The following is a 57,671-nucleotide window of genomic DNA, read 5'->3' on the forward strand; positions in this document are numbered from 1 at the left end:
ATCAATACCAATGCCGCTCCGGCTGCCAAGGCGCCGAACAGATCATACACAGACAGATCGAAACACATGGAGGACAAACCTATCATTCGGTCCTGCTCATGGATGCTGAATTTATGATTAATATCCTGTATCGTATTGGCTGCTGCTCCATGAGTTGTGATTACGCCCTTGGGTCGGCCTGTGCTGCCCGACGTATAGATCACATACGCCACATCGTCCGGATGATAATCCATCGGAAAAGCTTCGTCAGAATATTCTGCTACGCCAGCTGTATCGTACAACTCCGGTTCTACAGTCAGCTTACATTGACTGTGCTCGTGGATGTAGTGGCGCCGTTCTTCCGGATAGTCCGGATCCACCGGTACATAAGCTGCTCCAGCCTTTAAAATACCTATAACATTAGCAACGGTTGCGATACTCCGGCTTGCCAATACGCTAACATAATCACCACGACATACACCCTGCCCTTGCAAGTAACGGGCAATTTGATTCGAACGTTTCTGCAGTTCTCCATACGTAAGACATTCATCCTTGTGCATTAATGCTACTGCTTCTGGAGTGCGTACTGCTTGCTCCTCGAACAGGCCATGCAAGGTGGTGTATGGTACAGTTTTGTTTGTACTGTTGTATAATCGGATTACTTCCATATTCTCTACTTCAAATTCCAGTTTTGGAGAATATCCAGCATGCAGCAAAAGAGAATCAATGATCTGCGTAAACTGTCTGAACATACCTTCAATCATTTCTGGCGAAAATAATCCATCTACATAATCCCAAAATAACCATAATTCATCTTCTACTAACGTAGCCTGGAAATCAATATATACCTGTGAGGTTTGCGTAATCCCTGTTTTCAAGTTTCCTAATTGCTCAAGACCGGGTGCGTGTTCTGTGTTATTTTCAGAAAGCACAGAGGTAAATACATATGGAATTACAGCCTTACCATGTCTAATGCCATGATGTCTCACAATATCCCTAATAAACTCAACACCCTCATAGTGGCGATGCTCTAATGCGTCAATTAATACAGACTGAACATCTCTGGCCTTATCCCATAATGACGTACCAGGTTTAAATGAAATGCCGAGCAGCAGGTTTGATGTAAAGTCACCTACAATACGTTCTACCTGTTCATGAAAGGGATAACGATTGAAGACTGTAAGATTAATGGACAAGTTCTCTTGATTGCCCCACATGGAAAGAAGATATGAATAAATGGTCGCGAGCAAAGCGGATGGGGTCACTCCATTTTGTAAAGCCAACTGTTTTAAAGAAATCCACTGCTGTTGATTGTATATCTTCTCTTTTCTTTTAAATTTTGGTGCTTTTATTTGTTCTGGATTACATTGTAGAGGAAGAACAGGCGCTAATGGAAAATCTTCAACTTTATTAAGCCAGTATTCTCGATCCAGTTCATATATTTCAGAATGCTTCAAATCTAAGTAAGCAAGAATATAGTCGCGGAAGCTGAAGTCCAATTTCGGTAATTCGGCATTCGGATTGTGATAGAAATGCATCAGATCACGACCGATAATATCCATACTCGCTGCATCAGCAATGAGCAGATCCCTGCCCATACACAATAGATACTTATCATTCTCAAGCTGAAAAGCCTTAAATTCGAACATCGGCCACTGTTCAGGAACAAACACATGATGTGACATCCGGCTTCGCTCCAGATGAATTCGTTCCTCTTGTTCTCTCCTTTTCAGGAATCGAAGATCTTCTATAACCATTTGATACTCAGGCACGTCTTTAAGAATACACTGCTCACCGCTTGGCATAATAATTGCTCTTAGCATCGGATGTCTCTGAATGACTTTATTCAAGCATTGATTAAAACGCACCATGTCAACGTCTGTCTCTACCTCGGTATATACATGAGTAGAAACGCCGCCCATTTCAAGCTCATCATTTCGACCTAGAAAATATGCCATCTGAATATCAGTTAACGCAAAAGGAGCGTTTATATTTTCTACATCGGGATGCGCTGTTGGGTATATTTTTTTACTAAGCTCTCTTGTTCCACAAGTTACACAATGATTTGTAATTTCCAAGAGATAATTCTTGAAATTCAAGGCAACTTCAGACAGTGTTTCCTCATCATATTCATATTTATTGTATATAAAAGAAAATCTTAGCTCGCCCTCCATGACTGCTCCCGTTATATCAAGGGAGTAACTTCGCTCCGATTGCGGATCAAGCATCTGGCCCTGAGAAATATCAGAAATCGTAAAAACTCCCTGATCTATACTTTGAGCAAATTCACCTAAATAGTTAAAACAAATTTGAGGATGAAGTTTCCACTTCATCATTTTTTTGCAATCCAGGTCAGTGACGTATTTTAACAAACCATATCCGATCCCTTTTTTCGGAATTTGATGCAATGTTTGTTTTACATGTTGAACCGTATCCTGCACAGAACAAGATGATGGAAGATCAATTACTACAGGATATATCGTAGTAAACCAACCGATCGTCTGAGAGACATTAATATCAGGGACTATGTCTTCTCTTCCGTGACCCTCTAACCCGATAAGAATCTGAGTATGATGTGTCCAATCTCGGAGTGCGCTCCCTAATGCGGCTAACAATAAATCATTAATTTCCGTATTATAAGCTTGATTGGAATGACGAAGCAGGTTGTCTGTGTCCTGCTTGGATAGTTGAATACTAATCGATCGTGTATCCTTGACAAAGTTGGTTGAACAGGTATGATCCTTAGGTAGAGGCTCAATGTACCGCTGATCAATATTCATCCAGTATGGAATCTCATCAAGTAATACCGAACTATTGGCATACTTCTCCAGTGCGCTAGCCCAACTCTTATAAGAAGTTGTCTTATACGGTAATGAAGGCTTTTCTCCTGAGCTAAGCTGTTGATAAACTTGTGCTATATCTTCGAGCAATATTCGCCAAGAGACACCATCAATAATCAAGTGGTGTGCAACAATAAGGAGATGATCTCCTTCTATAGTTTGGAACAATCCCAATTTCAGTAGAGGACCTGCAGTTAAATCCATGCTCATTTGAATCTTTTCTGAAAGATTTGTGATACGCTCTCTTACATCAAGTTGACCTGATAAATCAACAACCTGCAACCAAGCCGACCCTTTCATATCCTGATTTGTTTGTATAATAGAGTCTTGCCCGCTTGTATACACCATACGCAGAGCATCATGATGGTAAATAATATAATTCATCGTTTCTTGAAGTATGTCAGGATCAAATCCTTCTTCTCTATACAACATAAAAGACTGATTCCAATGATGCCTTTGTATCCCCTGTTGTTCAAAAAACCATTTTTGAATAGGCGTAAGTGGAACCATGCCTTTAACAACACTCTGATCTACAACTTTTGTTTGTACGGCTAATCCTTGAGTTAATTGTGCAATCGTCGGATTCGCAAATATATCTTTGATTCCGATATGCACTTGATGACGCTGTAAACGTGACGCCACTTGAATGGCTTTGATAGAGTCGCCCCCGAGCGCAAAAAAATGGTCGTGAATGCCCACTTTTTCTACACCCAGCACTTCTTTCCATATCTCTGATGTCACTGTTTCAATATTAGTTCTTGGTGGTGTGTATGCAGCAGATACCTTTACTTTGATGTCTGGCAATGGTAAGCTCTTACGATCAATCTTTCCGCTTTGCGATAGAGGAAATCTGTCTAACTTTATAAAATAAGATGGTACCATATACTCTGGAACATGCTGGACAAGATAGTCTTTTATAGCATTCTCATCAATAGATCGGGATCCAATAATATATGCGCATAAATGACCATTATTTTCAGCATCCATGTATACTGTAACTAGTGCTTGCTGGATATCTAAATATTGATGTAGGAGGTTCTCTATTTCTTCAGTTTCAATTCGATACCCTCGGATCTTAATCTGAAAGTCTTTTCTCCCCATATACTCAATATTTCCATCAATCATCCATCTTGTTAAATCGCCTGTTTTGTACATATTTTGACCCATTCTAAATGGATCTCTTACAAATTTCTCTTTTGTTGCTTCAGGAAGATTCACATATCCTACAGCTACGCCTGTACCCGCAATACACAATTCTCCTGCTACACCAACCGGCTGTAATTGGCCATCCTGGTCTATAATATACATCTGAATATTATCTATCGGTTTGCCGATTGGTATAGAATCCATACCAAAATCAGAAGGACAATCAAAATAAGAATCGTGTATAGTTCCTTCTGTCGGTCCATATAAATTAGAGAGAATAATGTTTTTATCTCCTCTCCATTCATCGTTAAACCGCTGAACGTGCCTGCTTGTCAGTGCTTCTCCACTGGTAAATACTTTTTGTATAGACGATAAACGCTGAACATGTCCTTCTCCATATTCCAGATAGTCTAAAAACGCATGTAACATGGACGGAACAAAGTGGATTACCGTCACTTTCTTTTGTTCAACTGTGCGGATAATGATTTCGGGATCTTTTTCACCTTCAGGCTCCAAAAAACATAGAGTAGCTGCGCCCTGAAAGTACCACCAACACAATTCAAACACGGACACATCAAAAGTGTAAGCTGTTTTTTGCATGATAACATCCGTTTCTGTGATCGAATACTTTCGCTGCATCCACAACATATTGTTGACAACGGATCGATGCTGAACCATAACCCCTTTGGGTCTACCAGTAGAACCTGATGTGTACATGATGTAAGCCAAATCCTCAGGAGTATTAACACAATCTAGATTGGTGTCATCCTCGTTATCGGACAAGTTTATATCCAGGAGCAGAGTTTCTGTTTCTAAACCTAAGAGGCGTTCGTTCCAAATCGTATTTGTTAAGACAAGGTTAGTTCCGCTGTCTTGCAGCATATAACGAATCCGATCTTTGGGATAGTCGCGGTCAATAGGTATATAAGCACCGCCTGCCTTATGAATCGCCAATATAGATATGATCATTTCAAATGATCTGTCAAACATTATTCCAACGGTTTGATTACTGCATAATCCCTTACGCCGCAGTATTCTGGCTAATTGATTGGCGCGTTTGTTGACCGCTTCATAGCTCATATTTTTATCACCAAGGATCAGGGCGGTTTTGTCAGGATAAGCTATAGCTCTGTCCTCAAAAAATTCGTGTAAATTTTTCAGGCCAGAAAAAACATGGTCTGTGCTGTTGAATTCTGTTAATATGCGTTCTTTTTCATCTAATGTGAGAATCGAAATATTTCGTACAAGTGCATGTGGATTCTGAGTAATAGCGGTAGTGACCGCACGAATATGTCCAGCAACCTTTTGAATATCTTCATTTGAATAGCAAAATGCATTATATTTTAAGCATACAGATATTTCCTCAGAGGGTATCACAATGATATTGAAATCATAGTTTGTCTGATCTTTTAATTCAAAATCATAGATTTTCAACTCATGGACACGCTGTCCGTCCAATAAATTGAATTCCAAAGGCACATTTTCAAAAACTACAATATGATTAATTAAATTCTCTCTCAGAGGAGTAGCCGCTTGTATCTTCATCAGGGGATAATGACTGTGCTCTTGAGATTCCATCATTTGCTCATGGATTAATGACAGCAGGTCTCCGAAATGAATGTCTTGCTCAAACTTTACTCTTACTGGATTGGTATTGATCAGCATGCCGATCATTTGATCTATTCCAGAAATCGCTGCATGCCTTCCTGAAACAACTGTTCCAAAAACCACATCATTCGTATTGTTATATCTTTTTAACACAATGCTCCAGACTGCTTGAATAACAGCGTTCAGCGTTACACGATAGGTAAGTGCCAGTTCCTGAAGTTGTTTAGTCATTTCCCGATCGAAGGTAAACTTTACTTGTTGCTGTAAATAGCCTTCCTTCTTCTGTTTTGATTGCCATGGTAGAGCAGTGGCCTGTTCAATGCCCTCTAAGTAGTGATTCCAGTATAAACTTGCAGAATCTTGATCCTGTTGTTTAAGCCATTCGATATAGTTTTGAAAAGAGTAGATTTCCTTTAGATTAGGTGTTCGATGTGCTGATAACGCACTATATATTTCAAAAAGCTCTTGCACAATCGAACTTAAGCTCCAACCATCTACAATAATATGATGAAAACTTAGAAGTAAACGGTAATGCTGTGTGTCTGTCCGAAAAACAGCAAGCCGAACAAGCATATCAGCAGTTACATCGAAACCTTTAATTTTTTCTTTACTGGCATAATGAGATATAAATTCCATCTGACTATTATGATTCATTTCAGTCAAATCTTGAAAAATCATTCTATTTTCCCGTTGCTCTACAACTAATTGAATTGGTCGCTTCGCTTTGTCAACATTAAAAAGCGTGCGAAAAACATCGTGTCGCTGTACAAGTAATTTCAAACTCTTATTCATAATATCTGGTGAGATAGGCCCTTCAACACTGAAAAAAAGCTGAACCACAAATCCACCCTGATTTTCTTCACGTAATGTATGGTACAGAATTCCTTCCTGCATCGGTGTTAGCGAATAAATCTTTTGTAACAGTTGTTCTGACGACATGACTGGTTCCCTCCTGTTAATTGATCTTGGAATTCAACTCCGTTTGAAGTTCATGCAGATCACTTGCGGAAATCCCTAATTCGTCATAGCCATTTTGGATAGTAGCAGCATTCACGGTTTGTACTTGCCTCGATTGTTCCTTGATGATAAAGGCGCTTATGTCGGCTACACTTGGATGTTGAAATATATCTTTGGTAGTCACTATAATATCTTTCGCTCGAAGTTGTGCTGAAATTTGAATAGCCTTTATTGAATCTCCTCCTAATGCATAAAAATCTTCTACCACGCTTACGTTCTCAATACCCAACACCGTTTCCCATACGCGAGCTACCGTCTCTTCAATACTGTTCCTTGGAAGTATCGCTTGATCCTGAAAGAGCTGACTCGTATCCGGTAATGTAAGTTTTTTACGATCCACTTTGCCGTTTGTGTTTAGGGGTAACGCCTTAACCTGTACAAAAAAGGCAGGAATCATGTAGTTCGGTAGCCTTTCAGCAACCCATTGTCTAATTTTTTCTGCATTAATCTCTCGATTTGCGGTATAGTACGCACACAAACGCTTATCTCCATGTTTATCTACATGTTCCATGACAAGTACTTCTTTTACAGTCTGATTTTCAAGAATACACTTTTCAATTTCGCCTAATTCAATTCGGAATCCCCTAATCTTTACCTGATGGTCATTACGCCCCAGAAATTCAATTTCTCCGTTTACAAGCCGTCGCCCTAAGTCACCTGTCTTGTATAATCGTTTTTCAAAAAGACATAAAAATTTCTCTTGAGTTAATTGCTGATTGTTGAGATAACCTCGTGCAAGACCCTCTCCAGCAATGCACAGTTCCCCAATTGCCCCAATTGGCTGTGAATGATTTTCTGAATTAAGAACAAGCACTTCCGTATTTTTAATTGGTCGACCAATCGGAATTGTGTCCAAGTCCTCATTAAGTTCATGAACTTCATGATACATCGCATAAACCGTACTCTCTGTCGGGCCATACATATGGATAATTTTACCTACACCCATCCACTGAAAAGCTTTATTTACATGCACTATTGATGCTCGTTCGCCACCAAACAGTACCTTCCTTACATTTGAAAAGCAATGAATTTCATGATCTACGAGTGTATTAAAAAGAGCAGTTGTCACAAAAAACACGGAGACATTTTCTTTTAAAATCAACTGAGCTAACTCAGATACATTAAGCACTGTCTCTTTATCTGCTAAAACAAGTCTTGCTCCATTTAAAAGACTCCCAAATATATCAAAAATAGAGCCATCAAAAGCAAAGTTGGACAACTGAAGAATGGTATCTTGCGGTGTAATTTGTATATAATCTGAGTCTTTCACTATTCTCATTACATTGATATTTTCGATCATTATTCCTTTAGGTATACCGGTCGAACCGGAAGTATACATCACATAGGCCAAATGACTAGCCTCTGATATTCGTAGTGGATTGCTCTTATCCCGATCATTTGTTTGTTCCAGCACATCCTCAAGAACTACAATCTGACGTATGTCGGTACCTCCCAGTTGTTCCAATAGCTTTGTAATTAAAGGAAAATTCGATCGCGAAACCACAATGATTGATAAGTTAGCATCTTGCACAATAACCTTTAATCGCTCGATTGTATTTTCCGGATCAAGAGGTGTGTAGCCTGCATTTGATTTTAAGATACCTAGTATCCCAATGATCATTTCTAGTGAACGCTCTGTGAGCAGTCCAATTAGCTGATCGGGTTGTGCACCTATATCTTGTAGGGCATAGGCAAGTCTGTTAGCTTGCTTATTTAACTCTCCATAAGATATGTTAGTGTCCCCAAATGTAAGGGCCGTTGCAAATGGCAAAACTTCAACTTGCTTTTCAAATAGATCTGCAAGTGTTTCTTTACCGTTATGCTCCATAATCTTCGCACTACTCAATGCAATAATTTCGGTCTCCTCCTCAGCACTCAAAATACAAATATCTTTCAAGCAAACGGAAGGCTCACTACAGATTTTCATTGCGACATTATACATATGATTTGCCATTCTTCTCACAGTATCTTCAGAATAAATATTGGAATTATAGATAAACTTTATATTTGTTTCATCACCCGGAAGCACTGTAATACTTAAGTCATAATTAGTATGTTCTATAACATCAACGTCCTTGATGTTTACATTTACATCAGCTAATACATGTTTCCATGTGGAATTTAAAGGTGTATTATCAAACACATAAATATGATTAAACAGGCTTTGTCCAATCGACTGATTTTGAATCTGTGATAGTGACAAATGCTCGTAGGGCTGGGAATTTAAATTTAGATGATGAATTTGCTGCATTAGTGAAACAAAAGTTAGGTCCCCCGCTGATTGTATACGTACAGGAACTGTATTAATAAATAATCCTATCATTTGCTCAACTGCTGGTATTTCCGGAGGCCTTCCTGCTACAACAGAACCAAATACAACATCGTTACTATTATTATATTTTTGCAGCACCATCCCCCAAAGACTCTGATAGACTGCGTTTAATGTGACTTGATTGTTTCGGGCCAACTCTTTTAAAACTTCGGACAGCCGATGCTCCAATTGAATAGAATGTTTACCCAAGCTATAATCTTGAATAGATTTTTTTCTATTACTATGTGTTTGACCTGGCAGGATAGAGCATTCTTCAAATCCGTTTAAATAGTCTTTCCAGTATTTAAGTGCGCTTTCTTGGTCTTGTTTTGCCAACCATTCTATATACTGACTATAAGGCGGCTCCATATAAGTGAATTTGCTTTGTCCTTTAACTAGAGAAGTATAGATCTCAAATAATTCGCAAAGGAGTAAATCTGAACACCAGCCATCCATTAAAATATGATGAAAAGTGAGTACACAAGTATATTCCCTAGGGCTTGTTTGTAGCATCGATAGCCTAATGAGCGGATCTCTCGTCAAGTTGAATCCTCGCTGGCGATCCTTTTTCAAGTATTGCTGAATCCACAGTTTTTCATCCAGACTCGATATATCTGTCCTGCTTTCAAAAACAAATTGAAGAGGTCTTTCCGTTAGCACTACCTGAAGTGGTTGTTTGACCTTTTCCAATAAAAAAGTTGTTCTTAATACATTGTGCCGTTGGATGATTGTCGAAAAACTTTGACGCATAAGTTCAACATTAAGATGACCTTCTGTAGTTAGGATTAGTTGAACTACATAAGTGTTAGGATCAGCATCTGATAGAGAATGATATAATATCCCTTCTTGCATGGGTGACAACGCATATATATCCTGAATTTGTTCTTTCGAAAACGGATTCATTCTATTCACCCGCCTAATCTAGTGGTTTAGATATTTAACGAATTGAGAAGCACATCATAAATCATATTTAAATCCTCTTCTTTTAAATTTTTCAATGTAAAATCACTTGGAGTGCGCACCTGTTCCTTCTTGTCTATACAATGCTGAATAACCTTGATAAGCTGCTTTTCATATCCCTCCGCTAAATATTGGATTTCTTGTACACTAATTCGTGTACTATCATAGCCGATAGAAAAATGCAATCGATCTCCCTCGATATATCCTGTTATTTCAAGTGCATAACACAGTTCATTATTAGGACTGATATTCCCTAATCCCTCAGGTCCAAAGGAAGCTGCACTACTGTAAGGAGAAAGTTGGAAATAGGGAGAATTTGAGATTTGGTCAAGTTGACCTAAATAATTAAAATTAATTTCTGGCTCAATAGAAAATATCAAGGGCGCCCTCAAACTTTCCGGGCTAAGATATTTTAGTACCTCATAGTCCAAACCTTTATTCGGAATAGTTCTAAGATTCTCTTTGGTTTTTATAATCCAATCAGGCAAATTGTCAGGATCATGCATGCATAGAAGTACGGGGCACTGAGATGTAAACCAACCGACTGTACGTGTAATATTAATATCAGGTAAAATATCAGTACGACCATGGGATTCCATATTGATTACAATTTGTCTGATTTCAAGCCAGTCATACAGAGCTATCCCTAAAGCAGTTATCAAAATATCATTTATTTCGGTGTTATACGCATGATGAACTTGACCAAGAAGCCATTTTGTGTTTTCTTTTGACAGAGCAAATTTTAAATTACGTTTGTTCCTTTGTGTTGATACCTGCACTTGATCTCTCTTCCACAGTAATAATTCCTGATTAACTTTTGCATTAAAATCCAGCCAATAGGGTATTTGTTTTACTATCTCCTCACTACATGAATATTTCTCCAATGCTTCAGCCCATTTTTGGTATGAATCTGTTTTTCCTTGCAGTATAACCTGTCTCCCTTTAATAATTTGCTCATAGGACTTTAAGAAATCTTCGATTAATATACGTAATGAAATTCCGTCTATCACTAAATGATGTATAGACAGCAACAAATGATCTCCTGTCTTGGATCTGAACAGTCCTAAATGCACTAATGGACCTCTTTCTAGATTTTTACTCCCTTGAATCTCCGAAATTTGGTCGATAATAAATTTTTCTTCATCCTCTTGCGGCACGTTGAATATATTAAAGCTGAATACCTCGGGACTCATGTCCATGTTCACCTGCTTTAGAATGCCGTCCTCCATCTGGTAAGTCATTCTAAGCGCGTCGTGATGCTCAACCAACGTTCTTAAACCCCTGAACAAAGCCTCTGTTTCATACCGTTCTGGATTATAAAACAGAACAGATTGATTCCAATGATGTTTATCAGTTAAATTTTTTGTAAAAAACCAATGCTGAATAGGGGTAAGGTGGACATTCCCCAAAACTTTACCTTGGTCACTCTTACGGAGAATCTGTTGAATTGACTGACCAAATTGTGCAATAGTAGGTTGTTTTAAAAGATGATGACTACTGAGCTTTAGATTATGAGAGTTCAACTTTGCAGATAATTGAATGGCTTTAATTGAATCACCACCCAAATCATAAAAGTTATCATATATGCCCACCTGGCCTACACCAAGAACCTCACTCATTAGTAGGCATATAAGTTCCTCTAAATCAGTGCGAGGCTGCTGATGATTAAGTTGTCCCGATAAATCCCTAGTTGGAATAGGAAGAGCTTTTCGATCCACTTTTCCATTAATGGTCATAGGAAGTTCAGATAAATAAACAAAATAGGTTGGCATCATATAAATCGGCAATTCTTGCTTGATAAACTGACGCAACTCAGTTGTGTTTATCGCATTTCGGGCTACATAATACGCGCACAACTGCAACTGATCCTGCTCACCCTGAATAGTCTGTACCACTACTTCTGTGATTTCTTTATGTTTAAGAAAAATTACTTCAATTTCTTCCAATTCAATCCGATGCCCACGTATTTTTACTTGCTGATCCATCCTCCCATGATATTCCAAATTTCCATCAGAAAGCATCCGAACTAAATCACCGGTTCTATATATTATTGTTTCTGGAATTGTTGGATGTTGGATGAATTTTTGTTTTGTAAGCTCTGGACGATTCAAATAGCCTCTTGCTAGCCCACATCCGCTTATGAAAAGTTCTCCAATTTCTCCACAATCAACAGGGTTCAGTTGCTTATCAAAAATATAAAAATTCGTATTCGGCAATGACAAGCCTATAGGAACCGAATTACCTTCAAAAAATGCTGAAGGAGCCACCCATAAAGAAGCACATATGCTCGCTTCGGTGGGTCCATACGCATTCACATAAGTTGTATACGGGCTCCATTGATTAACCAAATTACCGGATGATGACGATCCTGCTGTTATCATCAACCTTAAATTCGTAATACGCGAAGCTTCCAAATACACAGCATAACTTGGAGGCAATGTTAATACAGTAATCATATTTTCTGAAACATAGGACTCAAAATCGAGGGTCTGATGTATTATTTCCTGAGGAATAATATATAAGGTTGCCCCATTAAAAAGTGCCATAAAAATTTCCCATACAGAGGCATCGAATGAAAAGCTGGCGAACTGACCAATTCGATCTTTTGAAGTAATATGGAATTTATTTGTCCAAATTGACTGTAAATTTTCAATTCCCTTATGTTCTAATAAGGTTCCTTTAGGCTGCCCTGTTGAACCTGATGTATAGATTAGATAGGCGAGATCGCTTGAGCAAACATTCCGCTCCAAATTGTTGGTCGAACGATTGGAATACAGCTGTTCAGTCACTGTTAATTTACTTAATCCCGGATGATTAGGAGATCTTAAGTGCTGTTGTGTAAGCAGCAACTTCACATTGCTGTCACTCAGCATGAATTTAATTCTCTCCTCAGGGTAACCTGGATCAAGGGCCAAATAAGCTCCTCCAGATTTAAGGACTGCTAATACTGCAATGATCATATCGACAGAGCGTTCCATCATAATTCCGACAATACAACCAGTACAAACATTATGCTCAACCAATACTTCAGCTAATTGATTGGACTTTTCATTTAATTGTCGATAAGTTAGGTATTTTTCACAACTGACAACAGCGAGATGATCTGAATTAGCTACTACTTGCTTTTCAAATAGACTGTGGATAGTCATATTGTTTTTCCTCCCTGCCGAGGTTCCATCGTTCTATTTACTTGAGCCCAACTTCAATGGAGTGCAGCATAACCTGACTGGAATTTAGTTTGAAATATTTTTTGATTTTACGGAAATTCATATCACCAATAGAGCACAACCCCACCTGCTCCAGCTCAGCTACTTGAGTCAACAGTTGCACCATAATTCCACAGTCAATAGCGGCATACAAATATCCCATTCCACCATATTTTGGCATTGTAACCTCGCTGTTATAAACCATAAATACAGAAAAAGCCGATGTGCTAAATATTTCTTGATTTTGAGCATAATGCGCTTCCTGTGTGATAACACAGGCGTTGCTTACCATTTGAAGCATATTACGTACAGGATTATAGTAATATAAGCCTGCCTTCACCTTTTCTATCCGGGCATCCTTAACGTAAATGAATATATCGATTGGATATAGTCCGCCATCGGTTGCATAGAAATAGCGAATCTCCCCATCAGTTATAGTCTGTTTAAAAACAGAGATTAGCTTTGAAAATGTTTTAAATGGAAGTTTACGATTTATATCAAAATTACGAAAAGATCTGCGATTTACAATTTCTTCTGGGAAAGAAACATCCTCTAAGGGAAGATCGTACTCCATAACATTCGAAAATGTGCGTTCAAGCTGTTTTTGTTTGAATTGATTGTATTGTTCCGGATCAATGAAAGTGTCTTCGTGGTGGGGGTTGTGTACAAGGTAATTATGCGGATAAAGAAGCTCCTGAGGTGATAATATAGAATTTACTAATATACGTTCATTAATCAAATGTTTGATAAAATCACAAAGCAATTCTTGATTTAAATGAGAATAATGCTCAATAAGAGATTCCAAATTTATGCCTTTTTGCGTTATGTAGTACAACTCAGGGAATAATTCAAGTGCTATACCAGAGAATACTGAATGTTCAATTTCAATGGTGTCCTCTGTTTTACACCAACGAACGGATGGAGACCAGAAATACTTAGCTTCATTCTGAATTAATTTAGATAATTGGACAGGGGCTTGCTTATGCATAATAGTTCCTCCTCTAAAATTGATCACTTTAGAAAACTGACCACCGACTTATTATGCTTGTTGTTTTTATGATAGGATATCCGTACCATTTCACTATGCCAGCCGAAACACCAACGACAGTAGAATTGGCGGGAACATTTTTTAATACAACTGCACCTGCTCCTATTTTGGAGTAATCGCCAATTTTAATAGGACCTAACACTTTGGCTCCCGCAGCTATAACAACCCAGCTTCCAATAGTAGGGTGCCTTTTCCCCACATCTTTCCCTGTACCTCTTAAAGTAACATTCTGATATATCATCACATTGCTTCCTATTACAGCAGTTTCACCTATTACAACTCCAATACCATGATCTATAAAAATCCCATCCCCATCTCCGCACCTGGGTGTATATCTATTCCCGTAAAAAAACGTCCCCAATTAGATAATATTCGGGCGAATAAATACAAACGTATTGAAAAAAGGAAATGAGATATTCGATAGATTATCAGAGCATGAAAACCCGGATAACATAATACTATTTCAAGCCAACTATTTGCTGCTGGATCCATTTCTCTAATAAAGCGGATATCGTTGATCACCTTGTTTAACATTTCGGATCACTCCCCTTACAGAAAGTATCTTTCCGATCTAAATGTAAGTCTCGTTATAAACTACTCATATATTCCCTCCTTTCTAATAGAAAACATTAATAACTATATATTTTTTAAAAAATTTATAATACTAAATATTTAGTATATATCACAAGAAATATTCTACCTCCTTATTTTCCTAAAGTAAATATTGAATTAATGTTTTTCAAGCTAAATTTATAATTGAAAGCTATTATAAATTTCACTAGGCTTAATCAGTAAAAAAACACCCCATATAAAGGGATTATTTTGACCGCTTCTCTAACGACATCTTTCACAAATTGATACCGTCATTCAATAACCAAGCGGTACTGTTGGATTTACCAACCGCATTTTATGTAACAAAGATCACAGAAGAAGCTTCCTTACGTCCGATGTTGAGGCCAACCATTCCATCTCCAAGGTCAGAGCCGCTTAATTTCGTCAGCAAGCTCTTTTTTGGCGGGCACAGTGAGCAACGTATTTAGGCAATAAACCTTTACTTCATTGGATTCTAATGATATAATCCGACTATAATCCTATACTAAAATTTTAGTATAAAACATTTAGCAATAAAATTATGGAGGAGATATCATTTTGAGTACGACACGTGTAATGGTTCTTGGTCTTTTATTACAATACGGGGCAATGTCTGGATATGAAATACAACAAAAGATGCAATCCGCTCAAACGGATAAATGGGCCTATGTGCAACCAGCTTCCATATATCATGCCTTAAAAAAGCTGGATTCGGAAGGAATTGTACATTTGGAAACGTTAGAACAGACAGGAAACCGGTCAAAAGCTATATATGCTATCACGGAGGCTGGAAAAAGTGAGTTTAGTCGGCTTTTAATCGAATCATTTAAAGAATCTTCTGTTGTATTTCCAACAGCGCTGTACACAGCCTTAACTTTTATGGATGAGGCTGGGCTCCATGAAATTGAAGAAGCTTTAAGCTCTCAACAGCAAGCCATCGAAAAAATCTATAGAGATATGAAATTGGGGCAGGAACAAAAAGCTGAACTTATGGATATCCCCGTAAACGTTATGTTAATTTTCAGAAATATTTATGATCAATGCGAGCTTCAATTAAAATTTGTTAAACAAATTAAAGAGGAGATCAGAAGAAATTTATGAGGAGGATGTAATAATGAAACTGAGTAAAGGGGCACAAAATAAGCAAAAAGCTGCACTAATTGTTGTCGGATTAGCTGTATTCATTGATATGTTAATCTATGGATTAGTCGTTCCCATTCTGCCAAGGTATGCAGATTCTCTGGGCGCAACTCAAACAGAAATCGGATTTTTATTCAGCAGTTATGCAATCGCATTATTTATAGCCACACCTGTTTTTGGCCTATTAACGGATCGGATTGGGAGAAAGACACCTTTATTATGGGGGTTAATTGGACTCATAGCCTCCACTTTAATGTTTGCCATAGCCCACACTCTCTGGCTGCTTGTAGTGGCACGCGCTTTTCAGGGAATCGCAGCCGCAATGACCTGGACAGCAGGACTCGCTCTCTTGGCTGATCTATACCCTTCTGAAGAACGTGGTAAAGCCATGGGCTTGGCATTATCCGGTCAAGCCGCCGGAACCCTTCTCGGACCGACAATTGGCGGTTGGTTGTATCAATGGGGAAGTTACCAGCTTCCTTTTTACTTTGCCATCTCCTTGGCCGTCATCGATGCTGTACTTCGACTAATTCTCCTGCATGATATTCCGGAAACGAAAAATGAAAAGTATATTTCCCCTTTCTCGTTCATGAAAAATAAAGATTTGCTTTTGGTTATTGGAGTGGTGATTATCGGCGCATCCATACCAAGCGTACTTGAGCCAACATTACCGTTACACCTACAGCACAATTTTAGCGCTAACCCAGGACTTATTGGATTATTATTTGCTATTCCCACGCTTGCTTATGGTCTGGCAACACCTTTTATAGGACAGTTTTCTAGCAAAATCGGCTATAAAAATGGAATCCTCCTCGGTCTACTTATGGTATCCATTGCTCTTCCTCTGACTGCACTTCCAGCAATATTATCGCTTCAAGCTGTTATTTTAGCTGTTTTAGGGGTTAGCATGGGTATGGTCCTTGCTCCCTGCTTACCTCAACTTGCTGATATTTCTCAACGAAGTGGAATTCATTCTTATGGAATTACTTTTGCACTCTATAACACGGCATACTCGATTGGCCTAATGATCGGCCCTATTTTGAGCAGTACTCTCACGGATCTAGTGAATATTAAGTTCTCTTATTTAATCATAGGCATTATTGTATTTATATACATGTTCGTACTCGCTTCAGCCTTAAGGAAAGCCAAAAATTCATCAAGCAATGTAAAGCTAAGTAAATAAGCGAACAAAAATTCATATCCCCTATAAAGAATAAAACACTCTCTTGCAGCTTTATCCATCCTAGAGCATCCCAATCCCAGAAAAAAAGGTATCCCCAAGCTTATCGCTCAGGAATACCTTTTTTGATCCGCCTATGGCTTGGCAGGCTCTGCCTGCACTTGCGCTTCAAGCGCGAGATTCAGCTTGAGCACGTTCACACGGGGCTCGCCGAACACCCCGGCACTACGGCCTTCTGTCTGCTCCTGCACCAGTGCCTTCAGCTGGTCCTGCGCAATCCCCGTCAAGCCGCTAATGCGCGGAATTTGCACCTGTGCCGCCTGTGGCGAGATGTGCGGGTCCAGACCGGAGCCGGAGTTCGTAATCAGGTCCACTGGAACCTGACTGACGGGTACATCTGGGTTATGCTTCTGCCAATCCGCAATAGAATCCTTAACCCGCTGTACCAATGCCGGATTCGACGGCGCGTAGTTACTCGATCCTGAACCAGCCCCATTATAATCAACGCTCGATACCCGACCTTGGAAAAACGCCGGATCAGCAAAGGATTGACCAATCAGCTCGGAGCCGACCACCCGACCATCCGCATTACGAAGCATGCTGCCGTTTGCCTGCTGCGGAAACAGTACCTGCGCCACTCCTGTGCTGACTAGCGGATATGCCAAACCACACAAGAGGATCATCAGCACAGAGATTCGCAAAGCCACTCCAATAACCGTGCTTCCTCGCATCTCCTCTCTCTCTGGTTGTCTCTCCATCTCAGCATCCGTCCCTATACGCTTGTTATTGCCTTGTCCGCCAGATCCGGCTTTTTCGTGTGCAGCAAATCTGCGTCCAGACAACATCCGATAAAAACCACTCATGTCGCTCACCCTTTCTGTGCTAAATCCACAAATGCACCAGCAAATCAATGGCCTTAATGCCGACAAACGGCACTACCATACCGCCCAGACCGTAAATCAGCAAATTCCGTCCCAGCAGGCGATCCGAGCTCATCGGCTTATACTTCACGCCCTTCATCGCCAGCGGAATGAGAAGCGGAATAATCACTGCATTAAAAATAAGCGCCGATAAAATAGCCGATAGCGGGGAGCCCAGCCCCATGACGTTCAATGCACCCATTTGCGGAATAGCCAGCATGAACATTGCCGGGATGATAGCAAAATATTTGGCAACATCGTTCGCAATGCTGAATGTTGTCAATGCTCCACGTGTCATGAGCAGCTGCTTGCCGATAGCGACCACCTCAATAATTTTGGACGGATCAGAATCCAGGTCCACCATATTAGCAGCTTCCTTGGCCGCGACCGTGCCGCTATTCATGGCTAGACCGACATCCGCTTGCGCCAGCGCAGGCGCATCATTTGTGCCGTCTCCGGTCATGGCAACCAGCTTACCCTGTTCCTGCTCACGGCGAATAACCGCGATTTTGTCCTCCGGTTTGCTTTCAGCTACAAAATCGTCCACCCCCGCTTCCCGTGCAATCGTAGCAGCGGTCAGCGGATTATCCCCGGTACACATAATCGTACGGATACCCATTTCCCGAAGCTGATCAAACCGCTCCTTCATGCCCGGCTTCACCGTATCTTTCAAATAAATAATGCCGTATATCTGATCATCCAGCGCAACTGCCAGCGGTGTACCTCCTTCAGAGGCTACCTGATTCGCTTTTTCCTCCAGGTCGGCTGGAACGCTGCCGTTTTGCGATACGATCCACTGCCGAACAGAATCCACCGCGCCCTTCCGTACCTTTCGTCCATCGGCCAGATCCAGACCACTCATCCGGGTTTCCGCCTTGAATTCGATAAAGGTTCCGCCTGCCGCCAAGGATTCATCTAACGTATGCTCCTGTTTGCGCATCAACTCGAGAACTGAGCGACCTTCAGGCGTCTCATCCTTCATGGAGCTCATCGCTGCCCACTTCACTAACTCTGCCTTCTCCACGCCCCCTACAGGCACGAATTCGCTCGCCATCCGGTTACCGAAGGTAATTGTACCTGTTTTATCGAGAATCATCGTGTTGATGTCCCCGGATGCTTCTACCGCCTTGCCTGACATGGCCAGCACGTTAAACTGGGTGACTCGGTCCATACCGGCAATCCCGATAGCTGACAGCAGTCCTCCAATGGTGGTCGGAATCAAACAAACCAGTAGAGAAATCAGCACGGGAACAGGCAAATCGATGTTAAAATGGCGGGCAATCGGCGCTAGCGTAACCACCACAATTAGAAAAATAATCGTCAAGCTAATCAGCAAAGTGTTCAGCGCAATCTCATTCGGCGTTTTTTGACGCTGTGCGCCTTCCACGAGCGAAATCATTTTATCAATAAATGTCTCGCCCGGCTCTGTCGTAATCCGCACCTTAATCTGGTCACTGACCACCCGCGTCCCGCCAGTTACCGAGCAGAAATCACCGCCCGATTCCTTGATGACCGGAGCCGATTCTCCCGTAATCGCAGATTCATCCACCGAGGCCAGACCTTCAATGACCTCACCATCACTTGGAATCATTTCGCCCTGGGAGACGATAACCACGTCACCTTTACGCAATTCGGTCGAGCTAACCACCTGAATCTCATCCCCGACAAGCTTGTTTGCTTGTGTATCCTGCTTGGATTTTTTCAAAGAGGCAGCTTGCGCCTTCCCCCGCCCCTCCGCGAGTGCTTCGGCAAAGTTGGCAAAAAGCAATGTGAACAACAGAATAATAAAAACAGCCAAGTTAAAGCCCATTTCGTTTCCAGTTCCAAAATAACCGGGAAACAACAACATGAGCAGCACAACGAATGTACCGATCTCCACGACGAACATAACAGGATTTTTCATCATAATCATCGGATTTAATTTCATAAAGCTATCCTTGACCGCATGCTTTAAGATGCTTCTGTCTAGCATGCGTTTGCGTTGTTCCTTCATGATCAAGCCCCCCGTTCATCCATCTCATTTTCTTCTTCAATGTCCATCTTCTTCACATGGTCAAAAATTCAGCAACAGGTCCCAATACAATTACGGGCAAAAAGGTCAACGCACCAATCAGCAGCACGACCCCGATCAAAATGGCTCCAAATAACTTATTGTCCGTGCGCAGTGTACCCGTCGTCACCGGAGTCGGTGCTTTGGCATTCAACGAAGCCGCTACAGCCAACAGTGCAATCATAGATACATATCGTCCGAAGAACATAACCATCCCTGTTGTCATGTTCCAGAATACGTTGTTATCTGCAAGCCCCTCAAATCCCGAACCGTTATTTGCCGCAGATGACGCATATTCATAGAGCACCTGAGTCAACCCGTGATATCCGGGGTTAGTGACCGCATCGTATCCCCAATGACTCATAAATGCAAGCGCAGTTGGGGCGAGAATGAGAAACGGATGTACCAAAATGGCAATCGCGATCAGCTTCATTTCCTTGCCTTCAATCTTCCTACCCATAAATTCCGGGGTTCTTCCGACCATCAGTCCGCATATAAACACACCCAGAATCGCGTACATCAGCATATTCATCAGCCCGACGCCCTTGCCGCCAAAAATGACGTTTAGCATCATTTCTCCCAAAGCAGCCATACCACCCAGCGGGGTTAGTGTATCATGCATATTATTGACCGAACCTGTCGTTGCCGCTGTCGTCACCGTAGTGAATAATGCCGATTGTCCAATGCCGAAGCGAACCTCTTTCCCTTCCATGCTTCCCTGAGAAGCATCCACACCCAGCGTCTGTATCAGCGGATTCCCTGTCTTCTCAGACACATACGTAATGGACAGAAAAATAAGGAACAATACCATCATCGAGCTAAAAATAATCCAGCCCTGCTTGCGATTACGGGCAAACAGTCCAAAGGTATACGGCAGCGAAGCCGGCATTACCCACATTGCCAAAATTTCCAGTACGTTCGTCCAGGGACTTGGATTTTCAAAAGGATGCGCAGAGTTAGCTCCGGCATAACCGCCCCCGTTCGTCCCCAAATGCTTGATGGACTCCAGTGAAGCAATGGGTCCCAAAGCAATCTGCTGCTGTGTTCCGCTCAGCGTCGTAATATCCGCCGTAGACTGTAGCGTCTGCGGTACTTTCAATCCAACCAGCACAAGCGTAAGCACAAAGGCCAGCGGCAGGAAAATACGTATAATGGCTTTAATAAAATCTTGAAAGAAATTGCCCATCCCTTCACCGCGCCGCGTCAATCCTCTCATAAAAGCCGCAGCAACAGCAAACCCCGAAGCCGCCGAAGTGAACATCATCATCGTGACGAACGCCATCTGTGTCAGATACGTAAGTCCGCTTTCTCCGCTATAATGCTGGAGATTTGTATTGGTCATAAAGCTGATTACTGTATTAAATGCCAGCGACGCTTCCATATTACTGTTTCCAACCGGATTACCGGGGAGCATTCCCTGCAAGCGTAACAGCACGTAGCTGATCGCCACAAGCACGACGTTCGTTGCAATGAAACTCATAACATACGTAGTCCAACGCATGCTGTCCAGCTTCTTCAATCCTACTACCTTATAAATCAGCTTTTCCGTTCCACCAAAAATCCGATCCGTCCGATTCGGTTCATTCGAGAATACATGATACATATAGGTGCCCACTGGCTTTACCAAGAGCAGCAATATGACGATCACAATTCCAATTTGCAGCAGCTCCATCCTCTATTCCTCCTTCAAAATGCTCCTGCGTTTGGAACAACAGACCTAATTCAGACCATCAATCGAGTGCACACGTTTGCGAAAACCCGCTACCTCTGATGCTTAATTCATGATCTGTTGTTCCCGCCTGCTTTATCCTATAGCTGACTAGAACTTTTCAGGGTTCAGGAGTGCGTAGATCAAATACACAAACACAATAGCTGTGAGCCCAAGCACAACGGTCATCCTCTTCGCCCTCCTTTAGAGGTCTGCACATCACACCAGCGCACAAACAGCAGTATCACTCCATAACTCACAGCCATCAAGAGCAGCATGTATATATCCATCATGTTCATACCCTCCGTATTGGTCCTCAGATCGTCATTCTTATTCCATCATAAAATCATAAACCAGCTATGTTATAAGTGCTTATCCGTTCAACAGGAAACCCACCTCTCCATTCAATGTGTAGATCACATGGTCCGCTCCCAATCCCCGATAAATTCCTTGTGGATTACAGCCGTGCGTAATAACATAGATCGATTCTGATGTTAGTGGCCGACATATTTGCAGGAAACGGCAAGTCAGATTCAAGCTGTTCTCGAACAAATACACACTACCAATTTCTTTTTTTGGAAAATTACATTTTCCCGTTTGCATCGTATTGATGCGCACAATGTGCTCCACACCCATTTTTTTGAGCTGTCGTTCCTCCTGGACGCTATTCGTGAGAACTGCAAACGCCAGTTTTTTGAACATGAGCAATTTCACAAAACTTCTGCCCGCTTCATTCGGTGCAGTGACAATAATTAACCGACCTTCCATCAGTAGCTCCTCTCCCGGTATAAAAGACAACAAAAAGAAGCCGAAGGAAAAAGGCTTTCCTCCGGCTTCTTACATATCCATGATAAAATAAACCATGGCTGCACACGGCGGTTTGTTGCCTCTCCCTGTACGCTTACGAGGTTAGCTGTCGGATTCGGACGTGAGAGTCGCCCTATTTCTGGCACTTGACCGGAAAATTCACCCCATGAGACACACGACTTCCAAAGCCGTACAGTCTCGATTGGTTCCCCCGCTTTTGCAACTGCAAAATTCAGCGCTATAGACAATTCGTTGTTGCTTCATTCATGTTAATTTGAAATTACGTCTTGAATCATACACCCGCGCAAGGAAGACTGTAAAGCTCAACTGCGGGGTTATAAATCGGCCTTTAGAGCATAGAAGATTAATAATAACGCTTACAATGCAATTATGCTTATCACAGCTCCTTCAATCTCTGTTTTTCATCCCTTTTTGAAAATGATAGGCATGTCAATATTGGCGTAGGGTAAGGCGTTGTTGTCCCTTTTTTGTAAAAAGGGAAGAAAATACGCTATATGTAACAGATAAATACCGATTGAACCCGCTTTTATGAGAAGAAACACCTCAATTCGCTCCATTTGCAGCGCGATTTACCGTTTTGAACAAAATACGATTTTACAGTGGCCGAACGCTTATTATAGCTATCCCAACTTGCAACCTCTTATTAAGTTGTTTAAAATTTAATTGTAGAATATCGAATAAGGAGGGATAACATGACCGTTTATGAATATGATGCACAAACCCTGCAAGGGAAACAAATTCCGTTATCCACATATGAAGGGAAAGTACTGCTTATCGTGAACACAGCCAGCAAATGTGGATTAACCCCCCAATACAAAGCGCTACAAGAGCTATATGACCAGTACCATGAACAGGGGCTCGAAATTTTGGGATTTCCCAGCAACCAGTTTGCCAAACAAGAGCCGGGTTCCAGCGAGGAGATTTCCGAGTTTTGCCAAGTCAATTATGGAGTTACCTTTCCGATGTTCGCCAAGACAGATGTCAATGGCGATCAAGCGCACCCCTTATTTCGCTACCTGACCCAAACAGCTCCGGGGGTATTAGGCTCCAAAGCGATCAAATGGAATTTCACTAAATTCTTAATTACACGCGAAGGTAACGTATTTAAGCGTTATGCGCCGCAAACCACTCCGGATAAGCTGGCAGGGGATATTGAGAAGCTTTTGCAGGAAAACTGACATTTTACTTTATCAAAGTCAACAAGCAGCCTGTCTTCCATACGATCGCTTCTGTTGCTGGAGGATATAACGAAAGTGCTTAACAAAAAAAGCATCCCTTCACGTAGAACGTGTCAGGATGCTTTTTCAACTGGGTTTTGCATATAATGCGGTCGAGAGGACTCGAACCTCCACGGGCGTACGCCCACTACCCCCTCAAGATAGCGTGTCTGCCATTCCACCACGACCGCAAATCATAATGTATTGAGGCAACAGATTTATTATACTCTCTCATCATCTATTTGTAAACAAAAATATAATAATTATTTTTAATGTTATTTTATTTAACATATATGAGCTATAAAAATATTTAATTTGACACAAAAGAATTATAAGTGTAAATATATATTACATATTAATTTAAATGATTTCATTTAAACAAAGAACTAAGTCAAATAATATAACATAAAGATTCACTCCAAGGAGGCGAACCGCCCTGCATAAAGGCAACCGCTTGCTGAACTACGCATTATTGTTGGACCCTTCCCTACCCGTTGGTGGCTTTACCCGTTTTTACGGACTGGAGGAACTATTCCGTAACGGACACTTGAACTGTCTGCAAGACCTGGAACATTACATGCGGGACGATTTGTATCCTCAATTTACAACCCTTGACGGCATGGCCATCAAAAGTCTGTATGTCGCCATCCAACAAAACGACGGTTGGCGGATCGCTCTTATTGATAAGATGCTGCATACCCAACGTTCCTCCTTGCAGCACGTGAAAGAGTCGCGACTATCTGGCCAGCGTTTACTCAAGCTCGCCAAAGCTCTTTATCCTTGGCTTGAATTTGACCAACTGGAAGCCATACTCATTCAATACAATGCGATTGGCACACTAGCTACCGTTCACACCTGGATTAACTTCCTCCTCGGAAGCGATGTAGAACAGACCGTTCACGGCTATCTTGCCACAGCGGTATCCTTCTGTGTCGAAGATGCTTTCAAACTGCTCAATCCTCCTTACGAGGAAAAGAATCCTCTTATCGAGCGTATGACCAGCGAGTTGCTCTCCGCATGGAGGAAGTGTAACGAACCTGAGCCAACCGCATTTCAGCGTCGCCTTCTTCACAGACATTGGTCTAGCTCCTACATCACTCAGCCGCCTTATATGACCCATAATAGCCAGTTGGATGAAGCGAAACTGTTTTCCTCCTCAGGCCTATTCAAACGCCTTCCAGCATCCCCCTGATGCGTCGCTTCACCAATCTAGCAGCAACAACAAAAACACTCTGCCCCTTTCCTCAAGGGCAGAGTGTTTTTGTTGATTTTGTTTAAGACGACACCGCGTTAATGTTGTATAATATAAGTAACTATAGTATAGAACGGACGGTGTTGGTATGCTGCGATCTCATCGAGACAAACAACAATCCTTTGAATTGGTTTCTCTGGAAGAACTGGTACCGCAAAGATCATTTGCTTCGTAAAGTTGATAAATATATAGACTTCTCCTTTATTCATGAGAAGGTAAGCCCGCTGTATTGCGTAAACAACAGGCGTCCTGCCATTGATCCTATCGTGTTGTTTAAAATGATCTTTCTCGGTTATTTCTATGGCATTCGCTCAGAACGGCAACTCGAGCGAGAAATTCAGACGAACCTGGCTTATCGCTGGTTTCTGGGGCTAGGCTTAACCGGATAGGCTTCCGGACCATACAACGATGAGCTGAAATCGCCGCACATGCTTTAAAGACACCACGATCTTTCAAGATATCTTCGATGAAATTGTGCTTCAGGCAATCTCTCACCGAATGGTGGGCAGACGTGTTCTCATGACCGATTCCACACACGTCAAGGCCAATGCCAATAAACATCAGTACACCAAAGGGGTAACACCCCGGGTTCCAGATATCAGACCCTTATGATGTAAAGAAAAAAGAAACCCATGTCTCTAAAAGACGGGGTTTCTCGACAATCTGACCGCTTTATGGCGGTGTTTTTTTTGTTTACCCGTTCATAGACTTGTCTGGATTTTGGGTATATTGTTCACTTTAACATCTAATTTTAGAGGTGCTGTTCAAATTCAATACAAGTAATTTTTCACTATTAACATCCATGGTCGGATTGTGTAAGTCACATTACTTGACTCCTATATAAGGTCAAGGTAATCATAGTAAAGCACACGAATTATAGTGGAGGCGTTTAAAAATGGATTATCACATTATTGCTAATTTTCCATCTAATCGAGATTACAAAGGAACATTGAAAGTTTATAATGATAGTGGTCGTTTGGTATTTGGACCTGTAGAAGCTTTAGGTCGTGGATCAAATGATCCAAAAAACGGTAACGATCATACCAACTGGAGACTTAAATATGCTGACATTCCTACAGGTGTTGCGAAAACGATTGTTTATGCTAAAGGGGGTTCTGACTACTCTTATGTCCCTTACAAGCGGGTATAGCTGAGTGGTAAGCAGTAGAGATGATATATCATGTGTCTAAGATTCAGGGTGCGGTTCAAAGGGCATGCTAGACCCATTTATTAGTTGTGATTTGAAAGCTCTACATTAAAAGAAGTGCCTACACCTTTCTCACTGCTAACGGTTACATAGCCATTATGTTTTTCCACTATTGATTTGACGATTGATAGCCCAAGTCCTGAGCCAGCAATTTCACGAGAGCGAGACTTATCTACACGATAGAATGGTTCAAATATATTTGCCAATTCATCATCTGCAATGCCCATACCTGTATCGGTTATGTGAATTATTATCATGCTTTCCTTAATCTCTGAGTTTATCTCAATCCGTCCACCTAACCTATTGTATTTGACTGCATTTTCAATTAAATTGTAAAAGGCCCTATGGATAAGATCTTTATTTCCAATAAAAGTATATCCACAATTTTCAAAAGACACCTTTATGTTTTTTTCATCAATGAACAGCTTCAGTTCATCTAAGATATCTTCTATTACTTCTTGTAGAGCTATTTTATCAGCAAAATTTTCATTTTTTTTAGAACTTAGATTTAATAGATCATCAACTATCTTTATAAGTCTTTCTGTACTTTGTTCTGTAATATCAATATTCTCTTTATAATCATCAACCGATGGTTTATCATCCATTTTTAAGACTTGTATTCCTGCCTTTATGGTAGCTAGCGGTGTCTTAAGTTCATGTGCCGCATTTGCCGCGAACTGCTTTTGATTTTCAAATGAGTTATTTAATCTATCCATCATAATATTAAAAGAGTCGGCAAGGCTCCCTACCTCGTCTTTTGATCTTATATTAATTTTTGCGGAAAGATTATGTTCATTTATACCCTTAATAATCGTATTTAGAGTGGTAATTGGTTTAAGTACCTTGCCTAAAATAAAATAAATCATTCCAATTCCAATAATCATTATGATAATCATCCAAGCTATGCTTCGATCAGCGAATTCTTGTTTTGCATTTTCTAATGCAATCATGGGACTATCATTTGATGGTTCTTCATTTATATTTCCATTGGTATCTATCCCGTCAACGGAGGTTACACTTAATGCAGGAGTATGCGCAACAGACAAACTGTATCCAACATTTCCAATTGAAATGCTGGTTAAACAAGCGGCAACCAAAAGAATAATAAAACCTGTAAGAAAAGTTAATTTGATCTGCAAAGATAATTTATTTAACATTCCCATCGCCTTTGCTTTCAGAAATAATATATCCTTGGCCGCGGATATTTTTAATTAAATCGTCATTAGCGGTGGCAGAACGTATTTTTTTCTTCAATGAATGAATATGGTATTTTAATGAGTTTGAAAATAAGTCCACTTCGCTATCCCAGACATGCTCTATCAGTTGTTCCGTACTTATTACTTTATTTTTATTGAACATAAGATATTCTAAAACAGAATACTCTTTTTTTGTTAAATCCAGTTTGGTGTCATGAATAGCTGCAAATTTCTGTGATGTATCCACTTTAATATCTCCAAGTGTCAATATAACATCATTCTGAATAAATGAACGCCTTAACAGACTGCGAATTCTTGCTTCCAGTTCATTAAAATCAAAGGGTTTCACCAAGTAATCATTTGCTCCATTGTCAAGCCCTTTTATTCTATCTTCTATTTCAGTGCGAGCTGATAAAATTAGGATCTTAATTTCATTATCTTTCGAGCGAATTTGTCTTAACACTTCTATACCGTCTATTTTAGGAAGGTTTAGGTCAAGCACAATCATATCATATTCATATACCTCATAAAGTTCCAGAGCTTTCTCACCATCAGCAGCTAAATCCACCGAATAATTACACCTTTTTAAGCCCTTTGCTATTATAGTTCGAAGTGTAGTTTCATCTTCTACTAGCAGCAATTTCATGAAGTATTCCTCCTTTATCAGTTCCAAACATTACAATAGTCGTACAAAATAATTGTACGACTATTGCATGTGTAGTTACAATTATGTGTTGCTAACTACTTGATTGGTTGTATTGCTGGAACTACTTCAACTGAAATCGGTCCATTCTCATTCACACTATTTTCCTGTATTTCTCCTGCTCCAATGTCATTGGTTATACCTGGCGGACGCTCGGCCGGAGTTAACTTAGTTTTCACTTCATTTGCTGCAAAAGCTGTTATCGCTGTTGCGGACATAATACCAAATGCTAACAAACCTGCTGTGAGTTTTTTGAATTTCATACTAATCTCCTCCTGTTTACTTTTACTTATCTTGTAACTACTCCCTAAGTATAGAGAATGAATAGTTAGATTCCGGTTAGGTTATTCTTCTTGAACACAACTTTTCAGTGCTTCTTTATTTCTTTTAACTCCATAGTTAATCAACTCCGAACAATGATTGTACTTATATTTACATAACAATTGTTCGCAGGATTCAATTATCAACATTAGGAAATAACATAGCCTTCTTCTAAAAAAGGTGTGCATGTTTTAATAGCGTCATATAATTCTTGCTGCTCTAAAGAAAATTCCAACCGAAGCATTCCAGGCATAGTAGAAATAGACGATACTCGCGCCGTTTGCTTGTATCATTTTGTATTTCACTTGTATGAGAAGCGGTGGCATGTGTAGATCAAGTTTTCCTCATATTCTTCTTCCCCGATTCCGAAGGTGACCCACGAAAGTTTGATTTGGATCATTCGGGTTGTATCTGCGGTTCATTGCTTGTTCAAACTCTTCGACCATATCCCCACGTACCTCCACTGATAGTTTACCTTTCTCATTTATACATTTTTTTTGTAAATTATTATAACTCTCCTGCCCGTTTGGTTTAGTCCCCAATTGGCTCTGAACATTAATACCATGGCTCTTTTCCAGCATCAAGCGGCTCTCACTCATTAACACAATGGCTTCGAAATATATCTCTAACCTACGGGCTAAATACAAGAACAGAAGCCCTAAAATCATATTTTCTTAATTTGATTAAAAAGGTATCCGAAAATAGAGAACTACAAAAGCCCAAGGACAGACCAAAACGCCCGTTTCCAGCCTTTGAGGTGGCTTCAAAAAGAGCCATGCCACATCTTTTGGTAAAGTCCAGGATCATTTTTGACCGATCCGGAATCACAGATACGATTGCAAAATTTAAAGAAGAAGGTTGAAGAGATCCTGATAAAATGTGGGATGTAAAAAAGCGCAAGAGGATATCAATAACTTTTCGGCTAACAAGGAGAAGCAACCCATGATCGATGAAATCATCCGTAATATCATTAAAGAAGAGTTAGCAGCTTTTTCTGATGATATACTTGAAACTTCCTGACTGGAACAAATAATGGCTGCGACGAAATTATGATTCATAGCGGAGACCCTGCTAAGAGCACATCTCTAGCTTGGTATCCTCTACGTCGAACATACGGTTGCATCAGACTTTCTAACAGTGACCAAAGAACACTAATTCAAGTGCTTGAGCAAAACGGAGGCTCCGGTAAAATCACAATAGGCGAGAGTTAATGTGGCAGGAATTACTTCCGCTCACAGATTGTCGAAAAACCCCGTCTCAAAAGGACGGGGTTTTTCGACAATCTGACACTCTGCCCCTTTCCTCAAGGGCAGAGTGTTTTTTTCCTGATATAACCGAAATTCCACATCTTTAACAGACTCTAGACGTTTATTAGAGCATCTAGCACTTAATTAAGTAATTAATTTAACAAAATAACGCATTTACGATTGTAAAAACACGTATAAAAGTGTATCATAGTTTTAGATGGTTAATTCTAACATGTTTACTGATGATTATTATAACACACCAATTATTCCGCAAGAATCCGTAAGGGGCGATTTCTCTTGAACAACAAAATGCCTGTCACCTCCTTCGGGTGGGCCATCAAACAACGGCTTGTCGAACTTCGACTGGATCAGAAAACATTTTGTGAGACACACAATATTCCGCCTTCACGCTTGTCCAATCTGATTCACGGCACCCGCAAAGCACAAAGGTACAGAAAACAAGTTGCTGCAATTCTGAACATCGACGATAACGATTATAAGGAGGCGCCACCACTCTAAACCCAACAAGCATTCCAGTTACATACACAGCACGCATATCATCATGAACCCAAACAAACCCGTAAATCGAACCCCTTCAGTCCGTTTTACGGGTTTTCAACCCAAACGATCTTAGTCAAAAGATTATTCCGGCTTTGTTTTGTCCTTCTCACTTTTTTGCTTACGGTATTTCGCAAATTCAACATATTCTAAAATAAAATTCTGTTCTTCTGTCTCAAGATCTTCTGCCTGGCAATTCAGTGGCCCCATCACCCCAAAAAAATAAGCAGCCTTCTGCTCCTGAAGTACGCCTTCTCCTGGCTTAATCCCTTTCATTAACCAGTCGAGCGATACATTAAAAAAGTCTGAAATCTGAATCAAATGGGTGGTGCCTGGCGTCGTTTTACCCCTTCTCCAATCACCGAGATTCCCTGAGCTGATTTTGAGTTTTTCACAAAATGCCTTCTTGGTCATTCCCCGATCCTTAATTAAAGCTTCAATCCGCTGATAAATAGTTTGATCTCCCAAAATGATTCCCCTCCGACACTGTAACTTTTTCTAAAATAATTTTCAACTTTCAACCTTACTCACTAGATTATCCTCATCAAATTCCAAGCAAAACCATTAATCTGTAGTTGAATTATGTTGGTTTTTCTCTTTACGAAAGCGGGTAAATTCAATATACTCAAGTATAAAATCTCTTTCCGCCTCACTAAGCGGTTCCCCCTGGCAATTCAGTTGCCCTGAAGCGTCAAAAAAATAAGGGTCTTGCGACTCCTTTAGCACCTCACCCTGCACATCTCGACCCAGCATGATCCAATCCAGACTGGCATCAAAAAACGAAGCGATTTCAATGAGTTTATTCGTGCCCGGCGTCGTTTTTCCTCTTTTCCAATCCCCAAAGTTCCCTGTACTAATGCCCAACTGCTGGCAGAACGCCTTTTTCGTCATTCCCCGTTCCTTGATGAGTTCCTCAATGCGATGGTAAATAGATTGCATAGAAGCTCCTTCCTCCCTAGCAGGCTCTCAAATAACGATATCATGTTCCCTGTTCCCATTTCAAAGATCACGTGTGCTAAAATTGCCGAATTATGTATGTTAGTTTTCATTATACCACAATATGCAACAAAAACCGCCTGTTTTCCGAAGAAAGGGCGGTCTTTAAGTCAGTTCATTTACGTAAATCACGTAGCAGAGTTGTCGATTTTAAGTAATATCCGCTTCAATTCGTTCAAAGTTTCACTCAGGTGTAATAAATCTTCTTCTGGCAGAAACACCAGTCTTTCTTGAATTTTATTGGAGAAGGTATGAAATACCTGTTCACAAAAAGCATCGCCTTCCTGTGTAATCGCCACATTCACGACTCTGCGATCCGAGTCACACGACTGGCGGTCAGCCAACCCATGCTCCACCAGCTTGTCCAGAAGAGGAGTCATGTTGGGACGCGAGACATTGAGCTGTTTGGATAAATCAGATACCGTAGACAAGCGCACCTCACGCAAAAGCAGTAATACCTGAAAGTTATTAGGCGACAAGTGTAATGGGAAATCGAGCGGACCGTAGGTGAAAAATTTCTTCTTCACAATCGGAAACAAGCCCAAAATATTTTCTGATATATTTCCTAACAGTTGAGTGTCCATATTTTTCACCGTCACTTCATAAGTTTATACTTATCATTCTATAACATTATGGCGTTATATTATACTATGGAATCATTATTTCATCATAATGATTACTTTATTACATCACTACACAAATAAAAAAAAGCCTCTACTGCGAGAGACTTTTCCGTTTATTCCATTGATGCGGTCGAGAGGACTCGAACCTCCACGAGCGTACGCTCACTACCCCCTCAAGATAGCGTGTCTGCCATTCCACCACGACCGCATAACAAAATATAAATGGTGAGCCATGAAGGACTCGAACCTTCGACACCCTGATTAAAAGTCAGGTGCTCTACCAACTGAGCTAATGGCTCATGCTGTTCATCCAAGCTGTCCGCCATTAGACCAGACCTCAGGAATTCCCCTTAAGCATGCAACATGTAGTCTATAAAGACAACAATGACCCGTAGGGGATTCGAACCCCTGTTACCTCCGTGAAAGGGAGGTGTCTTAACCCCTTGACCAACGGGCCTTATTTTTATACGCCAACTTGGCGACAAGAAAGAGTATATCAAATAGAATAGCGAATGGCAATACTTATTTTTAAAAATTTAAAATAAGCTGTTTTTTATAAATGTAAAATGCATATTTACTTACACAATATCATCTGAATCACTTAAATCCTGAAATACATCGATAAATGATTGCAATATCACTTACATTTACTTATAATCACTTACGAGAGATACCGAATTAATTATATATTAGAGGAGCTTTCTAATGTATCAGGAAGAACGAATGTTAAAAATCGTTGATTACTTGCAGCTTCACAAGCGTATTTCGGTGGATGATATTTGTGAATTTTTTAATGTATCACGGGATACGGCCCGTCGAGACCTGGTAAAACTTGAGGAGCATCAAAAAATTATTCGCACCCGCGGCGGCGCTATTCTCCCTTCACTCCATCACAATCCAATTGGAAATTATAACGAAAGACTGCTCACTCTATCTGCAGAAAAGCAAGCGATCGGACAGCTGGCCGCCAATATGATACGTAACAAGGATCACATCATATTGGATTCCTCTACGACTGTGCAGGCGTGTGCAGAAAAAATAAATATGCAGGAATGCTCAGTCATCACCAATTCTATTAATCAAGCTGACGTGCTATCCGGAAAAGACGGTGTCTCCATTCATCTCCTGGGAGGTCGCCTGCAAAAAGAACACCGCTACGTATATGGCTCCTCCGTCATCGCCACCTTGTCCCACTATTTTGTGGACAAAGCCTTTATTGGGGTTGGAGGTATAGCCTCCCATGGACTGAGTGTAATTCATGAAGAGGACGGTATGCTGATGCATCAAATGATGAAACAGGCAGATCAGGTCATTGTCCTTGCGGACCATACTAAATTCGGGAAAAAATTCCCTTACCGCTTTGCCGGCCTGTCCGAAGTCAATACTGTAATTACCGACCGCATGCCAGATGCGGAAATGCTGGAGATTTTTCAACACCATGATATTGAGGTTATTGTCCCCTCATAGAAAATAAAGTCGTTCTGCTATATTTCAAGACCCATACAAGAGATATAAAAAGACAGGAGCTGGAGAAATGAAACTGTTTGCGATTGATATGGATGGAACACTGTTGAATGAGGAAGGAAAAATAAGCAAAGTGAATGCGGAGGCTATACGCCAGGCACAGCAGCAAGGCGTTCAGGTGGCGATTGCTACCGGCAGAGCGTCTTATGATGCCTGGATCAAGCTGGAGGAGGCCGGACTTGTAACGCCCGTCATTGGAGCAAATGGCGCAACCGTACACGATGCGGATCGCCGCCAGCTCGTTTCTACGCCTATGGATCGGGACGAAACCTTTGAAGTGCTGAGCTGGCTGCACGACAACGACTTTTACTATGAGGTCATGACAGACCGCGCTATTTATTCTCCACAAAACGGACATCAGCTGCTTGCTGTGGAAATGGACCGCTTATTGAGCGCCAACCCGGATATTTCGCTAGATACTTTATTACGTGCAGCCGAAAAGCAATATGAACAGGCCGGACATACCCAGATCGCTTCATATGAGGACATTCCACTGGATGTAGAGATTTATAACGTGCTCTGCTTCTCCTTTGATCAAGCCAAACTGGATCGAGGCCGTGAGCGTTACCGAGATTTTCACGATTTGAACATGGTCATCTCCTCAGACCGTAACTTTGAAGTCGAGCACAAGGATGCATCCAAAGGCAATGCATTGCGTTACCTTGCGAATCATCTGAGCATTCCCATGCAGGAAGCCGTGGCGATCGGGGACAGCTATAACGATATTTCCATGCTGACGATGGCAGGAAAAGGCATCGCCATGGGCAATGCAAACGACGACATCAAGGCCGTCTGCTCCGAAGTGACCCTGACCAATGTGGAGGATGGCGTCGCTCATGCTCTGTTGAACATACTCAAAACGGTCGAAGCCGACACTATAAAATAAAGCACTGTACTTAGGTCTCCGTTATTTTCAGAACAGGTGATAGACGAAAAAGACGCCCGCAAGCATCATTACAATGCATACGAGCGTCCTTTTTCTGCTTAAAATACCAACGGAGAGAGAGGGATTCGAACCCTCGCACCGCTTTCGCAGCCTAACCCCTTAGCAGAGGGTCCCCTTATAGCCACTTGGGTACCTCTCCATGGCTCCCCGAACAGGACTCGAACCTGTGACAACTCGATTAACAGTCGAGTGCTCTACCAACTGAGCTATCAGGGAACATTACTGTAAATTATCATACAGTATGGTTAATTTACCATGATTCAGGGGGTGCCGTCAAGTGCCAACAGGCGAAGCTTACCTCCACATTTTCCACAGCGATACCGCTGAGGATTCATTTTACGCTTGCGCATATACTCCTGTTTACAGGAAATGCACACCAGCTTGTAACGATAAGGCTGAGGCTTTCGCTCCACTCTTCCCGGCAGGGTCTGACAATGCCTGCTCCCTCCTACACGGGCCAGCCATGCTTTGAAATCAGCATCTCGATGCTGATAGCCCATTCCGCGCAGATGTAAATGATAATGACACAGCTCATGCTTAATAATTTTCTCCACCTCAGAACGTCCGTAAGCTGTGAGCTGATGTGGATTAATTTCAATATGATGACTTTTCATAAAATACCTGCCACCTGTGGAAGACAGGCGCGCATTAAAGGTAGCTTGATGTCGAAACGGCACGCCGAAGCTCTCCAGCGAAATGTGCTCCACCCATTCCTGAAGCTCTTCATTACTCATAGAACGGTTCATTGAATGGTTCATTGAATTACCCAGGGACTTGGACTCCATCCTTACGGTTTCTCCTCCTTTGCTCTATACTAACAAGCATATTATAAAATAACGACCGAAGTCTAACCCCCAATTCATAAGCACACTTTAGGTACCCACCCCATATGCTAAACATACAGATGTAACGCAGAGGAGGAGATCGGCTTGCCTCAATGGCTCAGCAACCAGCTCATGCGGGCCTTTTACAAAAAGGACCGGCGCCAAATTAAACTGTTGAATGATTGTTGGTTTTTTTATCATAAAGCACCTGGCGTGGAGTTCGATGCCAACAACGGGTAGAAGCTGAAGGCATCCAAAATGAAAGCCGGAGTCTCCGATGCAGTTCGGAGATTCCGGCTTTTGTTATACCTTCACAAGAAGGTTATACAGCTTTATTTAAAGTATTATGCCTGCGACTGCGCCTCTGCGGGAGGTTTCATCGTCAGACCAACCCTGCCTTTTTTCAAATCGACATTCAACACCCACACCGTTACGTTATCACCGACAGATACGACATCCATCGGATGCTTTACGAAGCCACTGCGCAGCTGTGAAATATGAACCAATCCGTCACTTTTAATGCCGATATCGACAAACGCGCCGAAATCAATGACATTGCGGACGGTTCCCTGAAGCTCCATACCCGGTGCCAGATCTTCGATCTTCAGCACATCCTTACGGAATACAGGCAACGGCAGCTCGTCACGTGGGTCACGGCCCGGACGCTGGAGGCTGTCCAGAATATCCTTCAGTGTCGGCACGCCGACTTCCAGCTTTGCGGCCAGTTCGTCAATGTTGGACACGTTCAGCGCTTCCGTTGCGGCCTTGGTGCCCAGATCGTGGGCACTGATGCCGAGCTCCGCCAACAGGCGGTCTACGACAGCATACGATTCAGGGTGAATCGGGGTGCGATCCAGGGGATTCTCTCCACCCGGTATACGGATAAAGCCAACAGATTGCTCGTAGGTTTTTGCACCAAGACGCGGTACCTTTTGCAACTGACGACGGTTGCTGAATTTACCGTTTTCCTCACGGTACTTGACGATGTTTTTGGCAATCGTCGCGTTGATCCCTGCTACATAGGATAACAGCGCCGAGGAAGCCGTGTTCACATCCACACCGACATGGTTAACGGCCGATTCCACAACATCCTTTAAGCTTTCATCCAGATGTTTCTGTGACACATCATGCTGGTATTGGCCTACACCAATGGCCTTCGGCTCAATCTTGACCAGCTCAGCCAGCGGGTCCTGCACACGACGCGCGATGGAAGCCGCACTGCGCTCGGCTACGTCCAAATCCGGAAACTCCTCCTGTGCCAGCTTGGAGGCAGAGTATACGCTCGCGCCCGCCTCATTGACGATCAGATACGCTAGACTGCTGTCACCAATGTCAGCGATGACTTCAGCTACGAATTGCTCTGTCTCGCGCGAAGCGGTTCCGTTACCAATGACAATCAATTCGATACCGTATTGGGCAATCAGCTGCTTGAACTTTTCAGCAGCCTCACGTTTCTTGTTATTCGGCGGCGTCGGATACGTCACAGCCACTTCCAGCAGCTTGCCTGTGTCATCGACAACCGCCAGCTTGCAACCTGTCCGATAGGCCGGATCGACACCGAGCACACGGCGGCCCTTGATCGGAGCCTGTAGCAACAGGCTGCGCAAGTTGCCTGCAAAGATGGAGATGGCTTGCTGCTCGCCCTTCTCCGTCATTTCAGCGCGCACTTCACGCTCGATAGATGGCGCGATAAGTCTTTTATACGCATCCTCAATGACACTGCGCAGCAGCTCTTCCACGACAGACGATCCTTTAATCACTTGACCTGCCACGTAATTGAAAATGGAATCTGGCGCTACCTCCAAACCGACCTTAAGAATGCCTTCCCGCTCCCCGCGATTAATCGCCAAAATACGGTGAGGTGGCATTTTCTTAGCTAGCTCACGATAGCTGTAGTAGTTCTCATACACGGACTCTTGCTCCGCGTCCTTCGCTTCGGAGGTCAACATACCATGGTCCAGCGTATATCGGCGTACCCATTGGCGAATAGCCGCATCATCCGCTATATTTTCAGCTAAAATGTCCAAGGCTCCTTGGATAGCCGCCTCGGGATTTTCAACTCCCAGCTCAGCATTCACATAGGATTCCGCTTCTTTCAAAGCATCGCCTTGTTTCGGCTGGCTCCAGATCCAGATGGACAGCGGCTCCAGTCCCCGTTCCTTCGCTACACTAGCGCGGGTCTTGCGCTTTTGCCGATATGGACGGTACAGATCCTCCACTTCCTGAAGTTTAACCGCAGAGGTGATAGCAGCCTGTAGGTCTTCCGTCAGCTTACCCTGCTCATCAATAATGCGGATGACCTCTACTTTACGATCCTCCAGATTACGTAAATACAGCACACGATCTTCAATTTCACGCAGCTGATTTTCATCCAGTTCTCCTGTCATTTCCTTACGGTAACGCGCGATAAAAGGAATTGTATTCCCTTCATCCAACAAACTGATCGTTGTCCGGATTTGCTTGAGTGCCAGCGATAGCTCTCTCGCCACTTGTTTGACAATCCGCTCTTGGCGTTCTGCTTCGTTCGGCTCCTGCCGGATTTCCGTCTTCGTTTCCTCGTTAGACAAACCTATCCCTTCTTCCTCACAACTCTTGTCATTTACCATGTCTTTCATTATCACAAAAAATGATTCAAAGCGCCAGCAGGTGACGCTAAAGCTAGACCCTGCCTGCATTTTTCATTGGACACGCAAAAGGACAGCGCTCACGCGCTGCCCTTTTCCCGTTTCACTCGTCGTTCCATCATGCTAAAAATCAATCAAACCAAGACTGATTTGTAGAGAATCGCTCACTTTGCGCATGGTTTCTTCATCCAAATGGGTGATTTTGTCGGTAAGCCTTTGCTTGTCGATCGTCCGGATTTGCTCCAGAAGAACAACAGAATCGCGATCAAAGCCATGCGTCGCCGCGTCGATTTCCACGTGTGTAGGCAGCTTTGCCTTCTGAATCTGGGCGGTGATGGCTGCCACGATCACGGTGGGACTGAACCGATTGCCGATATCATTTTGAATGATCAGCACAGGTCTGACGCCACCTTGCTCGGAACCGACTACGGGTGAAAGGTCTGCAAAAAAAACGTCGCCGCGCTTTACGATCAATATGGATTACACCCCGCTAACTGTACGGCCCAAGGTGCTGTTAGCATCTTCCTCCGCGTGAAAGGCTTCGGATGCCATGGTCAAGTTAATTTTAGCCATTTCCATGTATCCACGCTGCATAGCTTCACGAATGTAACGTTTTTTACGTTCACCTACATACAGCTTCATGGCCTGCCTGATAAATTCACTGCGGTTGGAATTTTCCATAGCTACGATCCCGTCCACTTCCTGCAAGAGATGATCTGGCAAACTGATCATTATTCTTTTGGTGTTCTGCAAATTGGCCAACTTCTCTTCCACCCCCAAAACCTTGTCGCCATTGTACCATTATAACGTTATTCCCGGTAATTTATTCAAACAGAATACAAGAGAATGTATATGATATTCGTATATCATCTATGCTGCATTCCATTATAAACTACGCAGTTCGTTTTCGTACAGGCGTTTGATCCCCGAAATACAAGTGTCAGCGGAGCCTGATGCGTCTTTTGACAGTTATAGTGCTCTTTTCTTTCCTTTGTACATATTTCGGGACGTTCTGCGAAAACTCCTGCTTTTATCCGGTAATTTGCGTTATGAAATTAATTCCAGCGGGTTGGAAGAAGCAAGTTCACTCGAACAACAGGAACATTACCTCGTGTGTATACACGCGGTACCCTGTCTGCGATCATGCAGATCACCTCATAGTGGATCGTACCAAGCTTGGATGCCAGCTCATCCGCCGCAATAGTTTCGCCGGACTGCTGGCCGATGAGAACAACCTCTTCGCCTGTTTGGATTTCTTCCGCATCCTCTGCGAAAGATTGTAAGGATACCATACACTGGTCCATGCAAATCGTACCGAGTACCGGGACGCGGCGACCGCGTATCAACACTTCGATCTTCCCACTCAGCATGCGGGAGTATCCATCCGCATAGCCGATCGGCAGTGTACCGATCCGCTCTTCACTGGAGGTCACGTACCGGGTGCCATAGCTAACTCCCCAGCCGGGAGGAAGCGTCTTGGTATAAACCACAGCCGTCTTCAATGACAACACAGGCAACAGTTCAATGGCTTGCCGGTTAACCTCATCAGACGGATACAGACCGTATATACTGATGCCAATCCGCACCATATTGGGGGAAAGGGAAGGGGTATCAATGGTGGCCGCGCTGTTGCCCGTATGTATAATGGGAATGGTGATACCTTGTTCCCTTAGCGCTTCCGCCACGCCCCGAAACCGATCATATTGTAGCAGTGTATAGCTTTTGTCTTCTTCATCCGCGCGGGCAAAATGGGTGTACATGCCTTCCAGCAGTACCTGCTCTAACTGCCCGGCCTGCTGGACAAAGGCAACAGCCATTTCTCCGGGCAGCAGCCCCAGTCTTCCCATGCCGCTGTCTATTTTGATGTGCACCTTCAGCTTGCGTTCGCTTCCTTTGCGGTCCAGTCGACGGATACTCTCCAGCACTTCCTCACTGAACACAGTCAGTGAAATGTCATGCTCCCAAGCCGTTTGCACAGCTTCCGGTGAGGTATAGCCGAGTACAAGAACGGGCAGCTTAATTCCGGCCTGCCGAAGCTTCAATGCTTCGTCCAGAAAAGCGACGCTCAAGTAATCCGCACCCAGACGTTCCAATTCCTTTGAAATTTCTACGGCACCGTGTCCGTAGGCATTAGCCTTGACACAGGCCATCAGCAACTTTTCCGCTGGCAATGCCTTGCGAAAAGCTTCATAGTTGGCGCCAAGGTGATCCAGGTTGATTTCGGCCCGGGTCGATCTGTATTGTGCTTGCAAAATCCAGTCACCTTCTTTATTTGTTAGCCTGTAACTAACCTTTTACCATTCGGAATATGCAAAGTCCATACTTCCAAAGGTTAATGGTAATGTTCTAAAACGTGGCTGTCAATGGGAGGGGACGTTTGCCAGCATCCTCTACAATGAACCCGACATACAAGCGATGCACATCTTAGAGCGCGAATGAACAAAAGACGGATACGGGCGGCAGCAGAGCATTTTTACACTCTAGACCGTCTGCATCCGTCTATAAAGTTTTATTTACCCGATTGATCCTGTATAGAAGCGGCAATTTGTATCATTTCGCTCACAGGCAGATCAGCGCTGGTGATTCTGAACTCTATTCCATCATTCATCCAGGTCATCGTCTGCTGCTCGCTTCCTGTCAGAACAGCAAAGCTGCCTCCAATGTCTACCAGTTCACCTGCGGCCAGAGCTACCGCCCGATCTTTTGGACGAGCCTCCACAATCGTATAGTTATACGTTCCACTATACCGCAGCATCACAGCATGTGTACCATTATCCTCCAGCTCCGGCGTATCCTTGATCTGTACTCCGGCTGGCGTGTAGGACGGTTCGATCAAGCCGAACTCACCCATCACAGCTTCTGCGGCATCCGTACCCGCCGATGTCCCGGCTGCTGTATCAGACGCACCCGGAGTTTGCTGTTGCGCCTCCGTGTTACCCGCTGTATCCGGCTTATTGGCCTCAGCATCCGTGCTGCCCGTTACGTCCGCACTATCCGATTTTGGTGTATCGCCTTGGGTAGTTCCTTCTACTGATGCTTCACCTGACGGTTGCTGGACTGCATCCCCTGCTGTTCCCTGCTCTGGTCCGGGTTCGCTGGACGTCACGCCAGTCGCCCCATCTATCGCACCGGAAGGATCAAGCTGCCCGCTGGAATCCACTGCTCCGGCAGATGGTGCTCCTTCACTTCCCGTACCCGTTTTACCCGAAGCCATATTGCGCTCCATATCAAAAGAGTCCTTGTCGAACTTTGTATCAAAAGCAAATTGATCGAATTTCAGATCGACAACTACCTTGGCGTTCGCATCAGATACCTGTACCTGAGTGGGTGCATAGTTGCTTTTGGACAGCCATATCTTTTGTCTCACCAGTGCGTGGCTGTTATAGTTCGCCGCCACATCGAACACATAGGATTTGTCGTCCGTAGCCAGCTGACGCGAGGCATCACCAATAATGCTGCGAACCAGCGTTTCATATAAATATACTTGACCTTGGTTGTTTGGCCAGTCGCTTTTGAAACGGAAGCTCTTGTTCAGGCTGGGCGTCAGTACAAATACCCCCTCGTCATTTCGCAGCACGATCTGTGTAACATCTTTTTTCTCGTTCGTCATGGCAATTCGGTAATAGGACGGCTTGCGGTAGGAAATATCCACCTTGTATTCCTGCGGCGTGTCGCCGGTATGCAGCGTCATCATTGCTGTACCGTGGTAGCTGTTCAGGTCGCTCACCACGTCACTCAAATCTTTAACCACATCGTCCGCGCTCTTCTTGCCGCACCCGGCCAGCAGCAGCGTTACACACATGACCATGGCAAGCATCCATGAAATCCGGCGCATGTCATCAACTCCTTCAGCACATGTTTTAAATGAATTAGTACATGTCTATGAGGGACATGTTCGGTTTATGCAGACTGGCATGACAAGCTTGAAGCATACTTATTGTACCTTCCTCTACCACGATAAAAAGAGCCGTTCCCACACAGGAAAATCTGCGCAGGAAACAGCTTGGCATTTACTTTGAAGGCTATGTTTCTATAGCATTACACCCTAAAACGAACATCTGCCTTATGACTCGTGCCGAATTCTTGTATCTTCCCTTTGACAACGGCCGTAATTGCTGCCGTACCCGGTGTGAGAATCGTCTTAGGATCATATACATGAGAATTACTCCTTAACACGTCACGAACCGCCAAAGTCCAAGCCTGAATGCATTCTGTATTAACGTTGATTTTGGCGTGGCCTAATTCAATTGCCTTGATAATTTGATATTCCGGGATACCTGAACCCCCATGCAGGTTGCAATTGTCGCCAGCGAGTCACCCATCATTAGGGTAGGCGCTCCAGCGGCAAATTCCACATTTTCGATCCCACGTCCAACCTCACCCAACGCTTCGGACAAATTTTTACCGTTCTCGACAGTGATCAGGCGGGCCAGTTCTTCTTTGTGCTGTATGAGCAACTGTTGGTAATTGAACAAAATGCGGGCTCGGCGTGGGACAGGAACCTTCTTCCACTGTTCAAAGGTACGCGCGGCAACCTCTGCTGCGTAATCTGTATCCTCCTGCGTCGAGATCGGTACTAGCGCTATAACCTCTTTCGTAGCTGGATTGTATACTTCCTCGTAGCGGGTTGTTTTGCTTTCTACCCATTCTCCGTTAATGTAGTTTTTCAGTTTCCGTGCTTCAGACATACATTATTCCTCCTTGCGGCTATTTGGTTGATGCTGAAGTTAACTCATGGTTATATTGGGACAAAATTCATTCACAAGGGTGCTAAACCATGCTAACCATCCCTCTTTCTATCGTTAAGTTGTTATCTTTTTGTTATATTTTGATCATAATCTGATAAAATCATAATATTTAAAGCGCTTTCAGTCAATATATAATTTGAACTTTTTATAAACTCATCCATATCAAATTACGAATTTATATCGAAATAAACATAAAACGAAAAAAATGATTAAGTTTTGGTTAAATGTTGTTATAATGAGAGTCAGAGAACCTTTTTACCGTTGTTCAATTGCAACCATCGCTCTCATTTAACAAATTAAAAGGTGGATTTACATGTTAAAGACGAAACGCATTAAACAAATTCAGGAATATGTTTTTGAGCACCAGACGGCCTCATTGGATGAGTTAGTCAATGTATTTGATGTTTCCAAAAATACGATTCGCCGTGATGTTCAGGAACTCGTGGAACGTGGAGAGCTTAAAAAGGTGTATGGAGGTGTGGCGGTTAATCATACGACACTGGAGCCTTTTAACGACCGAATCACAAGGCACCAGCAAGAAAAGACACTTATCGCTAAAGCGGCGGCAAGCTATGTGGAAGACGGGGATATTATTTTCATAGATTCGGGAACCACGACGCTGGAAATGATCGAATTTCTCAAAAACAAGCAACTGACCATTATCACCAACAATTTTGATTTTATGATTGACTCTTTCCCGTTTCCAGGTTTGAATGTCATTTCGACAGGCGGTATGTTGGAACGCAAAACCAAATCTTTTGCCAGCTTCAAAAATATTGAACTCTTAAAATCTTATAACATTAACAAAGCGTTCATGGCTGCTACGGGCATTTCCATTGCCAATGGAGTCACCAATTCCTCTCCCCTGGAGAGCGAGATCAAACAGGTGGTAGTCGAAAAAAGCGCGGAGGTTTTTTTGCTAGTAGACCGCCACAAGTTCGATAAATACGCGCTAATGACGTATTGTAGTCTGGATCAGATTCATTATCTCGTCACCGACACCATGCCGGATAAAACGTATCAGGAATATGTACGGGAGCACGATATTCAATTGATTATTGCAGATCAGGAGTAGAAATAGAGCGATCAGGCAGGATACTGTGGCATAACAAAACACACGGATAGAAGCGGGACAGCCCGGCTTATCCGTGTGTTTGTATTTTAATGATGCTGAATAAGCGATAGCTATCGTCTCAAAGCTTTCCAGAGGAAAGCTCGGCTCGTAAGCACAAACTGCCCTCTACCCTTGTGCGTTTATTCAGGAAATCTGGGAGCAGAAGCAATGGGAAGCACTATCCGACTGCACAGTGGCACTAAAGCACCCAACAAACGATACAGCTGCAACCAAACATCTGTATTGCGGCAGCAAATCATGCTTCAAGAGCTACTCTTGCTGTGGCAGGAAGCCCACGTCTATGTAGAGGATAAAGATAGCTCTATTCCGGCATTGCCAGCATCCGTGAAAGGCACCCTTACATACATGGAAAACCACTATGAGAAGTCCATTACCGTCAAGCAACTTGCCGAACAGGCGAACGTTTCCATATGGCAATACTCACAAATGTTTCGCAAAATAACAGGCAAAAAGCCGCTGCATTACCTCACTGAGCTGCGCTTGAATCATGCCAAGCGGCTGCTGCTGGAATGCAAACGGCCTTTACGTGAAATTGCCCGTCAGCTCTTTGTCATGGGCATGTCCGGATTCTCGTCTACCCTCTACCACCCGCAGGGCTTCCAGCCCGTTGAGACGATCCAAAGGTGCTCGACGAGGGACACGGCTTCGCGGAAATTGATCCGAACGAATTGCCTGACTACGCCGGGAACCGCATTTTTATGCTTGTCCCTACTGCCCCAGACCCAAACGTACGCTGGAACGCATGATCAACAGCTCTCTCTGGCGCAGTCTTCCTGCTGTACGTCAAGGCCGGGTATACTTCGTAGAAGCAGAGCGTTGGAACTGGAGCGATTGCCATGACTCGGCAAAAACTGCTCACTGCACTGCCTAAACTGCTCGTCACTTCATTCTGAGAAACTACCGTTTTTCTAAAAAACACTACATTAGGCCTTGAATGCTCCCATCCGCCTCCAGTGACATATGCTCAGCTGCTGGAGATTTGGGCAGTCCTGGCATCGTCATGGTATTGCCTGTTTCCACGACCACAAAGCCTGCCCCTGCGGACAAAGAAACGCTGGACACGTGAATCGTAAAGCCCTCCGGTGCACCTAGCAGAGAAGGCTGATCTGAGAAAGAATATGGCGTTTTGGCCATGCATACAGGCAGTTGCCCAAAACCAAGCTGCTCCATACCAGCCAACGCCCGTTTGGCCGCTGGAGTGTATGCTACCTCTGCCGCACCGTAAAACTCCTTCGAAATGACACTAATTTTCGCTTGCAAATCAAGCGTATGATCATACAACGGTGCAAAATGAGCTTTGTCCTCCTGGAGCAAGTTCAGCAGGCTTTGGGCCAACTTTTCTCCCCCTTGGCTTCCCTGTGCCCACACCTGTGACAGCTCTGCGGGTACACCCAGCTTGTGACATTCCGAGAAAATCAGTTCCAACTCGGCTTCGCTGTCTGTTACAAAATGGTTGACCGCTACCATTACCGGCACGCCAAACTTTTGCAAATTTCGTACATGCCGGTTCATGTTGGCTAATCCGAGTTGCAATTGCTCCAGATTTTCCGCGTCCAGCTCATTTTTAGCTACACCGCCGTTATATTTCAGCGCTTTGGCGGTTACGACCAACACAGCGGCATCGGGCTGCAATCCAGACTGACGGCACTTGATGTCAAAAAACTTTTCTGCACCCAGTTCAGCCCCGAATCCAGCCTCTGTGACGACCACCTCTCCCAGCTTCAAGGCCAGCTTCGTACCGATCAAACTACTGCATCCATGTGCAATATTCGCAAAAGGTCCGCCATGCACAATAACTGGAGTTCCCTCCAACGTTTGCACCAGATTGGGTTTCAATGCTTCCCGAAGCAGCACAGCCATACCTTCCACTGCATGTAGTTCCTCAGCCGTTACCGTTTCACCTGCTTCGTTATAACCAATCACCATCCGACCCAATCGCACTTTAAGATCTTCCATATTTTCACTTAAGCATAATACCGCCATCACTTCTGAAGCCGAGGTAATCAGAAAGCCACTTTCTCTGACCGCTCCATTGCCTGCCCCCAATCCGGTCACAATACTCCGCAAACTCCGGTCGTTCATATCGACAGCTCGCTTCCACACGATCCGTTCCGGTTTCAACCGCAAAGCATTTCCATGAAACAAATGGTTATCAATCATCGCTGCCAGCAAATTATGCGCTGCCGAAATCGCGTGAATATCACCTGTAAAATGCAGGTTAATGTCTTCTGCCGGAACAATCTGGGCTTGTCCTCCCCCGGTTGCTCCCCCTTTCATCCCAAAGCAAGGGCCAAGGGACGGCTCACGCAATGCAGCAACAGTTTTATGCCCCAGCGCATTCAGCGCCTGTGACAGCCCGATGGTTGTCAGCGTTTTTCCTTCTCCCGCCGGAGTAGGATTCATCGCCGTAACCAGTACCAGCTTTCCATTCGGGCGATCCTTTAACTCCTCCCACAGGGACGGATTCAGCTTCGCTTTATATTTTCCATACGTCTCCAGATGCTCTTCTTCAATTCCTGCTTCTTTGGCTACATCAATAATCCTCTTCATTCTTCGTTATGTACCCCCCGTTTTATAAGTCTGACCAATGGTGTCAAACACTGTATCGTTTTATTTTACCAAAGTGTGCCGTTTATTGCGCTATGATTCATTTCATCGTAAGCATTGCTATCATGTGAGTTATAAAAAAGAGCATCCCCCGCCCGCATGGACTTTGGTGGATACTCTTTTGATACATCTCGTTTAACGACCAGCCCTCAAATTAACCTGCAGCGTTAGCAGCATAATTTTCAGCAATAAATCCTTTAGAAATCAGGATAGATTGGGATTTCTTGGTCGCAGGACCATAGCCTTGGGATAGCAGATCATTAATATGTAAGCGATTATAAATGAAACAAAATACAAAGTTGGACGCCCCGCTCGTAAGGATCGACACCAGAAAAATAATAATAGCCCACTTCCAATCCCCTCTAAACAACGCAGGGAAAAAACCGAAAAGAAGCGTGGTCCATGAAAAACCCACTTTGCGTTCCTTAATCATTCCAGTTTTATTTCTTAATTTAATCTTCATTTACCCCTTACCTCTCTATATAGTCTTTTAGAACTATATTAGATTATATATGACAGAGGGAATAAATGGAACTTATTTTTTTGTCCAAAATAGCAATTCTCTCAAACACTTTCTAGGTTGTAATGCTTTTCTAACACTTCTTTAAAAGCATCAACAGGATACTGGTATTGAACCGTTTTAAACACAATCCGGTTGTTCCACTGATTTTTTTCCAGCTCGCACCCATGCTCCATATCCAGTTCCTTCATGATAAAGATAATCTCATCCAAGGTTCCCATCACACTATGGCTATTCGTCGTAGTAGCCAGCATCTGCTCGCCTTCCTGTGTGTATGCCTTTACGATCTGTTCATCAAAGCCTTCGCTGATCATTAATTCCTTCAAGGCTTGCACAAAAAGAGCTGGCAGGTTTTTGTACTGCGATTTTTTAATCCCAAACAGTGTGATGCTTAAGCGGGATGTATCATGCATAAACACAATATTTTTTCTCCGATTAAGTAAAAACAAGCTGGCATGCCAACTATTCAAAGGCGGATAAATATCAACCTGAAGTGGTTCAGTCTCCCATTCCTTCAGCAGTTTTTGTGTTCCCCGTATGACAAACATCATTGCTCTCCTTTATTGACGGTCCTGTACCGCAGCGTGATTCGACATACCTAATCTCTCACATGAGGCACGTCCCGGATATCATAACACCGTATTCCAAACATCAGATTATAAACTCTTTCAGTATAATATAGGGGAATGATATACTGCCAGTAATTTGATTATATCTTGTGTTAGGAGTAGAGGAAAATTCTACTTCAATGCCTCCAGATTAGAAATAGTTAGACACATTCAGTTTTAACAATGTGCTCATTTTACTACAGCCACAAGGATTTTGAAATTTATCCAACCGCAGTCAACTTCTCTCGGATCATATAAAAATACAGCTGTATGCCTTGCTTCTCTTAAGTTTTTCGACTTTTCATCATTTTGGAGAAAAAACGGCCCTTTAAACCTCCTTCGGAAATTCCTCTACTCACATTCATTGGATATTGTTTATGGAAATCCCCTTCACTGCTCTATATAATTCAGTTACAGTTCGTCATACGAGCTTAATCCAAAAATTAGGGGTGTTCCACACCTATGTCACAGCATATTTTACTGATTGAAGACGATCTATCTATTGCCGAAATGCTGCTCAAAGCGCTCACCAAGGAAGGCTACAAGCTAACCACCGCCTATGACGGGGAAGAAGGGCTTGCTGCCTTTGAACGTCACACCTATGATCTGATCCTGGTGGATTTGATGATGCCGAAGGTGGATGGTATGGAAGTGATCCGCCGAATCCGCACCAGTAGCGCGGTGCCGATCCTGATTATGTCAGCCAAGGACAGTGACGTGGATAAAGCGCTTGGACTGGGGTTTGGAGCAGACGATTATGTCGCCAAGCCCTTTTCGATGCTGGAAATGACCGCACGGATTCAATCCGCGATCCGCAGATCTACTACATATGCCCATCAGCAGCAACAGGAGGAGCAATCGAAAGTCCAAATTTTGACCTATGGCAATCTACATATTGATTTGGATCATTTTTCAGTCATTCGCAATGAAAATGAAATTCAGCTAACTGCCAAAGAATCCGATATTCTCAAGCTGTTTGTAACCAATCCGAACCGCGTATTTACGAAAGCTCAACTATACGGATTTATCTGGAAAGAGGACTATATGGGTGACGAGAACGTGATTAACGTCCATATTCGCCGCCTGCGTGAGAAAATCGAAGAAGATCCCTCCCACCCCGTCCATATTAAGACGCTTTGGGGCATCGGCTACAAATGGGAGAACGGCTGATATGAGCATCGAGAACATTTCGGAATGGATTGTCGTCATCATCCTGATCGTCATTATTGTATGGCTTTGGCGGGAGCGCATGGCTTATAAGCGCAGTATAAAGGATATCCGGACTATACTGGAGCGGATTGTGACGGTGAACCATGCGGAAAAGCTGCTATATGTCACAGGTAACGCAGAGCTGCAACGGCTCATGACGGAAATCAACCGTCTGCTTGACCTGAATCTGAGGGTGTCAGCGGATTACAACCGAAGCCAAATCGCCATGCGCAAAATGATTTCAAACATTTCGCACGATCTTAAGACCCCGCTTACGGTTGTGCTTGGATATGCCGAGATGCTGGATGGTGATCCAAATATTTCGCCGGAAGAACGTGCAAAGCTGCTATCCAAAATTCATCAAAAAACAAACGAAGCGATTGAGCTGATCGGCAGCTTTTTTAGCCTGGCGAAGCTGGAGGCCAATGATACGGACATTCCACTGACACGCCTGGAGGTGGGTGAGCTGTGCAGACGCAGCATTTTGGAGTTTTATGATCTGCTGACCGCACAGGGGTTTGCTGTGCATATTGATATCCCGGAGCATCCCGTTCATGCCTTGGGAAACGAAGGAGCAATTGCACGGGTGCTGAACAATCTGATTTCTAATGCAATTCGCTACGGAGTGGACGGCCGAACACTGGGACTGACTCTATCGGAACAGCAGGACACCGTGCGTATACAAGTATGGGATCGTGGGAAAGGCATACAGGAGCCGGAGCAGGACAAGGTTTTTGAGCGTATGTACACACTGGAGGACTCACGCAATAAGGCGATACAAGGCAGCGGACTGGGCCTTACGATTGCCAAACGCCTGGTCGAGACGATGAACGGAGAGATTCAATTGACCAGCAAGCCTTATGAGCAGACGGTCTTCTCTTTTACCTTGAAAAAAATCAACTATTAATTATTCATTGAACTTAATAAATTTGTAAGAATCACGAAAGAAAAATGAATATTTCACCCTTTATTCTTGAATCATCAACAGTATACGAAGGGAGAACAACCATGACTTACATATTACGTACACATCAGCTGACCAAAGCCCTGAAGGGCAATGAAATTGTAGCAGGGGTCAGTATGAATATCCAAAAGGGGGAAATCTATGGTTTTCTCGGTCCCAATGGAGCGGGCAAAACGACGATGATGAAAATGATTACAAATCTGCTCAAGCCGACATCGGGTGAGATTGAATTGTTCGGTGAAAAATTAACGCCAAAATCGTATCATCTACTCGGACGGATGGGTTCGATTATTGAATACCCGATTTTTTATGACAGGCTGACAGCCCAGCAAAATATGGAGCTGCACTGTGAATACATGGGCTATTATAACAAGCAGGCTGTTCGGGATGCACTGGAGCTAGTGAACTTGCGCAACGCGGGTGACAAGCCGGTAAAGGACTTTTCACTGGGAATGAAGCAGCGTCTCGGGATCGCGCGAGCCATTGCGACCAAGCCGGAGCTGCTGATATTGGATGAACCAATCAATGGTCTGGACCCGGTGGGAATCAAGGAAATTCGCCAGCTATTCCACATGCTGTGCAAGGAATACGGGATGACCCTGCTCGTGTCCAGTCATATTTTGGCGGAAATTGAGCAGATTGCGGATACGGTGGGCGTAATTAATCACGGGCGGCTGATTGAGGAAGTGTCGATGGAACAGGTGCGGGAAACCAATACCGAATACATTGAATTTTCAACCAACGATTGCAAAAAGGCAGTTTACGTCCTCTCCCATCATCTGAATCTAAATAACATTCGGGTACTGAACGAGCAAAGTGTACGTATTTACGATACAAGTGTACCGCAAAAGCAAATTACGAGAACCCTCATTATAAATGATGTTGAGGTGGATTCCATTCATCAGAAAAACAGTACGCTGGAAGACTACTTTTTGCGTCTGCTAAATGGAGGTGATCTCCATGCTTAAATTGATGCAGCTGGAGCTGAAAAAATTTCATCTGGCGGGATATATCCGTTCAGCCCTGATCGCCAATGCCTGTATTCTCGGGCTGATCTGGATCATTGCACTGGACAGCCCAAGTGAAGAAGTGCCCGAATTCACACAGTACGCTCAACTTCTGGATCTCATGGACAACTTTGTCAGAGCCACCTTTATCATATTTGCCTCTGTTTTGCTGTGCCGTTTTATTGTAGACGAATTCAAGTCCAAGTCGATTACCATCTTGTTCATGTACCCCATTCACCGCAAAAAGCTGATGATTGCCAAACTCCTGATCGTGCTGTTGTTTACGTTCCTGTCCATAATTATATCGGAAATTGTCATTACGGCTGGCATTCATCTGCTTAACCAGTTTGTTGTTATTATACCCGATCAGCTTACTCTTGCTGTATTGGGCCAGCAATCAGTTCGGACGCTGATCAATGCCGTTGCCGCCAGCTTTATGGGGCTAATTCCACTGTATATGGGAATGCGAAAATATTCTGTACCCACAACCATTGTGACCTCGATCCTGATTGTAGCATTGCTTTTCTCCAATAATAACCTCCCTTCACTTAGCTCCATTGCCCTCGTGCAAGTCGGGTTTTCTGTGCTGGGAATGCTGGTCGCTTATGCGGCGATTCGACGCATTGAGTATAAGGATATTACCTCGTAATATGTAATTTAGTAGAGCGCTTTCGAAAAATAGTTGAAAATCATTGTTAAATATACACACATTTTTCACTGGACTTCATTCTAAAACAGGTATATCCTATAGGAGAAATTAAAAAACGGAATAAGGATCTTCGGGGTAGGGTGAGATTCCCAACCGGCGGTATGGCTCATGGAGCTAAGCCCGCGACTCTGTATCCCGCAACAGGATACGGACTGATTTGGTGAGATGCCAAAGCCGACGGTAAAGTCCGGATGGAAGAAGATCGAAATATGAACATGCCGCGAAGTGGATGAATTCTGCCTTATTGGTTTTGCAGTAACTTCATTTAACTTGCATAAAGCGGCAAGTTTATTTGATCAACCCCCGTCTTGCATGGCCTCTCGCCATCGACGGGGGTTTTTGTGCCACCGGTCCTGTATTCGCAAGGAGCTAATTGAGTATGAGTCAATCATCAACTGTGCTAACATCCAAAGGTTTTGATCGTAGCTCCCACATGAAAAGCGGTTTTTGGCTAGTCGCGATTGGAGCGGCCTTGTGGGGCGCAGACCCGCTGTTTCGTATTATTTTGCTAAAATCATTTACTTCAACACAAATTGTACTGATGGAGCATGTGCTGCTCTTTATCGCTCTGACACCGGTGCTGTGGAAGCATCGTGAGGAACTCAAAGCGGTACGGCTTCGTCAAGTTTTCGCTATTTTGTTCGTCTCGTGGGGCGGCTCGGCTCTGGCCAGCGTGATTTTCACCATGGCACTCAGCAACGGTGATCTTAACGCTGTGCTTCTGCTCCAGAAGCTTCAACCGTTGGTCGCTATTATTCTGGCCCGCGTTATATTGAAGGAAATGCTACCGCGTTATTTTGGAATATTAATTGTCGTCGCTCTGTTCGGGACATATCTTCTGACCTTCGGTTGGTCGCTCCCCTTTGGGCATGTTAATGATTTTGTCCACGTCGGCAGTCTGCTTGCACTGGGTGCAGCGGTTCTGTGGGGCGGTTCGACAGTGATGGGAAGCTACTTGCTTCGTTCGATGAAATATGAGACGGTGACCTCCCTGCGCTTCATGGTGGCTCTCCCTCTGCTGATTGTCCTCACCTCTGTGGAGCATGCGCCATGGAATATGCCTGCCGGTACATGGGCGGGCGCAGCTGTGATTATCAATCTGCTATTGCAGGCATTGCTTCCGGGTCTTCTTAGCTTGTTGCTGTATTACAAAGGTCTAAGTACGACCAAAGCGTCCTATGCTACAATGGCAGAATTGAGCTTTCCCATGGTTGGTGTCGTGATTAACTGGATCGCATTTCAGCAAATCGTTACTGTAGCGCAATTAACTGGTTTTATGCTCATCTGGATTACGCTCTTTATGATTTCACGTCAGCAAAAAAATTAACAGGTTGAATGTCCCTTTCATGACTCACCCAAGCCAAATCGTGAAGATGCCTTTGCATCTCCGATTTGGCTTTTTATGTATTAGTATTAATATTTAAAATAGTTCTTTAGACCTATTTTTCGACAAAAGTGTCTAAAACATGAAACTATTCCTCGTTTCCCATAGATTACATCTTTAAAATTTATCGGTTTCTGTCGAATAAAACAATGTAGTGATCATCAGACACAGAGGAGCAAGAATATGACTAAAGAAAAACAAACAGTTCCATGGTGGAGCAGGTTTCTCAAACAGTTTTATTTAATGAGGACAAAATTAATTGTAGCTTTTATGGCAGTCCTATTGATTCCCAGCATACTTATTGGATACTTTTCTTATCAGGGCGCTACGACGCAACTCAGTCAGCAAATGGGCGGTGCCGTGTACACGAATCTGTATCTGATCCGAAGCAATGTCAATCAGTATGTATCGCCCATTATGAAAGACGTTGACGTGCTATCCACTGAAATCCAATCTGATTCTATTGATTCCAACGAAGAGGCTCTTCAGAAAAAATTGGATGTCATCGTCAAAGCTCATCCCGAATTAGATGCTGCGCTCCTCGGCAATGAGGAAGGACAATACATTCGTACGCCGAAAAAAAAGGAAACCGATTATGATCCAAGGGAAAGAAAATGGTACAAAAACGCGATGCAGGAGAAGGGTAAAGTAGCCGTCAGTGTTCCAGCTGTCAGCGTCACGACAGGGAATTTAGTGGTTAATTTATCAAAAACGCTGGAGGACGGTCAAGGAGCTATTGCATTGGCTTTGAACCTGGACAAGATGAGCCAAAACCTGCAGTCTGTAAAGATTGGGGAACGCGGAGGACTCATTATTGTTGATTCTGATTATAAAATTGTGGCTGGAGCTGGAACTGCCTTTAAAAATACAGGCAAAAAACCAACAGACATCATAGAGGGACTTCCCGAAGTAGCGAAAACCGCTGAAAATGATACTCCCTCCATATCACAAATTCAATTTATGAATAGGGACGTGTTGGCCTTTACACTCAAGGATCCTCTCACCGGATGGAACATTGTCGCACTGTCGGATCTGGAGGATTACAGTGATGCAGCCCAACCGATTCTGAAGCAAAGCCTGATTGTAATTATCATTTCCATACTGGCCGCTGCCATTATCATCGTGCTCATGATTCGCTCGTTCCTGATTCCACTGCGCAAGCTGCAAGCAGGAACACGTATCGTCCGTGACGGAAATCTGACCGAACGTGTTAATCTGTCCAGTAAGGACGAGTTCGGCGAGCTGGCACAGAATTTTGACCAGATGACACATGCCTTGCATACGATGGTCTCCGAGGTCAATCAAACGTCCTCCCGACTCGCTTCCTCTTCCCTGATGATCAAGGAGAGCACAGAGCAAACGACGGAATCCGTACAACACGTAGCGGAAACGGTTATGGAATCCGCGGAAAATGCAGCTACCAGCGCCGAGGCATCCGAGCAAACCGCCAATGCCGTTGAAGAAATGGCTAAGGGTGTCAGCACCATTGCCGAATCGGCAAGCTCCATCGTGGATTCAGCAGGACAAACCGAGCATGATGTTGCTCAAGGCAGTCAAATGATCAGTAGTGTACGGACACAAATGGACCGCATTCTGGAAGCTGTAAGCCAAACGGCTAGCCTAATGGATGAGCTGTCACAGCTCTCGGACGATGCGAATCAGATGAATACTGCTATTGCCGCCATTGCCAAGCAAACCAATTTGTTGTCCCTAAACGCGTCTATTGAAGCCTCCAGAGCAGGCGAAGCCGGGCGTGGATTTGCCGTAGTCGCTGTAGAGGTACGCAAACTGTCGGAGCAATCCAAGGAAAGCGCTGATTCCATCAGTCAGATCATTACCCAAATGCTCGATTTGATTCACCGCTCTACCGCTACGATGAACGGTAATGTTCGTAACCAGGTAGGCGAAGGATTACGCATTAGCCAAGATGCAGAAGGTGCATTTACGAATATTGAGCGGTCCACATCTCATATCGTAGAACAAATCCAAAGTGTGTCCGCTGCGGCTGAACAAATCTCAGCCAGTACAGAGGAAGTTTCGGCCACCGTTACTCATTTGGCAAGCCTGTCCCGCAATTCGGCGGACAGTTCGCAGACCACATCTGCTGCCGCTCAGGAGCAAATGGCGGCCATGGAGGAAATCGCATCTTCGTCTCAGGAGCTGTCCAATATGGCGCAGGATTTGCAAGAGTTGGTTAAGCGATTTAAGATTTAAGTTACTTTGTATCGTTGCAATTTCATACAAGTAAGGATAAGCAGCGGTACATCTGTTTACTAACAAAAGCCTTCGTCCGTATACAAATTACGGGCGAAGGCTTTTCCATTTGAGTCCTTTGGATGATATCTCGTGTTTACTTATATGCTCATCTGCCCCGTCAACTGGCGGCGTCTATCCCCTTCCGGGTCGTGCTTCACCGTAATATCCTGATGAAAAATAGCTGTAGCCCGCTTTTCCCTATCGTACATCGGCCAAGTCCCTTCGGACAGCACGGGCTTCCTATCACGTGCAAAAGCAACCCATGCCTGCTGCATATCGTGAGCCAGCGCCTGCATCGACGGTTGAATATCTAATCCGAGTTTACCCAGCAGCTCCAGATTATCGAAAACAAACGCAATTTCTGCCCCATGAACCGCTTGTCCAAAGGTAGGATGCCCCGGCAGTGTCCAATCAAAACGATACATCCATACCGACGCATACGTCGACTGTGCAGCAGCAAGAGCCAACGCAGGACGCCAAAAAAATAGATCGGTCAACATTTGCGCCTGTCCCTCAATCGTAACCGGAAAAGGTTCTATCAGCTCGGCGATATCTTGCATACCCGTCATCATTTCCAATGCATGACTCGCTGTTGACTTGTTCATAAGATGGGATTCTTTTCGGATGAAATAGGCCCCCTCATGCAAGTTCGTTCCAATCAAAACGGATACCTGCTTTGCTGAACCTTGCGCGATTGCAGACAGGGGTACATCTGGCAAGGTCACGCCGTCCACAACGGGTTGATAGATCATCGCCATCCCTGGTCCGATGACTTCATGCGTCTTCGCCATAGCGAGCATCAGCGCATCTGTCGGCAGCGTAAACAACCGCTCAGGATGCTGAGTGTCCACACCCAGCTGCTGCAGATACACAGCCGTCACTTGCTCGGCTTGTGAAGTCGGCAACACCTGCGATGCCCCGCTCTGCAAAATCGCACGCTGGAACAATCCCTCAGCGGCTGGCATCGCCAATAAAGCGGCAATACTCATCGCCCCTGCCGATTCACCGAACACCGTCACCTCGTGCGGGTTACCGCCAAAGGCAGAGATGTGGTCCCTAACCCATTCCAGCGCAGCAATTTGATCCAGCAGTCCCGCATTAGAGGTGAGGCCATCTCCCCTTGGAGTCAGATGCAAAAATCCTAACGGTCCCAACCGATAATTGATCGTAACCACCACAACGTCGCCATTCTTCGCCATCCGTGCCCCGTCATATAAAGGTATAATCCCAGACCCGGTGACAAAGGCACCGCCATGAATCCACACCATCACCGGACGTCCCTTCTCAGGAGCTTTTGAAGTAGGTGTCCAAACGTTCAGGTACAAGCAATCCTCGGACTGCTCAGGCGGTTCTACCAGATTTCCAGTCATACTTTCAGCGGATGGCATAGGCTGCGGACAGATCGGCCCAAAACTCGTCGCAGCCCGCACACCCTCCCAAGGCTCCAAAGGCTGCGGCCCGTGAAAACGTAGTTTTCCAACAGGAGGCTGTGCATATGGGATACCTTTCCATACATGATATCCATTCCACGTTTCTCCACGTAATTGACCCAGACGAGTATGTACCGTAATACTCTCCATCATGAAAGCCCCCTTTATCTCGTATGTTTAACACAACGGTATAATATCAATCTTTACATATCTCTATTATACCCTTTGCACAGGGACAAACCAAAAAATACCGGAAGTGCTTTTGCACTCCGGCATTTTTGTAGACAAGATAGGGAAATAGCGATTAATCCCGAACTTCTTCTTTCGGAATCAGCTTGTAAATTTCTTCGCTTTCCATAGAATCAATCAGTCGGTCTAGCCACTTGTAATAAGCTACGGCCTGCTTCATCTTCAAACGGTCTTGCTGAAGAACCGCCTTAAATTCCTCGTACTCTTCACCCTGGTCCATCAATCTGTTGAGCTCATCAATGGCTTTGCGCAGCACCAGTAAATTTGTTTCTACCGCTTTTCTCCATTTAATAGCGAAGAAGTCAGTGAATGTTTGATGCCAGTCATATTCGACTTCATACAAGTCCTTGCGTGAGCCTTTACTCCATACTTTGTTCACCATTTTCAGATCCAATAACGTTCGAACTCCTGTACTCATGCTCGTTTTGCTCATTTCCATTTCACGGCCCATCTCGTCCAGCGTCATCGGTTTATCCGCAAAAAAAAGCAAACCGTACAAATGCCCCGCAGACAGAGTGATCCCATACAGGTCCATGTTTTTACCTATAGCTTCTATAACACGTTTGCGAATTTTTTGCAGCGAAGCTTGCTGCTCATCACCTAACTGGTACAAGCTCATGCTTGCAACCTCCTAATTTTAGAGCATTTTGCACAACCTAGTATGAACGACTTACCCGTAAAGGATTAGCTTTGACGCAATATATGAAATCTTTCAATAATAAATGAAATGTTTCAAAAGCAAAGCTTCTGTCTATATTACAACAGCATGGTCGTTCAAAATCATAATTCGCAAAATTGCTAATGATAGTAGATTTTTAAAATTATGGATATACATAAATCTTTTTCTTATGGTTATATTTCATTGTCTATTTTAAAAAAAGCACTATCAGTTGTAAAGTTCCGAATGTTTGAGCATTCTAAAGAACGAAGGAGCATATTGAAGGAAACTTTGTACAGTTTTTTCTGTACGTACTTTACGAACAGTTTTTTTGTTTGAAATGTAAGCAATGATTCTGTTACAATTAATTTTGTCATTAACCGTTCAGGATGTTCAGAATTATGATTTTTATACTCA

The 57,671-nt window shown here is 43.4% G+C and carries 46 protein-coding genes, 6 tRNA genes, 3 pseudogenes and 2 riboswitches; of the genes and pseudogenes, 18 read left to right on the forward strand and 37 right to left on the reverse strand.

Annotated elements, in window-relative coordinates:
• The 6 genes from AC6EJC_RS04225 to AC6EJC_RS04250 all read right to left on the reverse strand — a co-directional run.
• Positions 1-6,512: non-ribosomal peptide synthetase (locus tag AC6EJC_RS04225; protein ID WP_444952885.1), on the reverse strand; the 6,512-nt coding region annotated here is incomplete at its 3' end.
• 16 nt (positions 6,513-6,528) lie between these two features.
• The gene (locus AC6EJC_RS04230) at positions 6,529-9,804 is read right to left on the reverse strand and encodes a non-ribosomal peptide synthetase (RefSeq protein ID WP_444952886.1); all 3,276 of its coding nucleotides are present in this window, start codon (positions 9,802-9,804) and stop codon (positions 6,529-6,531) included.
• A gap of 26 nt (positions 9,805-9,830) precedes the next feature.
• The gene (locus AC6EJC_RS04235) at positions 9,831-13,010 is read right to left on the reverse strand and encodes a non-ribosomal peptide synthetase (RefSeq protein WP_444952887.1); all 3,180 of its coding nucleotides are present in this window, start codon (positions 13,008-13,010) and stop codon (positions 9,831-9,833) included.
• A 37-nt stretch (positions 13,011-13,047) separates the two neighbouring features.
• Positions 13,048-14,055 carry a SagB/ThcOx family dehydrogenase gene (locus AC6EJC_RS04240; protein WP_444952888.1) on the reverse strand — a complete coding sequence of 336 codons (1,008 nt, stop codon included), beginning with the start codon at positions 14,053-14,055 and terminating at the stop codon, positions 13,048-13,050.
• Between the two features lie 28 nt (positions 14,056-14,083).
• Positions 14,084-14,356 carry a serine O-acetyltransferase gene (locus tag AC6EJC_RS04245; RefSeq protein ID WP_444952889.1) on the reverse strand — a complete coding sequence of 91 codons (273 nt, stop codon included), beginning with the start codon at positions 14,354-14,356 and terminating at the stop codon, positions 14,084-14,086.
• A gap of 53 nt (positions 14,357-14,409) precedes the next feature.
• Entirely contained in the window at positions 14,410-14,649 is a 240-nt protein-coding gene (locus tag AC6EJC_RS04250) for a serine O-acetyltransferase (RefSeq protein WP_444952890.1), read from the reverse strand.
• A gap of 615 nt (positions 14,650-15,264) precedes the next feature.
• On the opposite strand from AC6EJC_RS04250, the gene AC6EJC_RS04255 reads away from it, so the two are divergent.
• Both AC6EJC_RS04255 and AC6EJC_RS04260 read left to right on the forward strand, forming a co-directional pair.
• On the forward strand, positions 15,265-15,807 hold the full coding sequence (locus tag AC6EJC_RS04255; protein ID WP_444952891.1) for a PadR family transcriptional regulator: 543 nt from the start codon (positions 15,265-15,267) through the stop codon (positions 15,805-15,807).
• A gap of 13 nt (positions 15,808-15,820) precedes the next feature.
• The gene (locus AC6EJC_RS04260) at positions 15,821-17,029 is read left to right on the forward strand and encodes an MFS transporter (RefSeq protein WP_444952892.1); all 1,209 of its coding nucleotides are present in this window, start codon (positions 15,821-15,823) and stop codon (positions 17,027-17,029) included.
• A 131-nt stretch (positions 17,030-17,160) separates the two neighbouring features.
• On the opposite strand, the gene kdpC is transcribed toward AC6EJC_RS04260, so the two are convergent.
• The 5 genes from kdpC to AC6EJC_RS04285 all read right to left on the reverse strand — a co-directional run bounded on the left by kdpC (position 17,161) and on the right by AC6EJC_RS04285 (position 22,472).
• Positions 17,161-17,889 (reverse strand): potassium-transporting ATPase subunit KdpC, encoded by a 729-nt coding sequence (gene kdpC / locus AC6EJC_RS04265; protein ID WP_444952893.1) that lies wholly within the window; start codon positions 17,887-17,889, stop codon positions 17,161-17,163.
• Positions 17,890-17,908: 19 nt separating this feature from the next.
• Entirely contained in the window at positions 17,909-19,939 is a 2,031-nt protein-coding gene (gene kdpB / locus AC6EJC_RS04270; protein WP_444952894.1) for a potassium-transporting ATPase subunit KdpB, read from the reverse strand.
• A 52-nt stretch (positions 19,940-19,991) separates the two neighbouring features.
• Complete coding sequence (gene kdpA, locus AC6EJC_RS04275; RefSeq protein WP_444952895.1) at positions 19,992-21,668, reverse strand: potassium-transporting ATPase subunit KdpA; 1,677 nt, start codon at positions 21,666-21,668, stop codon at positions 19,992-19,994.
• A gap of 147 nt (positions 21,669-21,815) precedes the next feature.
• Positions 21,816-21,893 carry a K(+)-transporting ATPase subunit F gene (gene kdpF, locus AC6EJC_RS04280; RefSeq protein WP_444953171.1) on the reverse strand — a complete coding sequence of 26 codons (78 nt, stop codon included), beginning with the start codon at positions 21,891-21,893 and terminating at the stop codon, positions 21,816-21,818.
• A 183-nt stretch (positions 21,894-22,076) separates the two neighbouring features.
• Positions 22,077-22,472, reverse strand: coding sequence for a hypothetical protein (locus AC6EJC_RS04285; RefSeq protein WP_444952896.1), 396 nt, complete (start codon positions 22,470-22,472; stop codon positions 22,077-22,079).
• A 114-nt stretch (positions 22,473-22,586) separates the two neighbouring features.
• Positions 22,587-22,759: riboswitch (cyclic di-AMP (ydaO/yuaA leader) on the reverse strand.
• A 465-nt stretch (positions 22,760-23,224) separates the two neighbouring features.
• Here AC6EJC_RS04285 and AC6EJC_RS04290 point away from each other — a divergent pair.
• Positions 23,225-23,710: a glutathione peroxidase gene (locus tag AC6EJC_RS04290; protein ID WP_444952897.1), complete on the forward strand. Its 486-nt coding sequence runs from the start codon at positions 23,225-23,227 to the stop codon at positions 23,708-23,710.
• Between the two features lie 147 nt (positions 23,711-23,857).
• Here the strand turns inward: AC6EJC_RS04290 and AC6EJC_RS04295 are convergent.
• Positions 23,858-23,940 (reverse strand) — tRNA-Leu (locus AC6EJC_RS04295).
• Between the two features lie 263 nt (positions 23,941-24,203).
• On the opposite strand from AC6EJC_RS04295, the gene AC6EJC_RS04300 reads away from it, so the two are divergent.
• The 3 genes and pseudogenes from AC6EJC_RS04300 (at position 24,204) to AC6EJC_RS04310 (ending at position 26,151) form a co-directional block, all read left to right on the forward strand.
• On the forward strand, positions 24,204-24,941 hold the full coding sequence (locus AC6EJC_RS04300; RefSeq protein ID WP_444952898.1) for an urease accessory protein UreF: 738 nt from the start codon (positions 24,204-24,206) through the stop codon (positions 24,939-24,941).
• Between the two features lie 148 nt (positions 24,942-25,089).
• Positions 25,090-25,574, forward strand: a pseudogene (locus AC6EJC_RS04305) (transposase); the annotation flags it as partial.
• Positions 25,575-25,896: 322 nt separating this feature from the next.
• Complete coding sequence (locus AC6EJC_RS04310; RefSeq protein ID WP_444952899.1) at positions 25,897-26,151, forward strand: hypothetical protein; 255 nt, start codon at positions 25,897-25,899, stop codon at positions 26,149-26,151.
• A gap of 80 nt (positions 26,152-26,231) precedes the next feature.
• Here AC6EJC_RS04310 and AC6EJC_RS04315 read toward each other — a convergent pair whose 3' ends face one another.
• The 4 genes from AC6EJC_RS04315 to AC6EJC_RS04330 form a co-directional block, all read right to left on the reverse strand.
• Positions 26,232-27,365, reverse strand: a complete 1,134-nt coding sequence (locus AC6EJC_RS04315) for a sensor histidine kinase (protein ID WP_444952900.1) — start codon at positions 27,363-27,365, stop codon at positions 26,232-26,234.
• Positions 27,355-28,050 (reverse strand): response regulator transcription factor, encoded by a 696-nt coding sequence (locus AC6EJC_RS04320; protein WP_444952901.1) that lies wholly within the window; start codon positions 28,048-28,050, stop codon positions 27,355-27,357. Before AC6EJC_RS04320 ends, AC6EJC_RS04315 begins: the two co-directional genes overlap by 11 nt.
• Positions 28,051-28,145: 95 nt before the next feature.
• Positions 28,146-28,370 carry a hypothetical protein gene (locus AC6EJC_RS04325; protein WP_444952902.1) on the reverse strand — a complete coding sequence of 75 codons (225 nt, stop codon included), beginning with the start codon at positions 28,368-28,370 and terminating at the stop codon, positions 28,146-28,148.
• Positions 28,371-28,772: 402 nt separating this feature from the next.
• Entirely contained in the window at positions 28,773-29,027 is a 255-nt protein-coding gene (locus AC6EJC_RS04330) for a hypothetical protein (RefSeq protein ID WP_444952903.1), read from the reverse strand.
• 945 nt (positions 29,028-29,972) lie between these two features.
• On the opposite strand from AC6EJC_RS04330, the gene AC6EJC_RS04335 reads away from it, so the two are divergent.
• The gene (locus tag AC6EJC_RS04335; protein ID WP_069291380.1) at positions 29,973-30,194 is read left to right on the forward strand and encodes a Rha family transcriptional regulator; all 222 of its coding nucleotides are present in this window, start codon (positions 29,973-29,975) and stop codon (positions 30,192-30,194) included.
• 123 nt (positions 30,195-30,317) lie between these two features.
• Here AC6EJC_RS04335 and AC6EJC_RS04340 read toward each other — a convergent pair whose 3' ends face one another.
• The 6 genes from AC6EJC_RS04340 to AC6EJC_RS04365 all read right to left on the reverse strand — a co-directional run bounded on the left by AC6EJC_RS04340 (position 30,318) and on the right by AC6EJC_RS04365 (position 32,309).
• The gene (locus AC6EJC_RS04340; RefSeq protein ID WP_013309253.1) at positions 30,318-30,701 is read right to left on the reverse strand and encodes a helix-turn-helix domain-containing protein; all 384 of its coding nucleotides are present in this window, start codon (positions 30,699-30,701) and stop codon (positions 30,318-30,320) included.
• Positions 30,702-30,797: 96 nt separating this feature from the next.
• The gene (locus AC6EJC_RS04345; protein ID WP_322155780.1) at positions 30,798-31,172 is read right to left on the reverse strand and encodes a helix-turn-helix domain-containing protein; all 375 of its coding nucleotides are present in this window, start codon (positions 31,170-31,172) and stop codon (positions 30,798-30,800) included.
• Positions 31,173-31,357: 185 nt separating this feature from the next.
• A complete protein-coding gene (locus AC6EJC_RS04350; protein WP_444952904.1) occupies positions 31,358-31,813 on the reverse strand; it encodes a MarR family winged helix-turn-helix transcriptional regulator in 456 nt (151 codons plus the stop codon).
• A 164-nt stretch (positions 31,814-31,977) separates the two neighbouring features.
• Positions 31,978-32,060: transfer RNA gene (locus AC6EJC_RS04355), tRNA-Leu, on the reverse strand.
• A gap of 15 nt (positions 32,061-32,075) precedes the next feature.
• A tRNA-Lys gene (locus tag AC6EJC_RS04360) sits at positions 32,076-32,151 on the reverse strand.
• Positions 32,152-32,237: 86 nt separating this feature from the next.
• A tRNA-Glu gene (locus AC6EJC_RS04365) sits at positions 32,238-32,309 on the reverse strand.
• A 248-nt stretch (positions 32,310-32,557) separates the two neighbouring features.
• Between AC6EJC_RS04365 and AC6EJC_RS04370 the strand changes: the two genes are divergently transcribed.
• Both AC6EJC_RS04370 and AC6EJC_RS04375 read left to right on the forward strand, forming a co-directional pair.
• A complete protein-coding gene (locus AC6EJC_RS04370) occupies positions 32,558-33,319 on the forward strand; it encodes a DeoR/GlpR family DNA-binding transcription regulator (RefSeq protein WP_348624642.1) in 762 nt (253 codons plus the stop codon).
• 67 nt (positions 33,320-33,386) lie between these two features.
• A complete protein-coding gene (locus tag AC6EJC_RS04375; RefSeq protein WP_444952905.1) occupies positions 33,387-34,262 on the forward strand; it encodes a Cof-type HAD-IIB family hydrolase in 876 nt (291 codons plus the stop codon).
• A gap of 110 nt (positions 34,263-34,372) precedes the next feature.
• Here the strand turns inward: AC6EJC_RS04375 and AC6EJC_RS04380 are convergent.
• The 3 genes from AC6EJC_RS04380 to AC6EJC_RS04390 form a co-directional block, all read right to left on the reverse strand.
• Positions 34,373-34,461, reverse strand: a tRNA-Ser gene (locus tag AC6EJC_RS04380).
• A 1-nt stretch (position 34,462) separates the two neighbouring features.
• Positions 34,463-34,538 (reverse strand) — tRNA-Asn (locus AC6EJC_RS04385).
• 44 nt (positions 34,539-34,582) lie between these two features.
• Positions 34,583-35,107, reverse strand: coding sequence for a SprT family protein (locus tag AC6EJC_RS04390; protein ID WP_444952906.1), 525 nt, complete (start codon positions 35,105-35,107; stop codon positions 34,583-34,585).
• A gap of 144 nt (positions 35,108-35,251) precedes the next feature.
• Between AC6EJC_RS04390 and cmpA the strand changes: the two genes are divergently transcribed.
• A complete protein-coding gene (cmpA, locus tag AC6EJC_RS04395) occupies positions 35,252-35,386 on the forward strand; it encodes a cortex morphogenetic protein CmpA (protein ID WP_007429337.1) in 135 nt (44 codons plus the stop codon).
• A 104-nt stretch (positions 35,387-35,490) separates the two neighbouring features.
• Here cmpA and AC6EJC_RS04400 read toward each other — a convergent pair whose 3' ends face one another.
• From AC6EJC_RS04400 to AC6EJC_RS04430, 7 genes and pseudogenes are all read right to left on the reverse strand, one after another.
• Positions 35,491-37,713 carry a Tex family protein gene (locus tag AC6EJC_RS04400; RefSeq protein ID WP_444952907.1) on the reverse strand — a complete coding sequence of 741 codons (2,223 nt, stop codon included), beginning with the start codon at positions 37,711-37,713 and terminating at the stop codon, positions 35,491-35,493.
• Between the two features lie 180 nt (positions 37,714-37,893).
• Positions 37,894-38,244, reverse strand: a complete 351-nt coding sequence (locus AC6EJC_RS04405; RefSeq protein ID WP_007429335.1) for a type II toxin-antitoxin system PemK/MazF family toxin — start codon at positions 38,242-38,244, stop codon at positions 37,894-37,896.
• Positions 38,245-38,250: 6 nt separating this feature from the next.
• Complete coding sequence (locus AC6EJC_RS04410; protein WP_007429334.1) at positions 38,251-38,532, reverse strand: CopG family ribbon-helix-helix protein; 282 nt, start codon at positions 38,530-38,532, stop codon at positions 38,251-38,253.
• Between the two features lie 293 nt (positions 38,533-38,825).
• The gene (gene alr / locus AC6EJC_RS04415) at positions 38,826-40,022 is read right to left on the reverse strand and encodes an alanine racemase (protein WP_444952908.1); all 1,197 of its coding nucleotides are present in this window, start codon (positions 40,020-40,022) and stop codon (positions 38,826-38,828) included.
• A 257-nt stretch (positions 40,023-40,279) separates the two neighbouring features.
• The gene (locus tag AC6EJC_RS04420; protein WP_444952909.1) at positions 40,280-41,605 is read right to left on the reverse strand and encodes an outer membrane lipoprotein-sorting protein; all 1,326 of its coding nucleotides are present in this window, start codon (positions 41,603-41,605) and stop codon (positions 40,280-40,282) included.
• 203 nt (positions 41,606-41,808) lie between these two features.
• Positions 41,809-42,063: pseudogene (locus AC6EJC_RS04425) on the reverse strand (class II fructose-bisphosphate aldolase); the annotation flags it as partial.
• A pseudogene (locus tag AC6EJC_RS04430) lies at positions 42,063-42,458 on the reverse strand (aldehyde dehydrogenase family protein); the annotation flags it as partial. The pseudogenes AC6EJC_RS04425 and AC6EJC_RS04430, both read right to left, overlap by 1 nt.
• A gap of 373 nt (positions 42,459-42,831) precedes the next feature.
• Between AC6EJC_RS04430 and AC6EJC_RS04435 the strand changes: the two are divergent.
• Together AC6EJC_RS04435 and AC6EJC_RS04440 are read left to right on the forward strand one after the other, a co-directional pair.
• Complete coding sequence (locus AC6EJC_RS04435; RefSeq protein WP_444952910.1) at positions 42,832-43,593, forward strand: DeoR/GlpR family DNA-binding transcription regulator; 762 nt, start codon at positions 42,832-42,834, stop codon at positions 43,591-43,593.
• Between the two features lie 207 nt (positions 43,594-43,800).
• Positions 43,801-44,493, forward strand: a complete 693-nt coding sequence (locus AC6EJC_RS04440) for a helix-turn-helix domain-containing protein (protein ID WP_444952911.1) — start codon at positions 43,801-43,803, stop codon at positions 44,491-44,493.
• Between the two features lie 78 nt (positions 44,494-44,571).
• Here the strand turns inward: AC6EJC_RS04440 and AC6EJC_RS04445 are convergent, their stop codons facing one another.
• The 3 genes from AC6EJC_RS04445 to AC6EJC_RS04455 all read right to left on the reverse strand — a co-directional run bounded on the left by AC6EJC_RS04445 (position 44,572) and on the right by AC6EJC_RS04455 (position 47,328).
• The gene (locus tag AC6EJC_RS04445; RefSeq protein WP_444952912.1) at positions 44,572-46,203 is read right to left on the reverse strand and encodes a formate--tetrahydrofolate ligase; all 1,632 of its coding nucleotides are present in this window, start codon (positions 46,201-46,203) and stop codon (positions 44,572-44,574) included.
• 211 nt (positions 46,204-46,414) lie between these two features.
• Positions 46,415-46,723 (reverse strand): hypothetical protein, encoded by a 309-nt coding sequence (locus AC6EJC_RS04450; protein WP_444952913.1) that lies wholly within the window; start codon positions 46,721-46,723, stop codon positions 46,415-46,417.
• Positions 46,724-46,824: 101 nt separating this feature from the next.
• Complete coding sequence (locus AC6EJC_RS04455) at positions 46,825-47,328, reverse strand: DUF6933 domain-containing protein (RefSeq protein WP_444953172.1); 504 nt, start codon at positions 47,326-47,328, stop codon at positions 46,825-46,827.
• Positions 47,329-47,850: 522 nt separating this feature from the next.
• On the opposite strand from AC6EJC_RS04455, the gene AC6EJC_RS04460 reads away from it, so the two are divergent.
• From AC6EJC_RS04460 to AC6EJC_RS04485, 6 genes are all read left to right on the forward strand, one after another.
• Positions 47,851-48,558, forward strand: coding sequence for a response regulator transcription factor (locus AC6EJC_RS04460; RefSeq protein WP_444952914.1), 708 nt, complete (start codon positions 47,851-47,853; stop codon positions 48,556-48,558).
• A gap of 1 nt (position 48,559) precedes the next feature.
• Positions 48,560-49,504: a sensor histidine kinase gene (locus AC6EJC_RS04465; protein ID WP_444952915.1), complete on the forward strand. Its 945-nt coding sequence runs from the start codon at positions 48,560-48,562 to the stop codon at positions 49,502-49,504.
• Between the two features lie 101 nt (positions 49,505-49,605).
• Entirely contained in the window at positions 49,606-50,529 is a 924-nt protein-coding gene (locus AC6EJC_RS04470; protein ID WP_444952916.1) for an ABC transporter ATP-binding protein, read from the forward strand.
• Complete coding sequence (locus tag AC6EJC_RS04475) at positions 50,522-51,217, forward strand: ABC transporter permease (RefSeq protein WP_444952917.1); 696 nt, start codon at positions 50,522-50,524, stop codon at positions 51,215-51,217. Before AC6EJC_RS04470 ends, AC6EJC_RS04475 begins: the two co-directional genes overlap by 8 nt.
• 122 nt (positions 51,218-51,339) lie before the next feature.
• A riboswitch (FMN riboswitch) is annotated at positions 51,340-51,484 on the forward strand.
• Between the two features lie 172 nt (positions 51,485-51,656).
• The gene (locus AC6EJC_RS04480) at positions 51,657-52,604 is read left to right on the forward strand and encodes a DMT family transporter (RefSeq protein ID WP_444952918.1); all 948 of its coding nucleotides are present in this window, start codon (positions 51,657-51,659) and stop codon (positions 52,602-52,604) included.
• Positions 52,605-52,844: 240 nt separating this feature from the next.
• The gene (locus AC6EJC_RS04485; protein ID WP_444952919.1) at positions 52,845-54,875 is read left to right on the forward strand and encodes a methyl-accepting chemotaxis protein; all 2,031 of its coding nucleotides are present in this window, start codon (positions 52,845-52,847) and stop codon (positions 54,873-54,875) included.
• A gap of 140 nt (positions 54,876-55,015) precedes the next feature.
• On the opposite strand, the gene AC6EJC_RS04490 is transcribed toward AC6EJC_RS04485, so the two are convergent.
• A complete protein-coding gene (locus AC6EJC_RS04490) occupies positions 55,016-56,497 on the reverse strand; it encodes a carboxylesterase/lipase family protein (protein ID WP_444953173.1) in 1,482 nt (493 codons plus the stop codon).
• A gap of 154 nt (positions 56,498-56,651) precedes the next feature.
• Positions 56,652-57,215: a GbsR/MarR family transcriptional regulator gene (locus AC6EJC_RS04495; RefSeq protein ID WP_444952920.1), complete on the reverse strand. Its 564-nt coding sequence runs from the start codon at positions 57,213-57,215 to the stop codon at positions 56,652-56,654.
• Between the last annotated feature and the right edge of the window lie 456 nt (positions 57,216-57,671).

It is taken from the genome of Paenibacillus sp. TY11 (genome assembly GCF_059772165.1).

What these genes read in the sequence shown, in the direction of transcription:
- AC6EJC_RS04230 (WP_444952886.1), bottom strand. Translation starts at nt 9,804, where the DNA reads ATGAATCCGTTTTCGAAAGAACAAATTCAGGATATATATGCGTTGTCA.
- AC6EJC_RS04235 (WP_444952887.1), bottom strand. Translation starts at nt 13,010, where the DNA reads ATGACTATCCACAGTCTATTTGAAAAGCAAGTAGTAGCTAATTCAGAT.
- AC6EJC_RS04240 (WP_444952888.1), bottom strand. Translation starts at nt 14,055, where the DNA reads ATGCATAAGCAAGCCCCTGTCCAATTATCTAAATTAATTCAGAATGAA.
- AC6EJC_RS04245 (WP_444952889.1), bottom strand. Translation starts at nt 14,356, where the DNA reads ATGATATATCAGAATGTTACTTTAAGAGGTACAGGGAAAGATGTGGGG.
- AC6EJC_RS04250 (WP_444952890.1), bottom strand. Translation starts at nt 14,649, where the DNA reads ATGTTAAACAAGGTGATCAACGATATCCGCTTTATTAGAGAAATGGAT.
- AC6EJC_RS04260 (WP_444952892.1), top strand. Translation starts at nt 15,821, where the DNA reads ATGAAACTGAGTAAAGGGGCACAAAATAAGCAAAAAGCTGCACTAATT.
- kdpC (WP_444952893.1), bottom strand. Translation starts at nt 17,889, where the DNA reads ATGAGTGGTTTTTATCGGATGTTGTCTGGACGCAGATTTGCTGCACAC.
- kdpB (WP_444952894.1), bottom strand. Translation starts at nt 19,939, where the DNA reads ATGAAGGAACAACGCAAACGCATGCTAGACAGAAGCATCTTAAAGCAT.
- kdpA (WP_444952895.1), bottom strand. Translation starts at nt 21,668, where the DNA reads ATGGAGCTGCTGCAAATTGGAATTGTGATCGTCATATTGCTGCTCTTG.
- kdpF (WP_444953171.1), bottom strand. Translation starts at nt 21,893, where the DNA reads ATGACCGTTGTGCTTGGGCTCACAGCTATTGTGTTTGTGTATTTGATC.
- AC6EJC_RS04285 (WP_444952896.1), bottom strand. Translation starts at nt 22,472, where the DNA reads ATGGAAGGTCGGTTAATTATTGTCACTGCACCGAATGAAGCGGGCAGA.
- AC6EJC_RS04290 (WP_444952897.1), top strand. Translation starts at nt 23,225, where the DNA reads ATGACCGTTTATGAATATGATGCACAAACCCTGCAAGGGAAACAAATT.
- AC6EJC_RS04310 (WP_444952899.1), top strand. Translation starts at nt 25,897, where the DNA reads ATGGATTATCACATTATTGCTAATTTTCCATCTAATCGAGATTACAAA.
- AC6EJC_RS04315 (WP_444952900.1), bottom strand. Translation starts at nt 27,365, where the DNA reads ATGTTAAATAAATTATCTTTGCAGATCAAATTAACTTTTCTTACAGGT.
- AC6EJC_RS04320 (WP_444952901.1), bottom strand. Translation starts at nt 28,050, where the DNA reads ATGAAATTGCTGCTAGTAGAAGATGAAACTACACTTCGAACTATAATA.
- AC6EJC_RS04325 (WP_444952902.1), bottom strand. Translation starts at nt 28,370, where the DNA reads ATGAAATTCAAAAAACTCACAGCAGGTTTGTTAGCATTTGGTATTATG.
- AC6EJC_RS04330 (WP_444952903.1), bottom strand. Translation starts at nt 29,027, where the DNA reads ATGAGTGAGAGCCGCTTGATGCTGGAAAAGAGCCATGGTATTAATGTT.
- AC6EJC_RS04345 (WP_322155780.1), bottom strand. Translation starts at nt 31,172, where the DNA reads ATGCAATCTATTTACCATCGCATTGAGGAACTCATCAAGGAACGGGGA.
- AC6EJC_RS04350 (WP_444952904.1), bottom strand. Translation starts at nt 31,813, where the DNA reads ATGGACACTCAACTGTTAGGAAATATATCAGAAAATATTTTGGGCTTG.
- AC6EJC_RS04370 (WP_348624642.1), top strand. Translation starts at nt 32,558, where the DNA reads ATGTATCAGGAAGAACGAATGTTAAAAATCGTTGATTACTTGCAGCTT.
- AC6EJC_RS04375 (WP_444952905.1), top strand. Translation starts at nt 33,387, where the DNA reads ATGAAACTGTTTGCGATTGATATGGATGGAACACTGTTGAATGAGGAA.
- AC6EJC_RS04390 (WP_444952906.1), bottom strand. Translation starts at nt 35,107, where the DNA reads ATGGAGTCCAAGTCCCTGGGTAATTCAATGAACCATTCAATGAACCGT.
- AC6EJC_RS04420 (WP_444952909.1), bottom strand. Translation starts at nt 41,605, where the DNA reads ATGCGCCGGATTTCATGGATGCTTGCCATGGTCATGTGTGTAACGCTG.
- AC6EJC_RS04435 (WP_444952910.1), top strand. Translation starts at nt 42,832, where the DNA reads ATGTTAAAGACGAAACGCATTAAACAAATTCAGGAATATGTTTTTGAG.
- AC6EJC_RS04440 (WP_444952911.1), top strand. Translation starts at nt 43,801, where the DNA reads ATGGGAAGCACTATCCGACTGCACAGTGGCACTAAAGCACCCAACAAA.
- AC6EJC_RS04445 (WP_444952912.1), bottom strand. Translation starts at nt 46,203, where the DNA reads ATGAAGAGGATTATTGATGTAGCCAAAGAAGCAGGAATTGAAGAAGAG.
- AC6EJC_RS04450 (WP_444952913.1), bottom strand. Translation starts at nt 46,723, where the DNA reads ATGAAGATTAAATTAAGAAATAAAACTGGAATGATTAAGGAACGCAAA.
- AC6EJC_RS04455 (WP_444953172.1), bottom strand. Translation starts at nt 47,328, where the DNA reads ATGTTTGTCATACGGGGAACACAAAAACTGCTGAAGGAATGGGAGACT.
- AC6EJC_RS04460 (WP_444952914.1), top strand. Translation starts at nt 47,851, where the DNA reads ATGTCACAGCATATTTTACTGATTGAAGACGATCTATCTATTGCCGAA.
- AC6EJC_RS04465 (WP_444952915.1), top strand. Translation starts at nt 48,560, where the DNA reads ATGAGCATCGAGAACATTTCGGAATGGATTGTCGTCATCATCCTGATC.
- AC6EJC_RS04470 (WP_444952916.1), top strand. Translation starts at nt 49,606, where the DNA reads ATGACTTACATATTACGTACACATCAGCTGACCAAAGCCCTGAAGGGC.
- AC6EJC_RS04475 (WP_444952917.1), top strand. Translation starts at nt 50,522, where the DNA reads ATGCTTAAATTGATGCAGCTGGAGCTGAAAAAATTTCATCTGGCGGGA.
- AC6EJC_RS04480 (WP_444952918.1), top strand. Translation starts at nt 51,657, where the DNA reads ATGAGTCAATCATCAACTGTGCTAACATCCAAAGGTTTTGATCGTAGC.
- AC6EJC_RS04485 (WP_444952919.1), top strand. Translation starts at nt 52,845, where the DNA reads ATGACTAAAGAAAAACAAACAGTTCCATGGTGGAGCAGGTTTCTCAAA.
- AC6EJC_RS04490 (WP_444953173.1), bottom strand. Translation starts at nt 56,497, where the DNA reads ATGGAGAGTATTACGGTACATACTCGTCTGGGTCAATTACGTGGAGAA.
- AC6EJC_RS04495 (WP_444952920.1), bottom strand. Translation starts at nt 57,215, where the DNA reads ATGAGCTTGTACCAGTTAGGTGATGAGCAGCAAGCTTCGCTGCAAAAA.